Source organism: Stenotrophomonas sp. HMSC10F06 (genome assembly GCF_001807865.1).
GTDB lineage: Bacteria > Pseudomonadota > Gammaproteobacteria > Xanthomonadales > Xanthomonadaceae > Stenotrophomonas > Stenotrophomonas bentonitica_A.
Window position 1 is genome coordinate 1 of sequence record NZ_KV791307.1, and the last position, 56203, is coordinate 56203.

The window sequence follows — 56203 nt, forward strand, 5'->3', positions numbered from 1 at the left end:
GCACGCGCGTTGCGCGTGCTGCCGCAGGCTTGCTAACAATGCATCTCTTGTCATCAGGAATGCATGCGATGTCTGCGGTTGGCAAACGTTCGTTGTGGCGCGATCTCTCCCTGCCTGCGGTGATGGCAGGTTTCATCACCGTCTTGGTGGGCTTCGCCAGTTCGGCGGTGATCGTGTTCCAGGCCGCACGCGCGGTCGGCGCAGACCAGGCGCAGATCGCTTCGTGGATGTGGGCGTTGGGGCTTGGCATGGGCGTGACGTGTATTGGTCTGTCACTGCGCTATCGGATGCCGGTCGTCACTGCATGGTCCACGCCCGGTGCGGCGATGCTCGTGGTCGGTGCGGGCGCGGTCGGCTACAGCGATGCGATCGGTGCGTTCGTGCTTGCTGCCGTGCTTGGCATGTTGGCCGGCTTCTCGGGGATCTTCGCGAAGCTGATGAAGCGTGTGCCGATGGCGCTGGCCGCGGGCATGCTTGCGGGTGTACTGCTGCGCTTCGGGCTGGATGTGTTCGTCTCGATGGGCACTCAGCTGGGCATGGCACTGGCGATGTTCGCCACCTGGCTGATCGGGCGACGGCTGTTCCCGCGTTATGCAGTGATCGCCACCCTGCTTGTCGGTGTCCTGGTGGCGGCCGGTCAGGGCCTGCTTCATATGGAACAGGTGCGACTGGAACTGGCCACGCCGGTGTTCACCTGGCCAACGCTGTCGTGGGCAGCGGTGTTCGGCATCGCCCTGCCCCTGTTCGTGGTCACCATGGCCTCGCAGAACATCCCGGGCGTCGCGGTGATCCGTGCCTCCGGGTATGACACGCCGGTCTCACCCGTGATCGGCTGGATCGGCGTGGTCAATACGATCCTGGCCCCCTTCGGTGCGTATGGGCTCAATCTGGCCGCGATCACCGCCGCGATCTGCATGGGGCGCGAAGCGCACGAGGATCCGGCCCGCCGTTATACCGCCGCGGTGGCCGCGGGCGCCTTCTATATCGTGGTGGGCCTGTTCGGGGCGACGGTGGCGGCCGTGTTCGCCGCCTTCCCCAAGGAGCTGGTCGCCTGCGTGGCCGGCATCGCGCTGTTCGGGACGATCGCCAACAGCCTGGCCACGGCGCTGCGCGAGGAGGCCGATCGTGAAGCGGCGCTGGTGACGTTCCTGGTCACCGCTTCGGGCCTGTCGCTGGCCGGGATCGGCTCGGCATTCTGGGGGTTGGTCGCCGGCAGCATCTGTCTGCTGGCATTGCGGCCGCGCCCGGCCGCCCGCTGACGCCTCACGCGCCTTACAGCCGCCTCAGCACGACGGATGGCGGTCATACACGGCCACGGCCGCATCGATCTGGGCGTCGATCATGGCCTCGTGCAGGGCGGTGCTGGGCGCGCGATAAGGATCCTCGGCCGTCTCGTCCGGCCGGGCCGGGGGTGGAACCGTACTCATAGCGGGCGAACCGCCAGCGTCTGCTGCAGCACGTGCTGCGCGCCCGGCGCCAGCGTCACCACATCCGGACCGGCGTTGGCCGCTTCCAGGCACACATAGTTGCGCCAGCCGGCCCCGACATCGGCCATCTTGCTGGCGCCGGCCTCACCCGGGTTCCAGGCGACCAGCGAGCGGCTGCCGGTGGTGGTGATCTCGATGCGGCGCTTCAGGCCCGGGTCCTTGAGCACGTAGCGGCCGCCGGCCTGCGTATAGATGCGGTCGCTGCGGCCGGGATCGCGCGGGTCGCGCAGGTTCCAGTCGCCCTGCTGCTGGCGCGGGGTCGCGTAATTCTCGAACTTGTCCAGGTAGGACAGGCCATCCAGGCCCTCCACGCTGACCTGCATCGCATCGCTGACATGGAAGTAGTTGTGCAGGGCCTGGGTGAAGGCGACCGGCTGGCGGCCGGTGTTGTCGGTGATCAGGCGCTGTTCCAGGGTCCGGCCGATGCGCAGCTCCATGCGCAGGCGCAGGTCCAGGTTCTCCAGCACCGGCGGCGCCAGGGTCAGCACCATGGTGCCGTCGGCCTCGCGACGGGCCTGCTGCAGGGTCCATGGCACGTTGCGGACGAAGCCATGCGAGGGCACGTCATTGCCCTGCCCCTGGCGGCCGAAGTACGGCCAGCACACGGGGCTGCCCCCGCGGATCGGGGTCGGCAGCGGCTGGGCGCTCGGCGAGAGCCACATGACGTCCTGCCCGCCCTTGGGCACATAGGACAGGAGCTGGCCGCCGAACACGCTGATCGCGGCGGTGGCGAACGGGGTCTGGACCGTCCACGCGGGGAAGCCCTGGATGTCGGCCAGGCTCAGGCCAGGCACCTTGGGCAGGGCAGCGCGCGGCGCGGCCGGGGACTGGACATACTGGGCGTGATTGGGCGGCAGGGTGAATACGGTGGATGCGGGCATGGTCGGTGTGGAAGAAGGAGGAGCACCGCGCAGGGCGGTGAGAATGCGCTGGCCGGCACGGCCATCGGCGGGGGTCCAGCCCAGGCGCTGCTGCTCGGCCTGGATGGCGCGGCGGGTCGCGGTACCGATCATGCCGTCGGCCGTACCGATATCGTGGCCGCGGGCCAGCAACAGGGTCTGCAGCTCTCGACGTTCGGTACGGCCGATGCCGGGATCGTCGGTCGGCCAGGCGGCGACGATACCCGGACCACCCCGCAGGCGATCGGCCAGGGTGGCGATCGCCAGGGCGTAGCTCTCGGCGGCGTTGTAGGCGTAGATCGCGTCGTAGTTGCGGAACACCAGCCAGGCCGGTCCCTTGATCCCGGTGGGCAGCAGCAGCGCGGCACTGCTGTCGGCGGGCAGTCCGGCCGGGGCCAGCGTGCCGCCGGCCACCGGGATGATGCCCTGTGCGCGCCAGTCGGCCAGTGGCCTGCGCTGGGTGCGGCCGGCCTGGCCGGCGTTGAAGCCGGCCGGAACCGTCACTTCCATCCCCCAGGGCTGGCCGGTGCGCCACCCGGCCTTCTTCAGATAATTGGCGGTGGAGGCCAGCGCATCGGGTATCGAGGCGACCAGATCGCGACGGCCATCGCCGTCGCCATCCACCGCGATGCGCGCATAGGTGGAGGGCATGAACTGGGTATGGCCGAACGCGCCGGCCCACGAACCGGTCAGGCCTTCGGCGCGCAGGTCGCCGGCATCGATCAGCTTGAGCAGGGCGAGCAGTTCGCCGCGGAAGAAGGGCTGGCGGCGGCCTTCGCAGGAGAGCGTGGCCAGCGACTGCAGCAGCGGGCGCTTGCCGAACACGCGGCCGTAGTCGCTCTCCACGCCCCAGACCGCCACGATGGTGGCCGGATCGACCCCGTACTCGGCCGAGACCCGGGCCAGCAGGTCGCGGTGCTCGACCAGGCGGGCACGCCCGTCCTCGACGCGCTGGGTATCCACCAGCGCCGCAAGGTAGTCCCACAACGGGGTAGTGAATTCCGGCTGCGCGTCCAGCAGCGGCAGCACGCTGGGATCCGGGGTCAGCCCGGCGGTGAGCACATCGAAGCGCTCGGCGCCGATGCCCTGCTTGCCGGCCTGCGCCTTGAGCGTGGCCAGACAGGTGGAGAATGCATCCGGGGCGGCCACCGCCAACGACGGTGCGCCGAGCCACAGCCCGGCCAACAACAGGGGCGACCATCGCATTGGCGGAATCCTTGCAGCCAGTGGACCTGCATCATAGCGGCAATGCGGCGCAGGTCAGACCGGCTGCAGCAGGCGCAGGCCGAAGGCGGGATCGGTGGCGTTCCAGTGGGCCGTCACGCGCAGGCCCGCGGCTGCGGCCATCGTTGCGAACACCGCGTCGGTGTACTTGTGGCTGTACTCGACCGTCATCGCCTCGCCCGCGGCGAAATCGAAGCTCTGCCCGTCCACCTGCACGCGCTGCTCGCGCTGGCTGACCAGTTCGGTTTCGATGCGCAGGCGCGGCACGCTGTACCGCGCGCGATGACGGAACCCGTCGAGATCGAAATCACTGCCGATGTCGCGGTTGAGCCGGCGCAGCAGATTGAGGGTGAAATCGGCCGTGACGCCGGCCGCATCGTTGTACGCCGCTTCGATCAGCCCCGCATCCTTGTGCAGGTCGATGCCGATCAGGGCCATGCCGTCGGGGCCCATGGTCTGGCGCATGGCCTTCAGCAGCGCAATGGCCTCGTCATGCGCGAAGTTGCCCAGCGTCGAGCCCGGGAAGAACACCAGGTGGCGCGCCGGCTCGCGCTGCGGCGATGGCAGCTGCACCGGCTGGGTGAAATCCGCGCAGACCGGCAGCATTTCGATCTCCGGCAGCAACGGGGCCAACCGGGTGATGCTGTCCAGCAGTGCGGCACGGGAGATCTCGATCGGGGTGTACGCCACCGGGTCACGCAGTGCCTGCAGCAGCAGCTCGGTCTTGCGCCCACTGCCGCTGCCCAGCTCGACCACGTGCAGGCGGGGACCAACCACCTTGGCGATGTCACGCGCGCAGTCCTGCAGCAGCTGCAGCTCGGTGCGGGTCGGGTAGTACTCCGGCTGCTGGGTGATCTGCTCGAACAACGCCGAGCCGTGGGCATCGTAGAAATACTTCGACGGCAGTTGCCGCGGCGTGGCGGAGAGGCCACGCAGGATGTCGGCGGTGATCTGGTCGCGGTCCGGCTGCAGATCGGTCAGCGCCTGGAGTGCATCACGGACCGAACTCATGCGGCGTCCCGGGCCAGGCGCAGGCCGGCGAACTGCCACCGGGCCGACGGCGCGAAGAAATTGCGGTAGCTGGCGCGCAGGTGATCGGCAGGCGTGGCACAGCTGCCGCCGCGCAGGACCCATTGCCCGCACATGAACTTGCCGTTGTACTCGCCGAGATTGCCCGGGAAGGTGCGGAACCCCGGATACGGCCCGTAGGCGCTGCTGGTCCATTCCCAGACATCGCCGAACAACTGGACGATATCGCCTGACTCCTCCGCCCCGCCGGGGTGAAGCTGATCGCTATCGGCGAAACGACCCCGCAGCGGGCGGCCGGCGGTGGCCGCCTCCCATTCGAATTCGGTGGGCAGGCGGGCCTCCTGCCAGCGCGCGTAGGCGTCGGCTTCGAAGTAACTGAGATGGCAGACCGGGGCGTGCGGATCGAGCGGGCGCCACCCGCCGAGGGTGAACTCGCGCTCCAGTGCGTCGTCCCAATACAGCGGATGCTGCCAGCGCTGGTCCTGGCACAAGGTCCAGCCTTCGCTCATCCACCAGCGTGGCTCGCGGTAGCCGCCGGCCTGGACGAACCGGCGATACTCATCATTGCTGACCGGGCGGTTGGCCAGCGCATGCGCCGGGACCAGGGCGCGGTGTACGGGCGATTCGTTGTCGTAGGCGAATGTCGGCTGGGTAGGCCAGACCGGCGCGCCGATCTCCACGATCTGCTCGGGACTGCTGAGCCACTGCAGGGGCAGCGCACGGGCCGGCGCCACCGCAAGATCCTCACGGTAGGCTGGCTGCAGCGGGTTGGACCAGAACGCATGCTTGATATCGGTCAGCAGCAGTTCCTGATGTTGCTGTTCATGGTGCAGGCCGAGCAGCAACTGGTGCCGGGCCTGCTCGCTGAGGCTGCCGGCCTGCAGGGCGGTGATCACGCTCTGGTCGATCCGGGCGCGGAACTCCAGCACCTCCTCCAGCGACGGGCGCGAGAGCAGGCCACGCTGCGGACGTGCATGTGCCGGACCGATGCTCTGGTAATAGCTGTTGAACAGGTAATGCCAGTCCGCATCGATCGGTGCGTAACCGGGCCGGGTGGCCAGCACGAAGCGCTCGAAGAACCAGGTGGTGTGGGCCAGGTGCCATTTGGCCGGGCTGGCATCGGCCATGCTCTGCACCATGGCGTCTTCGGCGCTCAGCGGGGCGGCCAACGCGACCGTGCGGGCCCGCACGCCGGCGTAGCGGGCGGCCAGCGACGACGGCGGGGCGGCGGTGAGCGGTGGTGCGGCAGCAACGGCGGTATTCATTGCGATCAGGATCGACCAGCCGGAGTGAGTGCCACGTCATGGCACGGCATCGGTCTGGTGACAGCGTTCAAGTTGAATACGCGATCCCCGTACGCGGCCGGGGCGACGGCGCTGGGGGTGCGTGCGGCCGCCTTGGGTCAGGGCAGCGCGTCGAGGTAGAACCAGCGCCCGTCTTCGCGCACGAAGCGGCTGTGCTCGAGCATCTTCACCGCACTGCCGCCGCCCACCTTGTAACGGGCAAGGAACCGGACCTGGGCGTGGTCCGGATCCGACTGCGTGTGGGCCTGGATCGTCAGCCCCAGCCAGTGGGTGCGCTGGCCGGGCGCTTCCTCCAGCGACAGCTCGGCCGGGCGCGTGGACGGGTGCCAGCTGGCCAGCAGGTAGTCGGCCAGGTGGCGCACGTAGGCGCTGTAACGCGAACGCATCAGCGCTTCGGCATCCGGGGCGGGCGCGCCGGCGTGATAGCGGCCGCAGCAGGCGGTGTAGGCCAAGGGGCGGCCGCAGGGACAGGGATCGGAGTTGGCGGTGGTCATGGGGGTATTGTCGCGCGATGACCGGGCGTATGCTGGCGCGCCTTCTGCCGCGATGTCCCGCCGTGCTTGAGCTGGTTCCCCCTGAGCTGTTGTGGTTGGTGGCGATCGCCTTCATCGCCGGTCTGGTCGATGCCGCGGTCGGCGGCGGCGGGCTGGTGCAGTTGCCCGGGTTGTTCACCGTATTGCCGCAGCACACCCCGGCCATGCTGTTTGGCACCAACAAATTCAGTTCGATGTTCGGTACGGCAGCGGCGGCGTTCCGCTACGCACGCAATGTGCGATTCCCGTGGCGGCCAGTGCTGTTCGCCGCGGGCACGGCCTTCGTGTTCTCCTTCGCCGGCGCCACGGCGGTCAGCCTGCTGCCCAAGGACGCGGTGCGCCCGCTGGTGCTGGTGCTGCTGGTGGCGATGCTTGGCTACACGCTGTGGAAGAAGGACTTCGGTGCCCTGCACCGCCCGCGCGAGATCGGCCGCAAGGAGCTGGTGACCGCGCTGGCGATCGGTGCGGTGATCGGGTTCTACGACGGCTTCTTCGGGCCGGGCACCGGCAGCTTCCTGATCTTCCTGTTCGTGCGTTTCTTCGGGCTGGACTTCCTGCGCGCCTCGGCCGCCTCCAAGGTGGTGAACCTGGCCACCAACGTGGCGGCGATCTCGTTCTTCGTGCCGACCGGCAACATCCTGTGGCTGTTCGCGCTGCCGATGGCCGCGGCCAACATCATCGGCTCGGTGGTCGGCACGCGGATGGCGCTGCGCGGTGGCACGCCCTTCATCCGCAAGCTGTTCGTCGGCCTGGTGGTGGTGCTGATCGCCCGGATGGGCTGGGATACCTTCGCCGGCTGACAGGACGGGCCAGCCCTGGGGGCTGACCCGTCGATTGCTCAACGCTTGGGCTTGACCGGCTTCTTCGCGGCGGTCCTGGGCGCCGGCCTGGCCGCCGCCTTGCTGGCGGCCTTCCTGCCCGGCGCTTTGGCGAGTGCCTTGGCCGGTGCCTTGGCCGCGGCTTTCTTCGGGCGCGATACCGGTGCCGGTGCATCCGGCGTCGCCGTGGCGGCGTCGGCCTGCCCGGCAGCCGGTTCGGCGATCACGGCATCGGCGGCCTGGCCTGGCACCTCGACTTCCGCCGGCGCTGCGATCACGGGCGCTGCCGCTACCGGCGCCACCGCGGCCTCACCGCCGGCGCGGGCGCGTTCGGGCAGCTTCAGGCGCTTGCCTTCGTCGTCGTACTCGATCAGCAGCACGCCGGAGTCGTGGCGCCCGCTGATCTCCACGAAGCACGCACCGCCGATGAACGGCTCCAGCGTCATCACCGACTTCAGCGGCGTGGCCACGACCATCTGGAACCCGAAGTTGTCGAAGATGTTCATCGCCAGCGCGGTGAACTCGTTGTCGGCCTTGTCGAAGGCTTCATCGAGCACGACTGCCGCGTAGCTGGGCAGCTGGCCGTCGGCACCGCCGAGCTGGTAGCGCAGCGCGGCCGCCAGGCAGGTGGTGGCCAGCTTCTGGCGCTGGCCGCCGGATTTGCCCGCGCCGCTGCGGTAGATCTCGACCTGCTGGCGAGTGGCGGCATCGAGCTCGACGCCGACGAATTCCACATGCAGGCGCACGTCGAGTACCAGCTCGCGCCAGCGCTTGTCCTCGCCTTCCTGCGAGCCGAGCTTGGCGACCAGCTCACGCAGCACCGCGAACTGCGCTTCGGCCAGTTCGCGCTGCTCGGTCTGCTGCTGGGACAGGACATCGCGCAGGCGCTGGTGGAAATCCAGCACCTCGGGCAGACGGCGGTCGGTGAGTTCGATGGTCAGCAGGGTGCCGCGGTTGAACGGCACCTGCTCCAGCGAGGCATTGACCTCGTCCAGGCGCTGGGCGATCGACTTGCGCGCCTCGGCGGTGTGGCGCTGCAGCGCCAGCAGGTTGTTCTTGCTCTGGCTCTGCAGCAGATCGAAGAAGCGCGCCTCGTGCTGCGGCAGGCCATCGTTCTCCAGCCGTTGCAGGCGGGCCAGGAAATCGTCGGCGCTGGACAGGCTGACGGTGAAGTCGCCGCTGTCTTCCGGCCAGGCCTGGCAGTAGCGGCGGAAGCAGCCCAGCAGCAGGTTTTCCAGCCGGTTGTGTTCGGCCTGGGAGCCGCCGAGCTGTTCGTTGAGGGTGTTGCTGATCTGCCGGAAGTGCGCTTCCAGGTTTTCCAGGCTGAGCACGCCGAGCGCTTTGAGGCGTTCGTCCAGGCCCTGCTGCTGCAGGGGCGTGACCACGCGCTTGGCCAGCGGCGCGCACTGCTCGTGCAGGCGCGCCAGGCGTTCGTGCTCACGGCCGAGCTGGCCGCGCTCCACGCGCACGTCTTCATAGGTGCGCTTGGCCTGGGCCACATCGGCCCGGGTCTTTTCGATCTGTTCGCCGAGCCTGCGCAGGTCGGCATTGCCTTCGCGCAGGTCGTGCAAGGCTTGGGCGATGTCGTCCAGGCGCTGCAGCGGCGCGGCCACATCGATCTCGTCCCAGCCCAGCGTGCACAGTTGATGGCAGGCCAGGCGGGCCTTGCCATCCTGTTCGCGCTGCGCGCGCAGGCCGGCCACGTCGCTGTCGCAGGCGGCGATGCGCTGCGCCAGTTCGATCGCTTCGCGCTCGTACAGGTCCAGTTTGTCGCGGTTGTTGAAGCCGAGCAGCCAGCGGCGGCGGTCGCTGATGTTGTGGCGATCGTCCTTCTCGAAACGCTCGCCCGGGTGCTTGACCTGGCCTTCCTTGGTGATGCCGCGGTCGGTATCGCGCAGGTGGCGCGCATCGACGCATTCGTAGTCGAAGCGCTTGCCCAGCTCGCGGCGCAGCCAGCCGGCATAGCCGTGCTCGCGCAGCACCAGCTTGTGCAGCAGCGAGCGTGCCCCCGGCTCGCGGCCATGCAGCGCATCATCGTTGCGGCGCACGCGGTAATACACCAGGCGGGTACCGAGGTGGGTCTGGTTGATCCACTCCGAGACCTGGGCATGGTGGCGCTCGTCAACCAGCAGCGACTGCGCGAAGCCGTGCAGCACACGCTCGATCGCGCCCTGCCATGCGGCGTCTTCATCGCGGACCTGCAGCAGTTCACCCACGAACGGCAGCGCCGCCTCGGGAATGCCGGTGTCGCTGCTCAGGCGCGCGCGCAGCTGCTGCATCGGCGCCGGAATGCTGGACGGGGTGCGCTTGAGCGCCTCCAGTTCCGAACGCACCTCGGCAAAGCGGCGCTCGTCGTCGCGCTTGCCGCCCATGCGCTCGGCGATGGCTTCATCCAGCTCGGCCGCGGCACGCTGGCCGTCGTCCAGTCTGGCCTGGGCGCGGGCCAGCTGTTCGGCGAAGCCGTGCGCGGTCTCGGCCAGGGTTTCGCCGAGCTCGCGGCTGGCATGGTTGGCCTGGTTGCGCTTGGCCAGGCGGCGGTCGCGTTCCTGGGCGACACGGCCCTGTTCGCGCTCCAGCTCTTCGATGCGCTCGCCGCCCTGCTGGCGACGCTGCGCCTCCAGTTCGGCGAGGTGGCTTTCATGGTTCTCCAGCGCGCTGCGGCGCTGGCCTTCTTCACCGGACAGGCCGCGGTCGCGGGTGTCCAGTTCCAGCAGGCGCGCCTCGAGCAGGGCCAGGCGACGCTGCTCGCGCACACCGTCGATGCCCAGCTTCATCTCGTCCAGGTCTTCACGCTGGCGGCGCAGTGCCTGCAGATCGGCGTAGTGGCCGCGCGCCGGCAGCAGGGTTTCGACCTGGCGGCGCGCGGTGACCACGGCCTGGTGGGCGCCATCGAGTTCGGCGAAATCATCGACCAGGCGCTCGGCGGCATCGAAGGTGCGCGGCGCATCGAGCATGAAGTCGCGCAGGAACACGTTCAGATCGCCGAGGTTCTTCGCCGACTGCGTCTTGTGCAGCAGGCGCAGCGCCATTTCGTTCTCGATCCCGAGCACGTGGCGGAACCGTTCGGCATAGCTGGCGAAGCTGTCGAAGTGATGCACATCGCCCAGGCGCTGCTTGAGCTTGCGCAGGTCCAGGTCGAAGCCGCCGAGGTCGCGCGCGATGTCGAAGCTGCGCTCTGCGACCATGTAGTGCTTGCGCACATCGGCCGCGGCGGCGCCGTTGCCGGCGATCCAGAACAGCCGCACCAGGCTGACGATGCGGCCGTCGTTGCTGCGGTACTCCAGCACCAGCGCGGTCCAGGTGGCGCCCTTGCGCAGGTACTGGGTGGCGATCTCGCCGGTGCCGCTGTCCTGCTGGTCAGCCCACGCGCCACGCACGTAGGAGACCAGGTTGCGGTCGCGGCCACTGCGTTCGGCTTCGCGCGCGGCGGCGTTGAAGTCGACCAGGGCCGGCGGCACCAGCAGCGCGGACATCGCATCGAGCAGGGTCGACTTGCCCGAGCCGGAGCGGCCGACGAACAGGAAGCCACGTTCGGCGATCGGCACTTCGGTCAGGCCGGAGAAGGTGCCCCAGTTGTGGACCTGCAGGCGGCGCATGCGGAACTGCTGCGCGCGCGGGTCGGGCTGGTCGCCGGGGAACAGGGCGGGTGCGGGAATGTGGACGGTCATGGCAGGGCTAGCAATCCAGGCAGGGCAGCGGCGCGCGGGCGCGCGCTCAGGCGTCGAGGTCGGCCGGCGCTTCGCGCAGGCGGCGGTACACCTGGGCCAGGGCGGCGACATCTTCGGCGGAGAACATCAGTTTCAGTGCCGGCGAGACTTCATGACGCGCATCGTCACCGCCAAGGCGGGTGAGGATGTGGTTGTCCTTCATCTTCTGCACGGCACTGGCGACGCGGCGGTTGAAGCCGGCGCGGTCGGTGGACAGGTGGCGCTCGTACACGGCCAGTGCTTCGGCCAGTTCGGCATCCTCGACCACCGCGCGCACGCCGCGTGCATCGGCTTCGGCCAGCTGCTGGCGCAGGTGCAGCAGCAGCACCGAGTCGATGAAGGTCAGCGGCGAGGTACGCAGCAGCACCGGCGCGTCGATATCTTCGGTATCGGCCTGGCGGGTGAAGGCCACCCCGCTCTCGCGGTCCAGCACCAGCTCCAGGAACAGGTCCGAGAGCGCCGAGCGGATCGCCGCTTCACTGCGGATCAGCGCCGGCCACAGCTTGGCGTGGCGCAGCTGGTCGATGCTGGGGCCGATCAGCAGCTGGCACAGCGCACGGCGGCCATCGAGCGGCAGCCGGCCGGTATCGCCCATGTAGAAGACATCGTTGCTGCGTCGCAGGACCGGCGTCACCACGACCGGCTCGTCGTCATGCTCGTCGGCGCCGCCGTCGATCGGGGTGTCGGTGGATTGTTCATGCCAGCTCATGGCGTTTCTCCTGGGTGAACCAGATCAGCGGAATGCGGGCGCGACGCCATTGGCCATCGCCGCCGCGCCATTGCGCGATCTCCTGTTGATCGGTGGCGACCTCGCCATGGCGGGGGCCGAGGGAGAGGTAACCGATGATGCTGCCCAGCCCCTGCGGGGCCTCACGGTGGTCGAGCACCTGCGCGATCGACAGCCGCGGCTGCTCGCCAAGCAGGTCGTGCAGATCGCGGCGCAGGGTGCGGAAGTCGATTTCCGAGGCGGCGACGAGATCGCCGACGCTTTCCAGCGAGATCGCGGCGGTGTCGTTGCGCTGCACGCTGCCATCGACCTGCGCCTGGCGCGGGTCGTGCAGCTTCCATTGCGAGAGCGAACGCAGGCGGCTGGTGGTCAGCTGCAGGTCGCGGCCGATGCTGCGCTGGGCCGGGATGTGGTCGCGAAGGCCCAGCGCCTCGCCCTGGGCCTGCTTGAGCAGCTGGTTGAGGCGGCGCTGTTCCAGGTAGCCGCGGCTCTGCACGAAGCCACGCAGGCTGCGCGCGAAGTGCTGCAGCACATCGTGGACCTGGCCACCGCGCTCGAGCATGGTGGTGGTGAAGCCGCGCAGGAAGGTGCGTTCGTTGCGGTCCAGCTTGCGGGCGAAGCCACGGGCAAGCACGGTCTCCAGCGCGGCGTCGAGCTGGGCGCTCTGTTCGGCATCGTTGAGCAGGCGCCAGAACGCGTCGAAACTGCGCCCGGCGTCGCTGTCACCGATCACATCCACGCCTTCGAACAGCTTGGAGAGCACGTCGCCGCGCTCGCCTTCGTCATCGATGATGCGTTCGCGGAATTCGCGGTTGAGGCGTTCGAAGTCGTCACGCACGCGGCGGAAATCTTCGGTCAGTTCGTCGGCCAGGCCGATGATCTGGCGGGTCCGTTCCAGCGCGCGCTTGCCATCCAGCGAGGACACCTTGCCGCCGCTGACGCGGGCGATCTCGGCATCGATGCGGTCGCGTTCGTCGCGCAGCGCGGACAGGCGCGCATCCGGATTGGATTCGGTCAACGCGGCCAGCTGCGAGAGCTGCTCGATCACCAGCGCCAGGCGGCTCTCGGTGGCGGCGGCGCGGGCCTGCTCCAGGCTGTCGGCGAAGCGGATCGCCTGCGCGGCCTGGGTGGACAGTTCGTACTGTTCCTGGTCGGCACCTTCGGGCAGGCGGCGTTCCAGCCAGCCCTGGGCCAGCCAGTGGGCGATGTAGGCCTGCGCGGTGCGCGGCAGATCGCGCGCGAGTTCATCAGCCTTGAGATCGTCCAGCGCGCGCTGCAGGCGTTCGTGCAGCACCGCGGTGGACAGGGTGCGCTCGTCCTGCATCAGCAGGCTCTGCAGCAGGCCGATGATCTCCGGCGCGTGATCGGCCGCCAGCAGCTTCCACTGCGATTGTTCGCGCAGGTGGCGGTAACGGGTAATGCGCTCGCGATGCTTCATTCGAGACCGGGGACAGGAAGACGGGCCGCGCGGGTCGCAGCGGCCGGGAGGGAAACGGGACGCGCACGCACCGGCCGGGCCGGGCCGAAGCCCAGCACCTGCCGGCCGCGCGCGACGGCGCGGGGAATCAGCGCTTGCCGCCCACTTCGATGAAACGCAGGAATTCGGCGCGGGTACGCGCGTCCTCGCGGAAGCTGCCCAGCATCTTGGAGGTGACCATGCTGACGCCACGCTTGTGGATGCCGCGGGTGGTCATGCACTCGTGCGCACCTTCCACCACCACGCCCACGCCGACCGGCTGCAGCACGTCCTGGATGCACTGGGCGATCTGCGCGGTCATCTTTTCCTGGACCTGGAAGCGGCGTGCGTACGCCTCGACCACGCGGGCCAGCTTGCTGATGCCCACCACCTTGCCGGCCGGCAGGTAGCCGACGTGCACGCGGCCGATGATCGGCGCCATGTGGTGTTCGCAGTGGCTTTCGTACTCGATGTCGCGCAGCACGATCAGTTCATCGTAGCCGGCCACTTCCTCGAAGGTCCGCTCCATGTAGGCGCGCGGGTCATCGCGGTAGCCGCTGAACCAGTCGCCATAGGCTTCGGCGACGCGGCGCGGGGTATCCAGCAGGCCTTCGCGGGTCGGATCTTCACCGGCCCAGCGCAGCAGGGTGCGCACCGCCGATTCGGCCTCGGCCTGGGTGACGGGGTTGGCGTCGTTGTCTTGCTTGCTCATTACATACAGCACCCGAAGGGGGGCGAGCATCGTACCCGACAGACCCCTCGGGCGTCCTGCGCCGGGGCTCGGTGGCCCTGCCCGCGCAGGCCCTCGTTGGGCGACGGTTGTGCCGGAGGTATTGATAGGAGGGAAATTAGTAGTATCCTATCTATTCTGATGAACCGATCCTTCGACGAACGCACCCAGCTGCAGATGCAGCTCAGTTCCGGCCTGCTGTACGCAGGGCGGCAGTGGCAGCGCCTGGCCGACCAGGCCCTGGGCAGCTACGGCATCTCCGCCGCCTGCACCATGCCGCTGCTGATGATCGGGCGCGCCGGCGGGGGTATCCGCCAGGTGGCACTGGCCCATCAGCTGGGCATGGAAGGCCCGTCGCTGGTACGCCTGCTGGACAAGCTGGCCGCCAGCGACCTGGTCCGCCGCGAATGCGACGCCAGCGACCGCCGCGCCAACCTGCTGTGGCTGACCAACAAGGGCCAGGCCCTGGTCAGCGAACTGGAAACCCAGTTGATCGGCCTGCGCCAGGACGTGTTCGGCGAGCTGTCCATGGATGAACTGCGCACCGTGCTGAAGCTGTGGCAGCTGCTGGCCGACGCTGCCGACCGCGTGACGTAAGCCTGTTCCCCCGTTGTGCCGCCCGGTGTCGTCCCTCGACGCCGGGCGATCCCCTTTCCGCTCCCCTGCGAATCCTTTGCCTCGATGTACGGTGAATTCAGTCTCTATGGTGTGTTCGTCCCGACCCTGCTCGGGCTGATGCTGCTTGCCTACCTGCTCAAGAGCGGGTTGCGCGTGGTCCTGCAGCGCACCGGCGCCTACCGCCACATCTGGCACCCCGCCCTGTTCAACCTGGCCGTGTACGTGATCGTGCTCGGCGGGTTGTTTTCCCTGATGCGTTGGATGCAATCGTGAACAAGATCCTCAAGCAGACATTCCCGGTCGTATTGACCGTCGTGGCCGTGGTGGCCGCCGTGCTGGTGCTGCGTCACCTGTGGGCGTACTACATGGACGAACCGTGGACGCGCGATGCGCACGTCAGCGCCGACGTGGTGCAGGTGGCGCCGGATGTGTCCGGGCTGGTGGAAGCGGTGAAGGTGGCCGACAACCAACCGGTCAAGCGCGGTGAGGTGCTGTTCGTGGTCGACCGGGCGCGCTATGAGATCGCGCTGGAGCAGGCCCAGGCCGCGCTGGGCGAGCGCCGCGCCACGCTGGACCAGCTGCGCCGCGAGATCGCGCGTGACCGCAGCCTGCAGGATCTGGTCGCCGCCGAGGACGCCGAAGTGCGCCGCGCCAAGCTGCTCGCCGCGCAGGCCTCGATGGCGACCGCACAGGCCGCGGTGGATCTGGCCAAGCTCAACCTGGCGCGCACTGAAGTGCGCAGCCCCAGCGATGGCCACGTCAACGACCGCACCGTGCGTGCCGGTGACTATGTGACCGCCGGGCGGCCGGTGATGGCCGTGCTCGATACCGGCTCGTTCCGCGTGGACGGCTACTTCGAGGAAACCCGCCTGCAGGGCGTGCATGCCGGCCAGAAGGTCGACATCCGCCTGATGGGCGAGGCGCAGCCGCTGCAGGGCCACGTGCAGAGCATCGCCGCCGGCATCGAAGACCGTTACCGCAGCGAAGGCAGCAGCCTGCTGCCGAACGTGACCCCGGCCTTCGACTGGGTGCGGCTGGCGCAGCGCATCCCGGTGCGCATCCATATCGACCGCGTGCCGGCCGGCGTGAACCTGATCGCCGGGCGCACCGCCACCGTTACCATCCAGCCGGACACCGCGCCGGCCACGCCGGCACAACCGGCACGGACGGCGCTGTGAACCGCCCGGCGCTGCACCGCATCGCGCTGGGGCTGGCGCTGACCACGCTGGCCGCCTGCCGCACCGTCGGCCCGGACTACGCGGTGCCGGCCGGCTCCGCGTTCCAGCGGCCGGAGGCCAATGCCGCGTTCCTCGACACCGGCAACCCGCAGGTCGCCGCTGGCGCCGCGCTGCCCGCACGCTGGTGGGAGCTGTACCAGGACGACACCCTCAACGCGCTGGTGCAGCAGGCGCTGCGCGACAACGTGGAACTCAAGGTGGCCGATGCCAACCTGCGTCGCGCTGCTGCCGTGTACGAGCAGGCGCTGGATGCCGGTGGGTTCGAATACGAGGCCGAGGCCGGGGTGAGCCGCGCGCAGCTGTCGGCCGAATCATTCCTGCTTGAACACGAACTGCCGCCGATCAACCTGGCCGACGGCAAGTTCGCGGTGTCCTATCAGTTCGATCTGTTCGGCAAGCTCAAGCGCGCCTCCGAAGCCGCGCATGCCGACGAGCAGGCCACCGCCGCCGCGATGGACCTGGCGCGCGTGTCGCTGGTGGCGCAGGTGGCCGGCAGCTACGTCGAGATCTGCCACGCCAACCACGAACTGCATGTGGCCGAGCACTCGCTGCAGCTGCAGCAGCGCAGCCGCGAGGTCACCCAGCGCTTGATCACCGCCGGCCGCGGCACCCCGCCGGAGCTGGCGCGTGCCAACGCCCAGGTGGCGATGCTGCAGGCCGCGTTGCCGCCGCTGCGCGCGCACCGGCAGGCCTCCGAATACCAGTTGGCCGCCCTGCTCGGCCGCACCCCGGGCCAGCTGCCCGGCGGCGTGAGCGACTGCAGCCAGGCCCCGACCCTGGCCCAGGCGCTGCCGATCGGCGATGGCCGCGCGCTGCTGCAGCGCCGCCCGGACATCCGCCAGGCCGAGCGCAAGCTGGCCGCCGCCACCGCGCGGATCGGCGTGGCCACCGCCGAGCTCTACCCGGACATCCGCCTCGGCGCCTCGGTCGGTGCCGCCGGCCTGCTGGAGGATTTCGGCACGCCGCTGACCCAGCAGTGGTCGATCGGTCCGCTGATTTCCTGGACGCTGCCCTCCTCCGGCACGCATGCACGCATCCACGCCACCGAAGCCGGTGCCGATGCGGCGCTGGCCGAGTTCGACCACAGCGTGCTGCAGGCCCTGCGCGAAACCCAGACCGCGCTGAGCCGCTATGCCCAGGATCTGCAGCGCCTGCAGTTCCTGCAGCAGGCGCAGCAGCAGGCCGACCTGGCCGCCAGCCAGAACCGCCGCCTGTACCAGGGCGGGCGCACGCCCTACCTGGCCAGCCTGGACGCGGACCGCAGCCTGGCCAGCGCCGATGCGACGCTCGCCGAGGCGCAGGCGCAGGTCTCGCGCGACCAGATCCAGTTGTTCCTGGTGCTCGGCGGCGGCTGGAATGCCGACGCCGTCGCCGCCGGCACGGCCGCGAGGTAAGCCATGCTGCTGCTGGACAGACAGGCCTGGTTGTTCTCGGTCAAGACCTTCCTGGCGGCGCTGGCCGCGCTGTACATCGGGCTGGCCGGCAATCTCTCGCGTCCGTACTGGGCGATGGCCACGGTCTACATCGTGACCCAGCCGATGCTGGGCCCGACCCGCGCCAAGGGGGCCTACCGCATCCTCGGCACGCTGATCGCCGGCGCGGCCACGCTGTGGATGCTGCCGCACCTGGTGGAAACCCCGCTGCTGCTGAGCGCGGCGATGTCGCTGTGGCTGTCCACCTGCCTGTTCATCGCCCTGCTCAACCGAGGCCCGCGCGGCTACGCGTTCCTGCTGGCCGGGTACACCACCGCCTTCATCGGCTTCCCGGCGGTGACCTCGCCGGACACCATCTTCGACACCGTGGTGGCGCGCAGCGAGGAGATCATCCTCGGCACCGTGGTGGCGGTACTGTTCGCCTCGCTGTTCTTCCCCGCCTCGGTGCGGCCGATGCTGCGCGCGCGGATCGGCAGCTGGATGGGCGATGCCGCCGACTGGTGCCGGCAGATTCTCTCGCGCGGTCACGCGCATGGACCGCGCAACCGCCTGGCGGCCGATCTGGTCCAGTTCGAAGCGCTGATCGAGTTCATGCGTCGCGACGACCCGCGCCACGCCGGGGCGGCGGTCTCGATGGAGCGCCTGCGCGAACGCATGCTGCTGATGCTGCCGGTGCTGTCCTCGATCGCCGACCGGCTCGGTGCGCTGCGCGCGGGTGGCCGCGCGCTGCCACCGGGGCTGGAGCCGTTGATCGCCGATCTGGCGCAGTGGCTGGAGCAGCCGGGCCGCTCCAGTGCCAGCGCCTACGCCACGCTGCGCGCGCGCATCGTCGCGCTCAAGCCGGCGGTGGATGGCGAGCTGGATCACCTGCTGCTGGTCACCCTGCTGCTGCGCCTGGAAGAGCTGGTCGATCTCTGGCAGGACTGCACCACCCTGCACGCCGCCATCGACGCCGGCACCGCGCCGAGCGATACCGCGCACTACCGCGTGCGCACCCAGCGCGTGGACCATGTGCGCCATGTGGACTACGGCATGGCGCTGTTCTCCGCGGCCAGTGCCGGTGTCGCCCTGATGACCTACTGCGTGCTGTGGATCGGGCTGGGCTGGGAAGGCGGTGGCAACGGCGCGATGATGGCCGCGGTGGCCGCCGCGTTCTTCGCCGCGCAGGATGATCCCGCACCGAGCATGCTGTCCTTCCTGCTCTGGGCCATCGTGGCCAGCCTGGTGGCCGGCGTGTACCTGTTCGGGATCTTCCCGGCCGTGCACGACTTCGGCAGCCTGGTGCTGGTGCTGGCGGTGATCTTCCTGCCGCTGGGCCTGCTGCTGCATCGGCCCAAGACGGCATTGATCGGCCTGCCGCTCACGGTGAATCTGGTCGCGCTGTTGAATGTGCAGAACACCTACAGCGCCAACATCCAGAGCTTCATCAATTCGGCCGTGGCGATGTTCATCGGCATTGGCTTTGCGGTGGTGATGACGCGGCTGTTCCGCTCGGTGGGTGCCGAGTGGACCGCACGCCGGCTGGTACGCCAGGGCTGGACCACGCTGGCCGATGCGGCCGAGGGCCGTGGCCAGCAGGACCGCCAGCAGTTCGCCGCGCGCATGCTTGATCTGCTCGGCCTGCTCGCACCGCGCCTGGCGGCCACCCCGGAAGGCAGCGATATCGCCTCGGTGGACATGCTCACCGAAGCGCGGATCGGCCTGAACATCCTGCAGCTGCGCCGCTCGCGGCACGGCCTGCCGGCGCCCAGCGTGGCCGCGATCGACGCGATCCTGGACGAGGTAGCAGCGCATTACCGCGCGCAGGCGGCGCGTCGGCGTCCCCTGCCCGCCCCCACCGGGCTGCAGGCCCGGCTGGAGGCCTCGCTCAAGCGCGTGCAGACCGTGGCGGCCGGCAAGGCCCGCGATGAGGCCCTGATGGGTCTGATCGGGCTGCGCTATGCCCTGTTCCCCGAGGCGCCGGTGGTCGATACCCCTGCCGAGACCCCCGCAGCGGCACCCGGCCTGCCCGCGCGGCGCTGAACCGGCCCCGGCGCGCGCCGGCCGGTCCGCGCCGATCAGGGCTATCCTGACGCATGCATTTGCGCATGGATCAAGGTGATTCCCGATGAGTTACGACCTGATGGTGTTCGACCCCGCCGTCGCCCCGCGCGAGGCCGAGGCCTTCCTGCAGTGGTACGACGCGCAGACCGAGTGGAACGAGACGCACGACTACGACGACCCGGCCGTGTCGGTGCCGGCGCTGCAGGCGTTCTTCGCCGCGCTCGCCGAGCATTACCCGCCGATGGATGGCCCGCTGTCCGATGAGGAAGACGACCGCCCGGAAGTGACCGACTACAGCATCGGCCAGCACGTGGTCTACGCCTCGTTCGATGACGAGGTGGCCGAGAACGCGCACGGCCTGGTGCAGGTGCTGGCCAACACCCACCAGCTGGGCTTCTTCGATGTCAGCGGTGACGGCGCCATCGTGTTCCCCGATGGCACCGTGGTGATTCCGGAGTAAGACCGGACCGGGGCTAGAACAACTGCCCTTGGGCCGGCGCCGTCACGACGGCGTCGGCCACTGCGTTCCCCTCGCCGCCCTGCAGGCGAGCAGCCAGACCCGACAGCCGGCTGGCGTGCCGCGCCAATGCGGCCTCCAGCACCTCCGCACTGCCGAGCACATGCAGCGCCTGCCGCGCGCGGGTCATGCCGGTATAGATCAGCTCGCGCGACAGCACGCGATTGTCGCGTCGCGGCAGCTGCAACCAGACCTCATCGAACTCCGAGCCCTGTGCCTTGTGCACGGTCATCGCGAACGCGCTTTCGTGCGCCGGCAATGCACCCGGGTGGAAGCCACGTGGTTGATCCGGCGTTTCGCCCGGGAACCACGCGGTCACGCTGCCGTGGCGATCGATCAGGCAGATGCCGATGTCGCCGTTGAACAGGCGGTGCCGGTAGCTGTTCTCGGTGATCAGGAGCAGCCGGCCGTGGAAGTAACCCGGCGCCATGCCCGGCCGCGGCACACCGGCCAGCAGCGCTTCGATGCGGGCATTGAGCCCGCGCGCGCCCTGTGGGCCTTCGCGCACGGCGGTGAGCAGGCGGATGCGGCCGGCATTGGCCAGCGCAACGCCGGGATCGGCGGCTTCGCCGAGGCCGCGCCAATGCCCGAGCAGCTGCTCGCGGTGATGCTGCAGCGGATCGCTCTGGTCTTCGTGGAAGTGCACACCGGCCAGCGTGCCCGTCCTCAGCAGTGCCAGCGCGGTGGCGCTGTTGCCGTCGCGCACGGCATGCGCCAGCGGTGCCAGATCGAGCGCGTCGGTCTGCCGGTAGCCCCGCTGCAGCTGCACGCGCCGGCCGGCGAACCGGCGTGGCGGTGCCAGCGGTTGCAACGCATCGGCAGCAAGCAGCACGCGCAGCGCCTGGGCATCGTCAGCCTGGGTACCCAGGCCATCGCCGCTGGCACGCAGGATCGCGCTGAGCACATCGCCGGCTTCCACCGAGGGCAGCTGGTCCGGATCCCCAAGCAGCACCAGCCGGGTGCCATCGGCCACCGCCTCGACCAGCTTGGTCATCAGTGGCAGGTCGATCATCGAGGCCTCGTCCACCACCACCACGTCGTACGGCAGCGGGTTGTCGGCGTGATGGCGGAAGCGTGGCGAATCCGGGATCACCCCGAGCAGGCGATGCAGGGTGGTGCCGGTGCTCGGCATCGCGTCGCACAGCGCCGGTGCGATGCCCACCAGGCGCAGCCGCTGCACGGCAAGGCGCAGGCTCTCGGCCATGCGCTCGGCGGCGCGGCCGGTGGGCGCGGCGAGCGCGACCCGTGGCAATGCCTGGTCGGCCTGCACCGCCTGTGCGGCAAGCAGCACCAGCAGCCGCGCGATGGTAGTGGTCTTGCCGGTGCCGGGGCCGCCGGTCACCAGCACCAGTGGATGGCGCAGCGCGACGGCCGCGGCGCGGGCCTGGTGATCGACCCCATCGTGGGCCTGCGGGAACAGTTGGCCGAACAGCGTGGCCAGGGTGCCGGGATCGGCGTCGGGCAGCGGATGCGTGGCGATGCGCTGCAGGCCCTCGGCAAGCCGACGTTCGTATTCGCGGTAGCGACGCAGATAGAGCAGGCCGTTCTCCAGCACCAGCGGTGCATCGCCAGCGACCACGTCCTCCGCGCCGGGTACCTCCACCCACGGCGACGCCCGCAGCTGCGCCAACCACGCCTCGGGTGCCGGCCAGTCGACATCGACCTCGATCAGGCGCTGCGGCTGGGTCGGATCCAGGCCGGCGTGTCCTTCCGAGACCGCCAGCGAGGCCAGTGCGGCGCCGACCAGCACCGCGTCGGGCGTGTCAGGGCGCAACCTGCGCAGGCTCTGCGCCAGCGCATGGTCGAGCGTGCGAAGCACGTTGCCACGGTAGAGCGTGGTGAGCAGGCTCATGCCTCCCCCCGTGCGCGCGCGGCCATGCGTGCCTGGGCATGTTCGCCCCCGGCGAACAGGGCATCCAGCGCATCGACCAGGGCCGGATCGAAGCGATGCGCATACAGGCCCGGGCTGTCGTCGCGGCGGGCATCCAGGCCGCGGCAGAACAGATAGCGGATACCGCCCATGTCGCGCGCATAGTCGTACTGCGCGCCCAGCCGGAAGCGCAGCCAGCGGTGCAACGCGACGGTGTAGATCAGCGCCTGCAGGTCGTATTCGCTGTGCTGCATGGCGCTGGCCAGCCGGGCCGCGTCGTAGCCGGGCAGGCGATTGGATTTGTAGTCGAGCACGTACCAGCGGTCCGCACGCACGTAGGTGAGATCGATCTTGCCCGTCATCAGCCCCTCCAGCCGCCGGCGGGTGCCGAAGCCATGGCGGTCACGCACCAGCCCGTGCGCGTGCAGCAGGCTCAGCAGCGCTGGAACGGCGGTCGGCTGCATCGCGAAGTGGAATTCGATCTCGGCACGGCGTGCATCGGCCGGCAGGTCGTGCAGTGCGCCGCCTTCCGGCAGGGGCACGGTCAGGGTCTGGCCGACCAGCCCGGTCAGCATGGCCACGCCATCGTCCAGGTCTTCCTCGGCATAGCCTTCCGCGCGCAGCGAGGCGCGCAGGACCTCGGCTTCCTCGCCGGGTGCGGTCTCGCCGGCCTGCCAGCCGCCCCACTGCGCGAAGTCGGTGTTTTCCAGCGCATCGTGCAGCACGTTGCCGAAGCGGCTGCCCATGAAGCGCGGGTCGCTCTCTTCGCTGGCCACGGCCGGTTGTTCTGCTTCCAGGCTGAGGTCCACGCCGGCCGGCTCATCGGCTGCGGGTGCCGGCACTTCGGTCGCGGCCGCATCGGTGTCGTGGCCCGCGTCGGCATGCGCCAGCTGGGTGAAGCTGTACACCCACCAGTCGTGCGGCACGCGGCGGGTCAGCGCGCGGACCGGTGGCAGTTCGCCGTCGCGCTCGAAGGCGAGCTGCGCCGGGCGGGGTTCCACCGGGCCCTCGATCACGGCGATGTCCGGATGCGCACGCAGCGCTTCCAGGTCCGACAGCATCGGTGCCAGGCGGGTCTTCGCCAGCCCGGCCAGATCACCGGCGGCGATCCACAGCGCGTGCTCGGCCCGGGTCAACCCGACGTAGAGCAGGCGCGCGTCTTCGGCGTCCTGTTCCTGGGTGCTGCGCGTGCTGGCCGCATTCCAGCTGTCGTCCTTGTCCAGTTTCCAGTGCAGCTCGCGGCGGCCGTTGGCGTACACCGTGCAGTTGGCCTCGGTGTTCGGTGCGCCCCCCCCGATGCCGACGAACGGCAGGAACACCAGCGGATACTCCAGCCCCTTGCTCTTGTGCAGGGTGATGATCTGCACGCGGCGCGCATCCGATTCCAGGCGCAGCAGCTGCTGTTCGTCGTTCTGGTCGGCATGCGCCATCTGCACCTGCAGCCAGTCGAGCAGGCCGTGCATGCCCAGCGTCTGCCCGGCCGCCTGCTGCAGCAGTTCACCCAGCTGCAGGTAGTTGGTCAGGCGGCGCTCGCCATCCAGCAGGCCCAGCAGGCGCTCGGCGTGTTCGGCGCAGAGATCGGCGATCACCGCGAACGGGCCGCCGCGCTGCCAGCGCTCACGCCATTCCAGCAGCCGCACCTGGAAGGAGCGCTGCGCATCGCCTTCGCGCTCCAGCGCATCGATCGCCCCGGCATCTTCGCCGAGCAGCACGGTCGACAGTGCGGCGCGCAGCCGCCCTTCGTCGGCCGGCTGCAGCAGCGCCAGCAGCAACAGGCGCAGGTCGTGCGCTTCGGGCGTGGCATACAGGCTCTGCTTGCCCGCAGCGACGGCGGGAATGCCTACCGCACCGAGCGCCTGCTGGATGCGCGTGGCCTCCTTGTGCGAGCGCACCAGCACCGCGATGTCGCCGGGTTGTACGGGCACGTCGCGCAGCAGCGCGCGCCCTTGCCGGGCTTCGCTGAGGATCTGGTGGATCGCGGCCACACAGGCATCACTGGCCTGCTGCCGCGACGGATCGGCCTTGAGGTCGCCGCCCTCGGTGTTGTGCAGCACGCGCACGGTCAGGCCAGGTGCGGGGATACCGTCGCGCAGGAAATCCGCATCCATCCGGGTGCTGCCGGGGTGCACCGGTTCGAAGGCGATGTCGGCTTCGAGGAAGGCGCGCTCACCGGCGTTGGCGTACAGCGCTTCGATCGCGTGCAGCACCGCCGGACGCGAGCGGAAATTGCGGTCCAGCGCGGGCGCGGCATCGGCCTGGCGCTTGGCCTTGAGATAGGTGTGGATATCGCCGCCGCGGAAGCCGTAGATCGCCTGCTTGGGGTCGCCGATCAGGAACAGCGCCGGTGCCAGGCCCGCGTCCCGGGTCTCCTCCGAGTCGCCAAACACACGCTGGAAAATGCCCCACTGGCGGTCATCGGTATCCTGGAACTCATCCACCAGCGCGATCGCATACTGCGCGCGCAGCTGCTGCACCAGGGTGGCGCGGTGCGGGCCTTCCAGGGCATCGGCAACGCCATCGATCAGGTCATCGTAGGTCTGCACGCGGCCGATCCGCTTGAGCTCGGCCAAGCGCGCACGCGCTTCGTCGCGCAGGTCATGCAGGAAGGCGGTGGCCTGCTGGCGCAGCCACTGCTCGCGCGCATCGGCGGCATGCCACCAGGCCTGCAACGCATCGAACAGTGGCGAGGCCGGGCACTGGCCGTCCATGCCGTCCTTGCAGAAGGCCAGCAGCTGCACTGGCAGCAGCTTGCCCAGGTGGCTCTTGTCGCCGCGCGGCCAGTGCTGCGCGCTGCGGCCGGCGAACAGCTCGCCGAAGGCCTTGTCGAAACTCGGCCGTTTGGCACGACGGCCGTCGAAGATCTTGCGGTCGAAGGCCACGGCGATCTGCGCCTGGGCGTCTTCGACGTGCGTCTGGATCGCCTCGGCCAACGCAGCCGCGGTGAGCCGCAGTTGCGGGGCGGGATCGTCGAAGGTACGCGTGGGCCGCGCTGGCAGCAGCGGCAACGGCTTGATCAGCGTGGACAGATCGCCTGCCAGCGCCTCGGGGGAGGACCACAGCCAGGTCAGCGCATCGACCGTGGCGGGGTCGTTGGCGTGCACGCGCCACAGGTCGGCGGCCAGTTCTTCGTGCAGCTCGCGTTCGCTTGGCAGCAGGGTCGGCGGATCGAAGGTATGCCCGCTCTCCAGCGCATGTTCGCGCAGTACCCGGGTGCAGAAGCCGTGGATCGTGAAGATCGAGGCGAGGTCGATCTCGTCGGCGGCGGTTTGGAGCCGGCGTGCCAGCGCGGCGGGTGTCTCTTCACCGAGGGCGAGCTGGCGTTGCAGGATCACCCGGGTCAACGCGACATCGGGAGTGTCCTGATCGGTCGGCACCCGCTCGACCAGCTGTGCGGCCAGGGCCAGCCGTTCGCGGATGCGCTTGCGCAGTTCCTGCGTCGCGGCATCGGTGAAGGTGACGGCCAGGATCTGGCCGATGCGCCAGCCCTTCTCCACCACCAGCCGGGTGAACAGCGTGGCCAGGGTGAAGGTCTTGCCGGTGCCGGCGCTGGCCTCGATCAGGCGCACGCCGTCCAGCGGCAGCGCCAGGTAGGGATCGTTAAGCAGGTCGTGGTCGGTCATCGCAGGGCTCCTTGCTCGTCAAAGCCTGGGAACACCCGGCCTTCGCGCACCGCGGTGAACACCACGAAGCTGTTGTGCAGCAGTTGCCGGTAACTGTCGGCACTGGCGAAGGGGTCGTGGCCGCGCAGCGCGAGCTGGTAGCCGGCGCCGGTGGACTCGCCCCAGGTGCGGTCGCTGCCGTGCCACTTGGCGCGGCCCTCGGCCTCGCGCCTGGCCTCGGCGGCGGTGTAAAGCACCCAGCCGGTGGACGGGCCGTACAGCAGCGGCGCGCGCAGCCCTTCGCTGCGCAGCTGCAGCAGGCGACGCAGCACCTGCTGCGCGCGCTCGGCGCCCAGCGGCGGCAGCGTGTGCGGACCCAGCCCGTCATCGCCTGCCTCGTGGAACTGCACCAGGGGCAAGACATCGCCGGCGGCATTGGCCAGCAGCCAGTCCAGGCCCTGGCGGATCGCGGCACGACCGTTGAGCGGACCCGGGCGCAGGCGCACCAACCCGTGCGGATGTACTCCGTCCACGCGGCCGTGCAGGCGAACCCCGTCGATATCCACTTCGTAGCGGCGGCTGTCGGCCGTGGTACCGGCCTGCCACTGGGCCAGCGCCTGCGCGTAAGGCTCGGTCTGGGCCTGCAGCAGCGCGAACTGCCGTTCGCCCAGGGCGCCGGAGGGCAGCAGCGCCCGCGCACGCAGCCGTGGGTACAGCGGCGTGTCGTCCTGCCCAAGGGTGGCCTCGATCACGGCCTGCTGCAGCAGCACCGTGTCACCGCCGCGCGCGGCCATCACCAGCGGCTCGACGTCGTCGCCGTTGTCCACGTCATCGGGCAGGCGCAGGCCGAGCCGTTGCGAGAGGAACTGGCTGGCCGGATCGGTGAGGAAACGACGCAGCGCATCCACGCTCAGTTCCGGCTCGGCAGCGCTGCTCTCCATCGGCGGCAGCGGCGTGGCGAACCACGGCGCCAGCGCGCGACGTGCACCGCCGAGCGAGCCGGCGGCGGGGTGCCATTGGCGGCGATAGCTGAAACGCCGTGGCTCCTCGCCCCCGCCGAACGCGGCCGGAGCGAACGGCTGCAGTGAATGGCGCACGGTCATCCTGCGCGCCGCCGCCGGGGGATCCAGGTGGTACTCGGCCGCGGCATCGATCAGCTCGCTGACCAGCACCGAGGGTTCGCGCACGCTGCCATCGCGCGGATCGGCGCCCAGATAACTCAGGTAGAACACGTCCTGCGCCGAGGCGAACAGCTGCAGGAACAGGAAGCGATCATCCTCGCGCAGCGAGCGGTCGCCATGCCGGCGCTTGTCGGTGCCCAGCTCGGCGGTGAGCTGGTTGAGGCCGGCGGCCGGATCGCGGCGCGGGAAGTCGCCATCGTTCAGGCCAAGCACGCAGATCACCCGGAACGGCAGCAGGCGCATCGGCACCATCCGGCCGAAGCTGACGCCACCGGTCAACAGCGGTGCACGCGTATCGGCCTGGGCGAGCACGCCGGCGAAATGGGCGCGCAGCACCTCCGGTGGCACGTCGCCCTCGAAGCCGGCGGTCTCCGCATCGCGGGCGAACTCGTTGATCAGTTTGCGCAGGCGCTCCAGCGCGCGCTGGCTGCTGGCCGCCTGCGGCGGTTCGGGCAGCAGCGCATCGAGCAGGGCCAGCAGGCGCTGCCGCCACTGCCCGGGCGACATGGCCTCACCGAGCGCCCGCTGGTAGCGCGCCAGCACGCGCAGCAGGCCGAGCAGGCGGTCCAGCGCGTCCAGCGCACTGCCTTCCAGCTCCGGCCATGGCGCGACCCCGGCGATATCGCCGTCGCTGCCGCTGGCGTGGCCAAGCAGCAGGCGATCCAGCGCGAACTGCCAGGTAAACGCATCGTCCACCGGGGCCTTATGCTGGCCGCGATGGGCCGCATCCAGCCCCCAGCGCGCGCCGGCGGCCTGCAGCCAGTCGTGCAGGCGGTCGAACGCCACGGCATCGAGGCCGGCGGCGTCCGCCAACGGTGCACTGGCGAGCAGATCGAGCACTTCGTTCAATCCGAAGCGCGAGACCGGCAGCCCGAGCAGGTGCACGAACACATCGGCCAACGGCTCGCCGGCCAGCGGGCTGGTATCGGCCAGCGCATAGGGAATGTGGTCATCGCCGCCGCTGCGGCCGCCGAACACCGCTTCCAGGTATGGCACGTAGGGATCGATGTCCGGTGCCAGCACCGCGATGTCGCGCGCCTGCAGCGGCGGATCGAAGCGCGGATCCTGCAGCAGGCCGCGCAGCTGGTCATGCAGCACCTGCAGTTCGCGCAGGCGGGTGTGGCAGGCATGCACCTGCAGGCTGGGGTCGTCGTAGCGCAGCCCCTCGCGCAGCTCCCCCGCCGGCTGCCCGCGGCGGTGGAACAGATCGCGCTGCAGGCGGTGCAGCAGGCTGTCGGACAGCCCGCCGTCGGCCATGTCCGGGCGCGCATCCTCTTCGGGATCGTCGTACGCGGCGATCTCACCGGAGGGGTGCACGACCTCGTAGCTGCCCAGCACCGCCATGAAATCGCGACCCGCCGCGCCCCAGGCCTGCAGCAGGCGGTTCTCGCCCGCCGCCTCCCCGAACGGATCGGGCGCGCCGCTGCGCAGCTTCTCGCCCAGGGTCTGCAGATCGCCCCAATAGGCCTGGGTCGGCGTCGGCAGATAGAAGTGCATCGTGCCGACCCGCGCCTGGGTGGCCAGCACCCGCAGCACGTCCGGGGAGATGTTGAGGGTGGCGAAGGCGAACACGCGCGTCGGCAGGCCCTGCGGCAACGGCTGCCCGGCACCCTCGAAGCGGGCCAGGTAGGCATCGATGCGGCGCGCACGGTACTGCTCGCCGCCGGCGATGCGCCGCCACAGGATCGCCTGCGGGTCGTTCGGCGCTGCGCCCGCGTCCCAGCGCAGCAGCCAATCGCGACGCCACGCCTGGTACTTCTCGAACACCGAGGCCAGCTCGGCCGCCAGCGCCCATGGCTTGAGCGGATCGGCCGCGGACAGATACGCCTGCAGCGCCGCCATCGGCGGCTGCGCCATCAACACCGGGTCTCGCAGGGCGGCATACAACCGCCAGCGCAGCCCCTCGGCATTGAGATCGTCATGTTCGCCGGGCACGTTGGCGTTGAGGGCACGCGCCACCAGCTCGCCGGGCGTGAGGAACTCTAGATTGGCGGCAATGCCATACTCGGCCGCGAGGGTCGATTGCAGCCAGCGGCGCATGGCGACCTGCGGGATCAGCACCACCTCCGGCACCAGGATCGATTGGCCCGGCACCGGCGTGCGCAGCGTCGTGGCCAGCAGGGCGGCCAGCACATCGAGCGAGTTGGAGTGGTACAGGCGGAAGTCTGAAGCAGCGTCGGTCATCGCAGGAGTGTGCCGCAGCCCGCGCACGAACGCAGCGCCGACGCGTACTTGGACACCGAAAAGACAGCGGCCGACACCGGCCCGACACGCTGTGTTGCAGCCCCCGGCATGGTCTCCAAGGCGCTGCTCCCACCTGCCCGTGCGACAATACTGCACGGTCCAGTTCGGTTATGTTCAGCCGTTCACCACGATCTTACAACGTTGGAATTTTGTTAATGGCGCCCATGACGGTTTCCGAAGAGAGTCTGGTGCAGTTGTCCGACGTCCGCATCGACCGCGGCGGACGTACGATCCTGCGCGACGTTTCGCTGACCGTTCCGCGCGGCAGCATCACCGCCGTGCTTGGCCCGTCGGGCAGTGGCAAGTCCACGCTGCTGGCGGCGCTGACCGGTGAGCTGCGCCCGGTGGCCGGCGAGGTCACCCTGTTCGGCCAGCCCATTCCGACCGGCGCACGCGCGCTGTTGGAGATGCGCAAGAGCGTGGGCGTGCTGCTGCAGGGCAATGGCCTGCTGACCGACCTGACCGTCGCCGAGAACGTGGCCCTGCCACTGCGCACCCATACCCGCCTGCCGAAGCCCGTATTGCGCCGCCTGGTGCATATGAAGCTGCACGCAGTGGGCCTGCTGGCCGCTGCCGATGCCTGGCCGCGCGAGCTGTCCGGCGGCATGGCGCGGCGTGTGGCCCTGGCCCGTGCGCTTGCGCTCGACCCGCCGCTGATGATCTACGACGAGCCGCTGACCGGGCTGGACCCGATCGCCTCGGGCGTGATCATGAGCCTGATCCAGCGCCTCAACCACAGCCTGGGGCTGACCAGCATCATCGTCAGCCACCACGTGCACGAGACCCTGCCGATCTGCGACCAGGTGATCGCCATCGCCAACGGCGGCATCGTATTCCAGGGCAGCCCGGCCGCACTTGAATCCAGCCAGGACCCGCTGCTGCGGCAGTTCCTGCATGGTGAGCCGGACGGCCCGATCCCCTTCGATGCCGCACCACGTGCGAGGGTTGCCTGATGCCGTTCGTTGACGCTACCCGCTCGCTCGGTCGCGCCGGCCTGTTCTCGCTGACGGTACTGCGCGGCTCGCTGCCGACCGCCGATTTCCTTGCCGAGCTGACCCGCGAAATCTACAAGATCGGCGCACGTTCGCTGCCGATCATTGCCGTAGGCGGCGCGTTCGTGGGCCTGGTGCTGACCCTGCAGGGCTACCGCACGCTCACCACCTTCGGCGCCGCCGATGCGTTGTCCACGCTGCTTGGCCTCTCGCTGTACCGCGAACTGGCCCCGGTGCTGACCGCACTGCTGTTCATCGGCCGCGCCGGCAGCTCGATCGCCGCCGAACTGGGCCTGATGCGCGCCACCGACCAGATCAAGGCGCTGGAGCTGATGGCCATCGACCCGGTGGCCAAGGTCGTCGCCCCGCGCTTCTGGGCGGCGGTGCTGACCGTGCCGCTGCTGACCGGCATCTTCTGCTCGCTGGCGATCAGTGCCAGCTACTTCGAGGCCGTGCATGTGCTCGGCCTGGACAACGGCGTGTTCTGGTCGGCGCTGAGCAACAGCGTGGACTTCTGGGACGACTTCGGTGTGGCGATGCTGAAGTCGGCGATCTTCGGCGGCACCGCGGCCCTGGTCGCTTCCTATGTCGGCTTCCATGCCGAACCCACGATCGAAGGCACGTCGGTCGCCACCACGCGCGCGGTGGTCAACGCCTCGCTGCTGGTGCTGGTCTTCAACTTCGTGCTGTCCGCCATGATGTTCCAGTAGGTACCGACCGTTGGTCGGTACGGCCGTTGTCCCTGGCCAGCACCCCCGCTTGAGTACGCAAAGACTTCCCGCCCGGACACCTGTCCAGGCACCTGACAAAGAACAGTGAGATATCCCATGGCCATCCGCGGTCCCAGACTCGAATTTTCCGTCGGCGCGTTCCTGCTGCTGGCGCTGGCCTCGCTGCTGGTGCTGGCCGTGGCCTCCACCAATCAACGGTGGGGCACCGGCGGCAGCGGCTACGAACTCAAGGCGCGCTTCACCCAGATCGGCCAGCTGCGCAAGCAGGCGCCGGTCAAGATCGGCGGCGTGACCATCGGCCAGGTCTCGGGCATCGAACTGGATCCCCAGAAGTTCGACTCGATCGTGACCCTCAAGCTGGACGGCAAGTTCAAGGATCTGCCGGCCGACACCTCGGCCGGCATATTCACCAGCGGTTTGCTCGGCGAGAGCTATATCGGTCTGCAGCCGGGCGGTGACCCGGATGTGCTCAAGTCCGGCGACGAGATCGTCTTCACCCAGCCGGCGGTGGACCTGCTCCAGCTGGTCGGCAAGTACATGTTCAGCGGTCCGGCCAATACCGGTGGCGCTGACTCCCACGATGGCAACGGCGCGCCTGCGCCTGCAACGGAACCGCAACCATGAAAAAGACCCTGATCCCGGCGCTGCTGGCCTCGGCCCTGCTCGCCGCCACGCCCTCGCTCTCCTTCGCCCAGGCCGCTCCCGCTGCCGCTGCCGCCCAGCAGGGCCAGGCCAGCAAGGCGGTGATGGACGCCAGCACCCGCATCCTGACCTCGCTGCAGCAGCGCCGCACCGAGTTCCGGGCCAACCCGGCCGTGCTGCGTGACTTCATCAACAGCGAGCTCAACAAGACCTTCGACCGCGACTACGCCGCCCGCCTGGTGCTGGGCGTGCACGGCCGCGGCGCCTCCGATGCCGACGTCAAGCTGTTCGCCGATGCGATGGCCGACAACCTGATGCAGCGCTACGGTTCGGCCCTGCTCGAGATCCAGGGCAAGCCGACCTTCCGCCTGAAGAGCGAGTCGCCGCTGCCGGGCAACCGCGGCGTGCGCGTGTCCACCGAGCTGATCCGCGCCGGCAACGAGCCGACCCCGGTCGACTACCTGATGCGCAACGTCAACGGCCAGTGGAAGATCTTCGATGTGATGATCGAAGGCATTTCCTACGTGCAGACCTTCAAGACCCAGTTCGACGCCCCGCTGCGCCAGAAGTCGATCCAGCAGGTCGCCACCGAACTGCGCAACGGCAGCATGCAGGCCGGGCAGGCCCCGCGTGGCAAGTAACAGCGCCAGCGTGCAGCGCAACGGTGCCTCGCTGGTGTTCAGTGGGGTGCTCGACCGCGCGGCGGTGACGGCCCTGTGGCCCTCGCTGGCCGCGCTGGACGGCGTGCAGCAGTTGGATCTGGCGGCGGTGAGCAAGCTGGACAGTGCCGGCCTGGCCCTGCTGGCCGAGCTGGCCGCACGCCTGCGTGCAAACGGGACCGCGCCGACGATCATCGGCAGCCCGGACGGTTTCACCGACCTCAGTGCCGCCTACCGGCTGGCACCCACCCTGGATTTCCATGCCCTTCCTGCGGCGAGCTGACATGAACGTCATACGCACCCTCCCCCTCCTCGTGCTGGCGCTGGCCCTGAGCGCCTGTGCCGGCAAACCCGCACGCGACAGCGCACCGGTCAGCGTCGAGGTCGCCCCTGCGGCGGCACCGGTGGCCGATGTGGCCGACACGCCCGTGGTACCGGCCGACGCCGTCGCCGACAGCACGGCCCCGGCCGCGCAGGCCGGTACCGACCCGGCGGCGGAACCGGCCACGGCCGGCACCGCGCCGACCAACGCCGAGGACGACTTCGCTGCGTTGTACGGCGGGCCCGCCCCGAGCGCGGATGGCACCGAGCCCAGCGGCACCCCGTACGATCCGTGGGAACCGTTCAACCGCAAGGTGCACAGCTTCAACAACGTGGTCGACCGTGCGGTCGCACGCCCGCTGGCGGTGGCCTACACCAATGTGGTGCCGCGCTTCGCCCGCACCGGCGTGAGCAACTTCTTCAGCAACCTGCGCGCACCGGTGACGATCACCAACCAGCTGCTGCAGGGCCGTCCGGACGATGCCTGGGACAGCCTGGGCCGCTTCCTGATGAACTCCACGCTGGGTATCGGCGGGCTGTTCGATCCGGCCAGCAAGGCCATGGTGCCGCGTCGCAAGGAAGACTTCGGTCAGACCCTGGGCACGTGGGGCTGGCGCCGTTCGCGCTACGTGGAGCTGCCGTTCTTCGGCCCGCGTACCGTGCGCGATGTGTTCGGCCTGGCCGGCGACATGCCGCTCTCGCCGATCCGCACGATCGAAGAGGACAAGATCCGCATCGGCCTGCAGGGCCTGCAGCTGGTGGACATGCGTTCGCAGCTGCTGGCGGTCGATGACATGCGCGACAACGCCGTGGACGAGTATTCGCTCGTGCGCGATGCATGGCTGCAGCGCCGCAACTACCAGATCGAGAACGACCTGCGTGGCAAGCATGCGCGCGGCAAGGACGATCCGGACGCCCCGATTCCGGTCGATGCGATGCCGATGCCGAACTGGGGTAACTGATCCCCCACGAGAAAGCCCCGCCGAAGCGGGGCTTTTTTTGTTCCCGCGTCAGCCGATCAGGCCGCCAGCGCGGCGTCGATCGCGGCCACCAGACGGGTATCGTCGGCCGGCACGTCCGGGGCGAAGCGCGCGATGACCTGGCCGTCGCGGCCGATCAGGAACTTCTCGAAGTTCCACAGCACGCCCGGGGCGGCATTGACCACCAGCTCGGGGTACTTGGCCACGGCGCCCTGCAGCTTTTCGCGCATCGGGCCTTCGCCGGTGGCGGTCGGCTGCGCGGCAGTCAGCTGCTGGTACAGCGGATGGGTGTCCTCACCGGCCACGCTGATCTTGGCGAACATCGGGAAGCTGACGTTGTACTCGAGCTGGCAGAATTGCTGGATGTCCGCTTCGCTGCCCGGTTCCTGGGCCAGGAAGTTGTTGGCGGGGAAGCCCAGCACTTCCAGGCCGGCGGCCTGCTTGTCGGCGTACAGCGCCTGCAGACCTTCGTACTGCGGGGTCAGGCCGCACTTGGAGGCGACATTGACCACCAGCAGCACCTTGCCGCGGTAATCGGCCAGCGAGGTCGGCTGACCTTCGATGGTGGTGACGGGGATGTCGTAGACGGTCTGGCTCACGGCAGGTTCCTTGCGTTGGATCAGGGGAGGCACAGCATAGCCGTGCCGCGGGAAGCTCAGTCGACGCAGATCGTGCCCAGTGCCACGCCGCCATCGATGCGCTGGCGGCAGCCGAAGTTCTGGCTGACATCACGCTGGCAGACGCCGCGCGCGGCCGTTCCCGGCGCGACATCGCTCGTGGCCAGGCATTGGCCGCTGCAGTCGGCCTTGGCGCTGCAGACCTTGCCGGCATCGGCGTAGGGCACCACGCACTGCACGCGCTGCAGGCGACCCAGCGGCTGCAGACTGCCACCGGCGGCGGTGCATGCGGCAGCGCTCGGTGTGGCGGAGGTGGTCGCCGCGGTGTCGGCAGGGGTATCGACAGGTGGCGTACTGCTGCACCCGGCCAGGGCGAGCAGGAGGGACAGCATCAGGGTCAGGCGCATCGGCGTTCCTTGGAAGGCGGAAGAGAGACAGGGCAGAGCGTGTGCCGCGCAGCATGCGTGATCGCCTGCATGCATGGCGTCGGCGCTCACTCCTGCGCGGCGCTGGTCTCGTCGCCGGCCACGTCCTCGTCCTCGCCGCTCATGTCGCCGAGCAGGTCCTGGGTCTGTTCGCTGCCCAGCGTTTCCACGCTGCGCAGGCGGCGCTCGATGGTGCGCGTCTTGCGGCTGGCTTCACCGAGGCTGCGGCCGACGGTGGTGATCTGCTTCTCGGCTTTTTCCAGGATGCCGGCGAACTTGCCGAACTCACTTTTGACCGCACCGAGCAGGCCCCACACTTCGCTGGAGCGCTGTTCGATGGCCAGCGTGCGGAAGCCCATCTGCAGGCTGTTGAGCAGCGCGGTGACGGTGGTCGGGCCGGCCACCACCACGCGGTGGTCGCGCTGCAGCAGGTCGATCAGGCCGGGGCGGCGGATCACTTCGGCGTACAGGCTTTCGGTCGGCAGGAACATCACCGCGAAATCAGTGGTGTGCGGCGGGGCGATGTACTTGTCGCAGATCGATTTGGCCTGGATGCGGATCGCGCGCTCCAGCTGCGCGCCCTGCACGCGCACCCCCTCGACATCGCCCTGTTCCTGCGCATCGAGCAGGCGTTCGTAATCCTCGCGCGGGAACTTGGAATCGATCGGCAGCCACACCGGCGTGTCTTCGTGGCCACGACCCGGCAGGCGCACCGCGATATCCACGATCTCGTTGCTGTCCGGGCGCACTTTGACGCCGCGCGCGTACTGCTCCTGGGTGAGCGTCTGCTCGAGGATGTTGTCCAGCTGCACTTCGCCCCAGCTGCCGCGGTTCTTGACGTTGGTCAGCACGCGCTTGAGGTCGCCCACGCCGGTGGCCAGCTGCTGCATCTCGCCAAGCCCGCGCTGGACCTGCTCCAGCCGCTCGGAGACCAGCTGGAACGAAGCACCCAGGCGGGTTTCCAAGGTGGTCTGCAGCTTCTCGTCCACGGTCACGCGCATCTGGTCGAGCTTCTCGGCGTTGTCGCTCTGCAGGCTCTTGAGCTGCTGCTCGAGCGTGGCGCGCATCTCGCCGATACGCTGCTCGTTGCGCTGGGTCATTTCCTGCAGGCGCAGGCCCAGCGATTCACCCAGGCGCTGCTGCGACTGCCCGGTTTCCTCGCGGCCCAGGCGCGCGTCTTCGGCCAGGGCCTGGCGCAGCGCGGCCATGTGGCTGTCGGTGCGGGTGGTCAGGTCCACCAGCTGCTGGCCGAACGCTTCAATGCGCGCCTGCTGCTGTTGCCCGAATGCTTCCAGCTGCGCACGCACTTCCTGCATGCGCAGTGCCAGCAGGTCGCCGGTGCGCTGCTGGCTGAGCGTGCTTTCCTCGCGGGCCTTGCGCGCGTCTTCACCGAGCGCATCGCGCAGCAGGTCCAGGCGCTGGTCGGTGCGGGTGGAGAGATCGGTCAGCGCGCGCGCGAAACTCTCCAGCCGGGCATCCTGCTGGCGGCCCAGGCCTTCGAGCTGCTCACGCAGTTCGCTGCGGCCGACCCGCGCTTCCTCGCGCAGGGTCTGTTCGAGGCCGCCGTTGCCGGAACGCCGCAGCAGCGCGAGCAGCTGCAGCACGAGGACGGCACACACCAGGCCGCCGAGAATGAGGAATTCGGTTTGCATGCGCCAAGTGTAGGCCGCGGCGGTCTCATTGGCTGCGTCAGAACCCTTCGAGCACGAGCTTGCCGCGCGCGCGGTGGCTCTCGATCAGGGCGTGCGCCTGACGCAGGTTGGCGGCGTTGATGCGGCCGTAGTGTTCGCCCAGCGTGGTGCGCAGCACGCCCGCGTCGATCAGCGCGGCGACGCGCTCGAGCAGCTCGTGCTGGCGCTGCACGTCGGGGGTGTTGAAGCTGGAGCGGGTGAACATCGATTCCCAGTGCAGCGACAGGCTCTTGCGCTTGAGTGCCATCACATCGAGCTGGCCCGGGTCGTCGATCAGCGCCAGCTGGCCCTGCGGGGCGAGCGCGGCGACGATCTGGTCGTAGTGCTGGTCGGTATGGGTCAGGCTGGCGACGTGGCTGACCTCGGCGATCCCCAGGCGCTGCAGGCCTTCGCCCAGCGGCTGGGTGTGATCGATCACATGGTGCGCGCCCAGCGCGTAGACCCAGTCCTGGGTGTCCGGGCGCGAGGCGGTGCCGATCACGGTCAGGCGGGTCAGCTGGCGGGCCAGCTGGACCAGGATCGAGCCGACGCCACCGGCCGCGCCGATCACCAGCAGGGTCTGGCCTTCACCGCCGTTCTCGGGGATGCGCAGGCGGTCGAACAGCAGCTCCCAGGCCGTGATCGCGGTGAGCGGCAGCGCCGCGGCGGCAGCGTCATCCAGGCTGGCCGGCTTGTGCCCGACGATGCGCTCGTCCACCAGCTGGTACTCGGCATTGCTGCCGGCGCGGCCGATCGCACCGGCATAGAAGACCGCGTCGCCGGGCTGGAACAGGGTCACCTCGTCACCGACCGCATCCACGATGCCGACCGCGTCGAAACCGAGGACGCGCGGCTCGGTTACCGCCACGCCGTTGCGGACCTTGGTATCGACCGGGTTCACCGAGATCGCCCGGACCTCGACCCGCAGGTCGCGTGGGCCAGGCGTGGGGATCGGCAGGGTGATGTCCACCAGCGCGGCGGGGTCGCTGATCGACAGGCCATGCTGGGTATAGGCGACGGCTTTCATCGGGGGGAGATCCGTTGGGGAAGACGGACAGACTGCGCTTCACGGCCAAGCGGAGAAAGGCGCAAAATCGGGCAGCACTTTCACTCCAGGAATGAAAATGGTCCGGTTTGACGATCTCGCCCTGTTCGTCCGCACGGCGGCGCTGGGCAGCTTCTCCAACGCCGCGCGCGAGGCCGACCTGCTGCCCGGCCAGGTCGCGGCGGCGGTGGCGCGGCTGGAGCGCGAGCTGGACCTGCGCCTGTTCGTGCGCTCCACCCGCAGCCTGCGCCTGACCGCCGAGGGCGCGCTGTATCTGCCCTACGCGCAGGAGGTGCTGGCCGCGCTGCGCGAGGGCGAGGCCCGGGTGCGTGGCGAGGATGCCGAGCTGCGCGGCACGCTGCAGGTGGCGGCGCCATCGGACCTGGGCCGCAACCTGCTGCTGCCGTGGCTGACCGAGTTCCGCGCCGCGCACCCGAAGCTGCAGCTGCGCCTGCAGTTGTCCGACCAAGTGGCCGATGTGTTCCGCGATCCGGTCGACATCGCCTTCCGCCTGGGCCGGTTCGACAACGCCAGCTATGTCGCCCTGCCCCTGCTGCCCGGCAATCGGCGGGTGCTGGCCGCCTCACCGGACTACCTGGCCCGGCACGGCACGCCGGACAGCCTGGACGCGTTGAAGGAGCACCACTGCCTGCTCTACCAGCTGGCCGGGCGTGCGTATGACCGCTGGAGCTTCGAGGCCGATGGCCGCCGCACGGTGATCCCGGTGCGCGGCAACATGGTCTGCGACGATGCCGACGTGGTCCGGCGGTGGGCGGTGGCGGGGGAAGGCATCGTGTTCAAGTCGTGGCTGGATATCTGCGCCGATGTGCAGGCCGGGCGCCTGCAGGTGCTGCTGGACGGGGCCGGCGACAGCCTGCCGTTGAACCTGGTGTGCCCGCACCGCAAGCAGTTCTCCCCGGCGATCCGCCAGCTGCATGCGATGTTCGAACAACGGCTGCAGCCCCTGCTGGCCGGCTTGCCGGACGGCGCGCGCTGACGCTATCGCCCGGGGCGCAGCTGCCGGACAATGCCTCTCCCCCGTTGTCGAGTCGCCGCCATGCCGTGGATGGGCATCCAGGATCTGTGGACCTTTGTTGCTGCCGTGCTGGTGTTCCTGGCCCTGCCGGGCCCAGGCACCTTCACCCTGCTCACCGCCACCGGGCGCGGCGGGGTGCGCGGCGGTTACACGGCGCTGTTCGGCCTGCTGCTGGGCGACCAGATCCTGATGTGGCTGGCGGTAGCCGGTGTGGCGGCGCTGCTCAAGGCCAACCCGCTGGTGTTCCACGCGGTGCAGTACCTCGGCGCGGCGTACCTGGTGTGGATCGGCATCGGCCTGCTGCGCGCACCGCGCGCCCAGGGCGAGGAAGGTGGGATCCGCCTCACGCCGGGCCACTACTTCCGCCAGGCGGTGCTGATCAACCTGCTCAACCCGAAGGCGATCATCTTCTACATGGCCTTCCTGCCGCTGTTCATCGATCCGGCACGGCACCAGGGTGTGGTGACGTTTGCGACCATGGCGCTGATCATCTTCGTCATGGGGCTGGCCTACTGCTCGGTGCTGATCGGGGTGGGCAACCTGCTGCGCCGTCGGATTCTGCAGCACCCGCGTGTCGGGCTTTGGCTGAGGCGCGTGGCGGGGGTGTTCCTGGTCGGGTTCGGTGTGCGGCTGGGCGTGAGCGGCTGAGCCCTTGCACGCAAGCGTGGTGCACGACGACAGCGCGCGTCGCGTTCGGCCGCGGATAGGCAGCATCATCGCGACGCTCGGTTTTCATTCAAACATTGAGATTCCCCTGCGTACCGGCGAGGTGTCCAATCGGCGCCATCGTCCAACGTCGCCTCACCGGCGCGTGCGCAACACTGCGGGGACCCATGCCGCCACCTGTCTACTTCGTGCAGCACCTGAGCGGTCATGACGAGCGCCTGCTCGGCATGCACACCCGGCGCATCGATCTGGCCCATCCCGCCGTGACCCGCATCGTCGCGGGGCTTCAGCCGCTGGACCGGATCGATCTGCGTACGTGCCTGTTCGACTGCCACGCCAGCCTGGTGCTTGGGCTGCGCCATCGCATCGCCGAGGCCGAAGCGGCGGCGCAGGGCTGGCGTCTGTTCGATGCCGACGGCGTGTTGTGCTGCAAGCGCTTCCCCGGGGATGCGCAGGTGATCTATCCACAGGGCCATCCACCGCAGGCAGACTGGGCACGCGCCCTGCTGCCCGGCACCGGCCCAGCCGCGCGCGTCAGCGCCGCATCACCTCACGCAGGTGGTCGATGAACACCCGCAGCTTGGGCGCCATCTGCTCACGTGCCGGGTAGTAAAGGTGGAAACCGGCGAACGGCTGCTGCCAGTCCTGCAGCACGCACTGCAGCCGGCCGGCCGCCACGTCGCCGGCGTACAGCGCCTCGAACCCCTGGGCCAGGCCAATGCCCCGGGTGACGGCGGCATGGATCAGCCCGGCGTCGTTGAACACCAGCCGGCCCGCCACCTCGACCTCGAAATCGCGACTCTCGCCGGTGAACTCCCACGCCATCCGCCGGCCGGTGCTGAGCCGGTGCACGATGCACTCGTGCGCGACCAGGTCGGCCGGGGTCGCGGGCACGCCGTGCATGGCCAGATAGTCCGGCGTGGCCACCACCACCTGGCGTTCCAGCGGCCCGATCGGCACCGCGATCATGCCGCGGGCCAGGCTTTCGCCCAAGCGGATGCCCGCGTCGAAGCCGCCGGCGACCAGATCGGTCAGCGCGGTTTCCACGAACAGCTCCACCTCGATCTGTGGATAACGCGCCAGGAAGCCGGGCAGGTGCGGCAGCACCAGCAGTTCGGCAGCGATCCGCGGCACGTTGATGCGCAGCTTGCCGGCGGGGACATCGCGCACCTGGTCCAGGTCGTCGAACGCGGCGTCGATCCGGGCCAGGCCCTCGCGTACCTGCGCCAGGAAGCGTGCGCCCCGCTCGGTCAGGCCGACCCGGCGCGTGGTCCGGTGCAGCAGCCGCACGCCAAGGTGGGCCTCCAGCGCACGCACCGTCTGCGAGAGCGCCGAGGGCGATACGCCCAGCTCGTCGGCGGCCCGGGTGAAGCTGGCATGGTGCGCGACGCGGGCGAAGGCAACCACGGCGGGCAGGGGATGCTGAGCGCTCATTGTGAAGGCTTGCTTCAAAGACGATGCAGGAGCGGCCAGTTTATCCACATAGTCCGCAGGAGGATGCTGGTCCTGTTCCTTCCCTTCCCCGGAGTACTTCATGCAGACCCGCACCCTTGGCCGTGATGGCCCCACCGTTTCCGCGCTCGGCCTGGGCTGCATGGGCATGAGCGCCTTCTATGGCGGCCGCGGCAGCGATGCCGACGCGATCGCGGTCATCCACCGCGCGCTGGAACGCGGCGTCACCCTGCTCGACACCGCCGACATGTACGGCCCGCACACCAACGAGGTGCTGGTCGGCAAGGCGATCGCCGGCCGCCGCGACCAGGTGTTCCTCGCCACCAAGTTCGGGATCAGGCTGGAGCCGAGCGACACCGCCGCGCGCAGCGTCGATGGCCGCCCCGAGTACGTGATCGCCGCCTGCGAGGCCAGCCTGCAGCGGCTGGGCGTGGACCACATCGACCTGTACTACCAGCACCGCGTGGACGGCACGGTGCCGATCGAGGACACCGTGGGGGCGATGGCGCGGCTGGTCGAACAGGGCAAGGTGCGCTTCCTCGGCCTCTCCGAAGCCTCGGCAAGCACGATCCGCCGCGCCCATGCGGTGCATCCGATCACCGCGGTGCAGACCGAGTACTCGCTGTGGTCGCGCGATCCGGAAGACAACGGTGTGCTGGCGACGGTGCGCGAGCTCGGCATCGGCTTCGTGCCCTACTCGCCGCTGGGCCGTGGCTTCCTGACCGGCGCGATCCGCAGCCCGGCCGATTTCGACGCCGATGACTACCGCCGCCAATCGCCGCGTTTCCAGGGCGAGAACTTCGACCGCAACCTGGCGCTGGTCGACGCGGTCACCGCGATGGCCAAGACCCAGGGCGTGAGCCCCGGGCAGCTGGCCCTGGCCTGGGTGCTGGCGCAGGGCGAAGACCTGGTGCCGATCCCGGGTACCAAGCGCCTGGCGTATCTGGACGAGAACCTGGGCGCGCTGCAGGTGCAGCTCAGCGCCGACGAGCTGGCCCGCATCGACGCCCTCTTCCCGGCCAATGCCGCCGCCGGCCCGCGCTATGCTCCCGCGGCGATGGCGACATTGAACCGCTGAGATCCACCGGCCAGCAGCGTGCGCGGCAGCCAGACCGCGTTCGGCGACGACATCCGGTGCCGTGACCGGTACCGGATGTCACAGGGATGAGTGCCCGGACTTTGTGCTGGTTTCGTCACCTTCGCCCCAGTCATGGCGACCGTGCGGCTGCTTACGACGCTTGGCAGTAGTAATGCTGCGCCGCGTTCGGTAAAACTCGCAGACTTGTCGTTCACAGTCATCCACCGCGAGGCCCCATGTCATTGCTCCGGCGCAAGTCCCTAGACACTGTCACCGTCCATGAAGCCGGCAGGCAACTGATCCCGACCCTGAGTTGGCCGCACCTGATCGCGCTGGGCATCGGCGCCATCGTCGGCACCGGCATCTACACCCTGATCGGTGTCGGCGCGAACCTGGCCGGGCCGGCGGTGTTGATCTCGTTTGCCATCGCCGGCGCGGTCTGCGCCTGCGCGGCGCTGTCCTATGCCGAACTGGCCACGATGATGCCGGCCGCCGGCAGCGCCTACACCTACAGCTATACCGCGCTCGGCGAGATGGTGGCCTGGGTGGTGGGCTGGAGCCTGATCCTGGAGTACTCGCTGGTGGTCAGCACGGTGGCGGTGGGGTGGTCCGGCTACGCGGTCGGCTTCCTGCACGGCTGGGGCATCGACCTGCCCTTGATGCTCACCGCCGGCCCGCACGTGGAAGGCGGTTTCATCAACCTGCCGGCCGTGCTGATCACCTTCCTGGTGGCCGGCATGCTGATGGCCGGGACCAAGGAGAGTGCGACGCTCAACGCGGTGCTGGTGGTGGTCAAGATCATCGCGCTGACCGTGTTCGTGGCGATCGCCCTGCCGCACTTCGATACCGGCCACATGGAGCCGTTCATGCCGTTCGGCTTCGTCAAGTCGCTGGGCGCCGATGGCGTCGAGCGCGGAGTGATGGCGGCCGCGGCGATCATCTTCTTCGCGTTCTACGGCTTCGATGCGATCTCCACCGCGGCCGAAGAAACCAAGAAACCCGAGCGCGACCTGGCGATCGGCATCATCGGCTCGATGGTCGGCTGCACCATCATCTACGTGCTGGTGGCGCTGGCCGCCGTGGGTGCGATGAGCTACACGATCTTCGGCCAGAGCGCCGAGCCGCTGGCACTAATCCTGCGCGAGCTGGGCAGCCCGGGCGCGGCCAAGTGGATCGGCGCGGCGGCGGTGATCGCCCTGCCGACCGTGCTGCTGGCCTTCCTGTATGGCCAGAGCCGCATCTTCTTCGTCATGTCGCGCGATGGCCTGCTGCCGCGTGGCCTGTCCAAGGTCAGCGCGCGCACCGGCACCCCGATCGCGACCACGCTGTTCACCGCGGTGCTGGTGGCCGCGCTGGCCGGTGTGGCACGCCTGGATGAAATCGCCGCACTGGCCAACGCCGGCACGCTGGCCGCGTTCACCGCGGTGGGCCTGTGCCTGGTGGTGCTGCGCAAGCGCGAGCCCAACCGCGTGCGCAAGTTCCGCACGCCGCTGGCCTACGTGGTCGGCCCGCTGGCGGTGATCGGCTGCGTGTACCTGTTCTTCAGCCTGCCGAGCACCACGCAGTTGTACTTCCTGGCGTGGAACGTCGTGGGCCTGATCGCCTACTTCGCCTATGGCCGCCGCAATGCGGTGCTGGGCAAGGGCTGAGCTATCGCGCCGGCCACCGGGCCGGCGATGAGATGACCGGGTGTGAAAAAGGCAGGCCCAAGGCCTGCCTTTTTCGTTGTTGGCAGCGGTGACGACGCCCTGCCGGGCAGCGCGCGACGCGCCACTGGCCTCAGGGTTTCGCGGCCGCGGCCTTGGCGGCATGATCGTGCGCCTGCTGCATGACGCGCAGCAGGTTGCCGCCCCAGATGCCGGCGATCTGCTGCTCGGTGTAACCCTTGCGCAGCAGCCACGCAGTGATCTTGGGCAACTGGCTTACGTCCTGGAGATCGGCCAGGCCACCGCCGCCATCCCAGTCCAGGCCGATGCCTGCGTGTTCGGGGCCGACCACCTTGAGGATGTGCTCGAAGTGGGCGAAGAAATCGTCCAGCGTGGCCTTGCGCAGCGGGATGCGCTGGTCGATCTCCTCCAGCCCCTTCTTCAGCGCGACCCCCTGCTGGATGCTCATCCCGTCGTAATCGGTGCCGAGCTGCGCCATCAGCGCCGTCTCGGCCGCTTTGCGCGCCTCGCTTTTGCCGGTGTCGATCAGGTAACCGCCATAGGCGTTGACCTGGATCACGCCGCCGGCCTTGGCCAGCCGCTTCAGGCGCGCATCGTCGAGGTTGCGCGGATGGTTGTAGATCGCCTTGGCCGAGCTGTGCGAGAGCACGAACGGCACCGGCATGCGCTCGATCAGATCATCGAACACCGCATCGGAGGCATGCGATTGATCGATCACGATCCCCAGACGCACCGCTTCATCCACCAGCGCCTTGCCGGCCGGGCTCAGGCCCTTCCATTCGGCGCCCTTGGGATCGGTGGCCGAATCGGCGAACTCGTTGTTGGCGAAGTGCACGGTGCTGAGCAGGCGCAGGCCGGCCAGGTGGTAGTAGCTGAGCAGCGTGGGATCGTCGACCAGCGGGCTGGCGTTCTCCATGCTGATGTAGACCACGCGCTTGCCGGCGGCCTTGATGCGCGCGGCATCGGCGGCGGTCAGCGCGAGCTGGAAGGTATCCGGATGCGCGGCGAGCATCTCGCGGATTTCCGTCAGCCGCAGCAGGCCGGCATCGCGGTCGTGCTGGTGCGCCTGCGCACTGCGGTCGCCCTGGTCGGTGTAGATGGCCCAGAAACCGCCATCCAGCGCGCCTTCCACCATGCGCGGGTAATCCACTTGCGACAGCGCGTTGTGGTCGTGCCGCTGGGTGATGTCGAAGCCGTCACGGTGGAAGTTGGCCGGTGTATCGAGGTGGCTGTCCAGGGTCAGCAGCCGCTGCTGCAGCGTGGACGCCCTGGCCAGTTCCTGCGGGGTGAATTCGATCGCGTGGGCGGCCAGTGGCGTGCACAACGCCAGCGAAACCAGCAAAGACAGACTGCGCAACGTCATGACGCCTCACCTTGGTTGTAGAGCCACGCCATGCGTGGCTGGGCTTGATCTGGCCCGCGAAGCCACGCATGGCGTGGCTCTACGGTCCCGGGTTCAACGGGTCTGGCCCGGACAGACCTCAATCCACCACGCGGCAGAACACGGCCTTGAGGTAGCGCGATTCCTGCACGTGGGCCATGAACGGATGGTCCGGACCGGCGCCAGCCACTTTCAGGATCTGGATGGTGCGGCCGGCGTAGAACGCGGCGCGGCGCAGCATGTCCAGGAACTGATCCTCGGCCACCAGGCCGGTGCAGGAGAACGTGGCGAGCAGTCCGCCGGGCTTGACCACGCCCAGCGCCAGCTTGTTCATGTCCAGGTACTTCTTCAACGCGGTGATGACCTGGTCGCGGTCGCGGGTCATCTTGGCCGGGTCGAGGATCACCACGTCGTACTGCTCACCCCGGTTGGACGCATCGCGCAGCCACGGGAAGATGTCGGACTGGATGAACTTCGGCCGCACGTTGTTGAGCTTGGCGTTGCCCTTGGCGATGGCGATCACGTCTTCATCGATATCGATGCCGACCACTTCGGCCGCACCGCGCGCAGCGGCATACACCGCAAAGCCACCGGTGTTGCAGCACAGGTCGAGCACGGTCTTGCCTTCCACCTGCTGGCTCAGCCACTGGCGGTTCTCGCGCTGGTCAGCGAAGAAACCGGTCTTGTGCGCACCGGCCGGGTCGGCGCGGAACTTCACGCCGTACTCGGTGATGACCGAGGCTTCGGTGGTGGTGTTGCCGTGGAAGTCGAAGCTTTCCTGCTTCTGCACGTGCTCGTCGGCAAAGCTGTGGAAACGGCAGCCCGGGAACTGTTCGCGCAGCGCCTCGTAGACCCATTCGCGGTGGCGGAACATGCCGGCGGCAAAGAACTCGACCACCACCAGGTCGCCATAGCGGTCCACGACCAGGCCGGACAGACCGTCGCCTTCGCTGTGGACCACGCGCCAGGCATCGGAGACCTGGTCCAGCTTGAGCACCTCACGACGCAGCGACACCGCCTGGGCGATCTTGCGCGAGAACCAGCCGGCGTCGACCGGGATGGCCTGATCGGTCTCCAGGATGCGCACGGCGATGCGCGAGTGACCGTTGTAGAAGCCACGCCCGATCCACTCGCCGTCCACGCCGACGACGTCGACGATGGCACCGGGTTTGGGACGGACGGCCGGCTTTTCGACCAGTTTCTGGAAGATCCACGGGTGGCTGGAGCGCCAGGCGTTCTTGAGGCGGACAACGGGGGCAGGGGTATTCATGGGCGTATTGTAAACGGGAAGCCTGCAGCCCTCGGCGCTGGGAGCGACGCCGCTGGCGCTCTGGTGGTGACGGCCGCTGGCCGTCAGCGCGGTAGACCCGGCCGCTACGTGGTTGACGGCCAGCGGCCGTCACTACCGGTTGGGGCGTTTCGTTCAGCCGCACCGGGGCATGGAAAGGATTTGACGCCGGCCCCGGCACCCCGCAGAATCGGCCCCAGAAGGGGAGTAGCTCCCAGACGTTGTCGCCGTCAATTCGAGCCCGCAGGCTCCGGTGCAACGGCAGTCCCACCCATCGGGACTGCGAGCGAGACCTTCGCCGTATGGCGAAGCTCTGTCCCTGGATCCCCCCGATCCTCCGTTGCAGATCCTCGCCGTCCGGCTTGAGGCAATCTATTTTTCCAACGGATAAACCCAATGCAGACGATCGGTAATGTGTGGTTGTGGGGCGGCTTCGGCGCGGTGGTGATCATCGCGCTGCTGGTCGACCTCGTCTTGATGCGACACGGCGGCCCCCACAAGGTCACCTTCAAGGAGGCCCTGTGGTGGTCCATCGGCTGGGTCGCCCTGGCCCTGGCCTTCAACGGTGGCCTCTGGTATTACCTGAACGAGACTGCCGGCCAGGTGGTGGCCAACAAGGTCGGCCTGGAGTTCCTGACCGGTTACCTGGTCGAGAAAGCCCTGGCGGTGGACAACATCTTCGTGTTCCTGATGATCATGGGCTACTTCGCAGTGCCCGAGGAACAGCGTCAGAAGGTATTGATCATCGGGATCCTGGGCGCGATCGTGCTGCGTACGATCATGATCTTCGCCGGCAGCGTGCTGCTGACCAAGTTCCACTGGCTGCTCTACGTGTTCGGTGCATTCCTGCTCTTCACCGGTTGGAAGATGTGGTTCTCGGCCGGCAGCGAGCCGGATCTTGAGACCAACCCCGCCCTGCGCTGGATGCGCAAGCACCTGCGCCTGCTGCCCGACTATGCCGGCAACGCCATGAGCGTCATGCGCGATGGCAAGCGCTGGTTCACGCCGCTGTTCGTGGTGCTGATCCTGATCGCGGTCACCGACGTGATCTTCGCGGTGGACAGCATCCCGGCGATCTTTGCCATCACCACCGACCCGTTCATCGTGCTGACCTCCAACGTCTTCGCGGTGCTGGGCCTGCGCGCGATGTTCTTTCTGCTGGCCGGCATGGCCGATCGCTTCCACCTGTTGCCGTACGGCCTGGCCCTGGTGCTGGCCTTCATCGGCATCAAGATGATGCTGATCGACCTCTTCAAGATCCCCACCCCGATCTCGCTGGGCGTGGTGGCGGTCATCATCGCCGCGACCGTGGTGTTGAGCCTGAAGAACCCGCCGAAAGAAGGCGGCCACGCCTGACCGACCGTGCCGCCTGCGGGATTGTCCCGCAGGCGGTACCTCTCTCTCCCACGGCGTTGCCCTTGTGTTCATCCGGGGCGACGCCATCCCTAAGGGTATGAACGCCAACCTGCCCCAGCCCACCGGCGCGCCGCCGGTTCCGTCCCGCAACGACCGTGGTGGTGTACTGCGGGCGTTCAACCTGAGCCTGGCCTTCGTGGTGCTGCTGGTCGCGGTGTATACCGCCCAGGGCCACTTCGACTGGCGTCCGTGGGCCGTGGCCCCGCTGGACAAGGCCGGCCTGCTCGGCATTCTCGGTGCACCGCTGCTGCACGGCTCGATCCAGCATCTGGGTGCCAACGCGGCAGCCCTGCTGATCCTCGGCACCCTGGCCGGCAGCGTGTATCCCAAAGCAACGCTGCGCGCGCTGCCCCTGCTGTGGCTCGGCTCGGGCCTGGGTGCCTGGTTGCTCGGCGATCTGGGCAGCCGCCATCTGGGCGCCAGTGGCATCACCCACGGCCTGATGTTCCTGGTGTTCGTGCTCGGCCTGCTGCGCCGCGACCGGCCAGCGATCGCTGCCGGGCTGATCGCCTTCCTGTTCTACGGCAGCATGCTGCTGACCATCCTGCCGCACGAGCCGGGCGTGTCCTGGCAATCGCATATGGGCGGTGCCTTCGCCGGCATCATCAGCGCGCTGCTGTTCCGCCTCTCCGACCCGATGGCGCCGCGCAAACGCTACAGCTGGGAAGATGAGGAAGAGGACGACATCGAGGCGGCGCGCGACGCCGATCTGGAGCCGCCCTCCCCGACCCGCGTGCCGGTGCTGTGGCAACCACGCGAGGGCCGCGACTTCGTGGTGCTGCCGTTCCGGCGGCGCGATGAAGGGTCATCGCTGGATTGACCGGCGACGCCACCTGATGGCATGCCGGGGTAGAGCCACGCCATGCGTGGCTGCCGTGCGCCGGACATTCCGATATCGCGCCGATCACGAGCGTACCGACCAACGGTCGGTACCTACCGGCTCGCCGGTGCGCCATCCCCATCCACCGCACGCCTGCCCAGCGCCGGGTCATCGGTGAAGAAGGCATCGATGCCGGTGGCCAGATAGGCCCGCATCTCGGCGACCGAACCTTCCGCGTTGCGGGCATTCGGCTCGCCGCTGCGGAACTCCGCGGCCTGGAAGTAGTTTTCCGGCCGGAACGTATACGGCACCACCATCAAGCCGGCCGCATGCGCATCACGCACCAGGGAAGTCGGGGTGCCGAGCTTCCCCTGCGCGTCCAGCGGAATGACCATGCGCAGGCTTGGGCCGATGCCATCGGCATAGGTGGCCACCTCGCGCAGCCCGGCCGGGGTGATCAGATCGGCATAGCGCTGGCGGCCCTTGGCGGCCCGCACGTCGCCGGGCTGCTGCGTGGGATCGCCGAGCAGCTGCAGCAGGCGGATGTTGCTGTCGCGGCCGAGCTGGTCACGCAGGTAACGCAGGTTGCCGACCTCGAAGGACTGGATCGTCACCGGCGCCACGCGCGTGTAGGCGTTGCCCTGGAGCGCGGCGACCACCTTGTCTTCCATCGGCAGGCCGATGCTGGTGAAGTAGGTGCCGTGCTTGACCTCCGGCACCAGCCCGATGCCGCGGTTGGCGCGGCCGGCCTGCTGCACCAGGAAGGCGATGATCTCGTCCAGCGTGGCGATGCGGAACTGGCCGTCGAAGGCGGTGCTGCGCAGCTGCGGCAAGCGCTCGCGGGCGTACAGCGTTTTCAGCTCGGCCAGGGTGAAGTCTTCGGTGAACCAGCCTTCGATGCGCTCACCGTCGATGGTCTTGACGGTCCTGCGGCTGGCGAACTCGGGGTGCGCGGCCACATCGGTGGTGCCACCGATCTCGTTCTCGTGGCGCGATACCAGCACGCCGTCCTTGGTCATCACCAGGTCCGGCTCGATGTAGTCGGCGCCGTCGGCGATGGCCTGCGCATAGGCGGCAAGCGTGTGCTCGGGCAGCAGCGCACTGGCGCCGCGGTGGCCGTAGACGGCAGCCTTGGCCGGCGTAGGGGAAGACGATTCAGCGCTCATGGCCACCGATGGTGCCACGGCCAGCGACACCAGCAACACACATCCCCACAACGGCTTGGACACTTCAGATTCCTGTCGATAAAGAACCGGGTCAGTCTGCTGCAGGGGTGTGACAACGCGAAGAAAGGCGCCGCCTACTTCCCGATGCAGAAGCTGGAGAAAATGCGCCCGAGCAGATCATCGGCGCTCATCCGCCCGGTGATCTCGCCCAGCGCCTCATGCGCCAGGCGCAGTTCCTCGGCGGCCAGCTCCAGGTGCTCGTGGACCAGCTCCGATTCGGCGCGTTCGGCATGGCCGATGGCCTGGCTGATCGCTTCCACATGGCGGGCACGCGCGGAGAACTCGCCGTCCACGCTGTCGCCGGCACTGCCGCTGGCCAGCGCGCGCAGGCGCGCGTGCAGCTGATCCAGGCCGAGGCCGGTGGCGGCTGAGACATGCACCACGTCCGCAGCGGCGTCGGACGGAATCGCGTCCAGCAGATCGCTCTTGTTGTGGATCCACAGCTGCTGCGGCACCTCGGCGATGCTGTCGCCCACCGCGTCGCGGCCCGCCTGCGGGTCGCGCGCATCGACCACCACGATGGCCAGGTCGGTGCGCTGCATTTCCTCGCGCGCCCGGCGCATGCCTTCGCGCTCGATGGCATCCCCGCCTTCGCGCAGGCCGGCGGTGTCGACCAGGGTCAGTTCCAGCCCATCGATACGGATGGTTTCGCGCAGGGTGTCGCGGGTGGTGCCGGCGATGTCGGTGACGATCGCCCGCTCGCTGCCGGCCAACGCGTTGAGCAGCGAGCTCTTGCCGGCGTTCGGCGGGCCCACCAGCACCGCGTGCAGACCATCGCGCAGCTTGCGCCCGCGTTCGGCATCGTCGCGCAGCCGGATCAGTGCCTGCAGCGCGGTGACCAGACCGCTGCGCACCTGGGCGCCGCCGAGGGTATCCAGGGGTTCGTCGGCGAAATCGATCGCCGCTTCCACGTGGATCCGCAGCAGAACAAGCTGTTCTGCGACCTCGTCCACGCGGCGCGAGAACACGCCATCCAGCGAGCGGCGTGCCGCGCGCGCTGCGCGGGTATCGCTGGCGGCGATCAGGTCGGCGATCGCCTCGGCCTGGGCCAGGTCGAGCTTGCCGTTGAGGAAGGCGCGCTCGCTGAATTCACCGGGCCGCGCCTGCCGCGCGCCCAAGGCGATGCAACGCGCGACCAGCTGCTGCAGCACCACCGGGCTGCCATGTCCCTGCAGCTCCACCACTTCTTCGCCGGTGAAGCTGTTCGGGGCCGGGAACCACAGCGCGATGCCGTCGTCGATCACCTCGCCGGCCGCATCGCGCAAGCGCGCGTAGTGCGCATGCCGTGGCTGCATCGCGCGCACGCCGATCGCCTCGGCGATGGGCCGCGCCTGCGGGCCGGACAGCCGCAGCATGCCGACGCCGCCCGCGCCGGGCGCGGTGGCGATGGCCACGATGGTGTCGGGGGCATGGGTCATGTCGGGCTCACTGCGGCGTGCGGGGAATCAGCGGGCATTCTACGGACCGCAGGATGCGCGGGCCGCAGATGCAGGAAACCCGCCTTGCGGCGGGTCTCCTGTGCAGCTTACTTCTTGGCGGTGACGACCGGCAGCGGGTCGCTGCCGTGGCGCTTGGTCATCCACCACTGCTGGAGCAGGCCCAGGCCGCCGTTGACGACCCAGTACAGCACCAGACCGGACGGCATGAAGGCCATCATGACGCCGAACACCAGCGGCATCAGCTGCATCATCTTGGCCTGCATCGGGTCCATGCCCGGCGCCGGGGTCAGCTTCTGCGTGGCCCACATCACCGCCACGTTGATCACCGGCAGGATGAAGTACGGGTCACGTGCGGTCAGATCCTGGATCCAGCCCAGCCAGGGGGCCTGGCGCAGTTCCACCGATTCCACCAGCACCCAGTACAGCGCGAAGAAGATCGGCATCTGGATGAGGATCGGCAGACAGCCGCCCATCGGGTTGATCTTCTCTTTCTTGTACAGCTCCATCATCGCGGTCTGGAACTTCTGGCGGTCATCGCCATAGCGTTCCTTGAGCTGCGCGATGCGCGGCTGGAAGCGACGCATCTTGGCACCGGACTTGTACTGCACGGCCGAGAGCGGATACAGCACCAGCTTCAGCAGCACCACCAGGCCGACGATGGCCCAGCCCCAGTTGTCGACCACCTTGTGAACCTGGTTCAACACCCAGAACAGGCCCTGGCCGATGATCGCCATCAGCGAGAAGCGGCTGTAGTCGACCACGCGGTCCAGGCCCTTCACGTCTTCCTTGGCGATCAGGTTGACCAGCTTCGGGCCGACCCACAGGCGGGCTTCGGTGCTGACCTGCTGGCCCGGGGCCACGGTGAAGGCCGGGCCGCGCGCTTCGATCTGGTCACGGCCGTTGTTCTGCGCCAGCGAGTACTGCGCGGCCTGGTCGGCCTGCGGAATCCACGCGGTGAAGAAGTGGTGCTGCAGCATCGCCAGCCAGCCGCCGGTGATGGTGCGGTTGAGGTGGCCGTCGTCCAGGTAATCCTTGAACGCGCGACGCTCGTAACCGTCCTGCGGGCTGAACCAGGTCGCGCCGTTGAAGCTGAACGAGTCCGGGTTGGTCATGCTGCGCGAGAGGATGGTCGGGGTGCGGTCCAGGGTGCGGAACACGTAGCCGCTCCACGGGGCGCTGCCGCCGTTGACGACTTCATCCTTGACCGTGATCGCGTACTCGTTGCGACCCAGCGAGTAGGTGCGGCGGATGGTCACGCCGTTCGGGCCGGTCCATTCGAACGGCACGGTGACCTCGTCCTGGCCCTTGGCCAGCACGAAGTCGTGGTTGTCGCCGACCAGCTTGAAGCCGTTGGCGGCCGGCACCGGCATGGTCTTGTCTTCACTGATCCAGCCACTGACCGCGCGGTACGGGTGGGTGGCTTCTTCGGTCAGCAGGCGGACCGGCGGGCTGCCTTCTTCCTTGGTCTGCGGGAACTGCAGCAGTTCGGCGTCCAGCACCGTGCCACCGTCCAGCACCAGACGCAGCACGTCGGTGGTGATGGTCACGCGGGCCGGGCCGGCCTCGGTCTGTGCGGCCGGCTGTGCCGCCGGCAGGGAACCGTCAGCCTGGGGCACGGGCGCACCGGGAATGCTGCCGGCCGCCGCACCCGGCACGCTGGCCTGGGTGGTCTGGGCGGCCACGGCCGGGGTCGGCGGCGCGGCTTTGTCGCGGCCCCACTCCATCCACAGCAACACGGCCACCATCAGCCAGGCAAAAATCAGGAAAACGCGGGTCTGGTTCATCAGCGTGCAGGCTCGACGGGGCCGGCACGCAATGCCGGCTCGGACTGGGAAAGGGGTACAACGCCCAGGGGCGGCGGCATTGTGCCGTCCGCGCCCGGCATGGGCAATGCGCCAAGGCGGCGCAGCAGGCGTTCAAAGGCCTGGCGGATATCTGAATTGCTGGCGGTACGGGCGGCGCTGCGGGCAACGACGACGTAATCGCCGGCACTCATCCACGGCCGTAGGTGGCGTGTGGCATCGCGCAGCACACGCTTTACTCGGTTGCGACCCACGGCTCGGGGATCGACTTTGCGCGACACCGCAAGACCCAACCTGGCTGGCGTATCGCTCTTCAGCCAGTGCAGGGTCATCAGCGGATCGGACACACGGCGGGCGCCGTTGAAGACCGTTGTATATTCGGCACGCGTACGAACCCGCGCAGAGCGAGGAAATCGCTTGCGCGGGTCGGAACTGCTCACAGTCAGGATTGCGTCTGCCGCGGGAAGCGGCATTGCAATCAAGCGCTCAGGACTTTACGGCCCTTGGCGCGGCGACGCGACAGGATCTTGCGGCCGTCAGCGGTCTTCATACGGGCACGGAAGCCATGGTCGCGCTTACGCTTGAGGTTGCTGGGTTGGAAAGTGCGCTTGGTGGCCATGCGGGCCTCTATATGAAGGGGACGGAAAGAACCGGAAATTCTATAGACCTCATCGAGGTCCCGTCAAGTGTCTGTCACTACGGGAATTCACCGGGCTGTGCAATAGCTGTGGATCGTTTTGTGAATAACTTTGGGACAACCATTCCCGGCCCCCCTCGTCGGTGGTAGTCTGCGCCATCCATTCTTCCCCCCTTCCGGCCTGCGGTGCGGCGCTTTTGTTCGCCTATCCGCTGGCCCCAGACGATTATTGCCGATGGATGCCTGGTCTCGTTCCCTCGAACGCCTCGAAGCAGAGTTTCCGCCCGAGGATGTTCACACCTGGTTGAAGCCGCTGCAGGCAGATCTGCGCGCGGACAGCCTGGTGCTTTATGCGCCGAACGCCTTCATCGTCGACCAGGTGCGCGAGCTGTATCTGCCGCGCATCAAGGAACTGCTGGCGCACTTCGCCGGTTTCGGCGACGTTTTTCTTGAAATCGGCTCGCGTCCGCGCCCGGTGGAGGCGCAGATCGCGCCGATTCCGGGCCTGTCCGCACCGGCGGCACCGGCCGAGCCCCTGGTGCCGTTCGCCGGCAACATGGATTCGCACTACACCTTCGCCAACTTCGTGGAGGGCCGCAGCAACCAGCTGGGCCTGGCCGCGGCGTTCCAGGCGGCGCAGAAGCCGGGCGACCGGGCCCACAACCCGTTGCTGCTGTACGGCGGAACCGGCCTGGGCAAGACCCACCTGATGTTCGCGGCAGGCAATGCGATGCGTCAGGCCAACCCGGCGGCCAAGGTGCTGTACCTGCGTTCGGAACAGTTCTTCAGCGCGATGATCCGTGCGCTGCAGGAAAAAACCATGGACCAGTTCAAGCGCCAGTTCCAGCAGGTGGACGCGCTGCTGATCGATGACATCCAGTTCTTCGCCGGCAAGGACCGTACCCAGGAAGAGTTCTTCCATACGTTCAACGCCCTGTTCGACGGCAAGCAGCAGATCATCCTGACCTGCGACCGGTACCCGCGCGAAGTCGAAGGCCTGGAAGCACGGCTGAAGTCGCGACTGGCCTGGGGCCTGTCGGTGGCGATCGAGCCGCCGGACTTCGAGACGCGTGCAGCGATCGTGCTGGCCAAGGCCCGCGAGCGTGGCACCGATATCCCCGACGATGTGGCGTTTCTGATTGCCAAGAAGATGCGCTCCAATGTCCGCGACCTCGAAGGTGCGTTGAATACCCTGGCCGCACGCGCCAATTTCACCGGCCGTGCGATCACCACTGATTTCGCCCAGGAAACCCTGCGCGACCTGCTTCGCGCCCAGCAGCAGGCGATCAGCATTCCCAACATCCAGAAAACCGTGGCCGACTACTACGGGCTGCAGATCAAGGATCTGCTCTCCAAGCGTCGGACCCGCTCGCTGGCCCGTCCCCGTCAGGTCGCCATGGCCCTGACCAAGGAACTGACCGAGCACAGCCTGCCGGAAATCGGCGACGCCTTTGCCGGCCGGGACCACACCACGGTGCTGCATGCCTGCCGGCAGATCCGGACGTTGATGGAAGCCGACGGCAAGTTGCGGGAAGACTGGGACAAGCTGATCCGGAAGTTGAGCGAATGATGCATGTACGCCGCTAAGGCGTCATCGCATAAAACGGTGCAGAATCCGGTAGTAAGCGAGGTACAGGTTGTGGATAAAAAAGCCGCTCGATTCGGCGGTAAAGTTATCCACACCTTTCCCCACCCCTTGGGGGCTAGTAATGCAGAGGGTTTCGAGGTCAAAAAACCTTTTGTTTACAAAGGCTTAGTCGTGTTTTCCCGCGATTCTGGCCCTACCAGCACCACCAAGCTTTTGATTTATTCCACATTTTTTTAAAGCATAGGGGCACGGAACCACATGCGTTTCACACTGCAGCGCGAAGCCTTTCTCAAGCCGTTGGCACAAGTCGTCAACGTGGTCGAACGCCGCCAGACCCTGCCGGTTCTGGCTAATTTCCTGGTTCAGGTCCAGAACGGACAGCTGTCGCTGACCGGCACGGACCTGGAAGTGGAAATGGTGTCGCGGATCGCGGTGGAAGATGCCCAGGACGGCGAGACCACCATCCCCGCCCGCAAGCTGTTCGAGATCATCCGTGCCCTGCCCGACGGCAGCCGGATCACCGTCTCGCAGACCGGTGACAAGATCACCGTGCAGGCCGGGCGCAGCCGCTTCACCCTGGCAACGTTGCCCGCCAACGACTTCCCGTCTGTCGACGAAGTCGAAGCCACCGAGCGCGTGGCCATCGGCGAAGCGACCCTGAAGGAACTGATCGAACGCACCGCGTTCGCGATGGCCCAGCAGGACGTGCGCTACTACCTCAACGGCCTGTTGTTCGACCTGCGTGGCGATGCCCTGCGTACCGTGGCGACCGATGGTCACCGCCTGGCGCTGTGCGAAACCGAGCTGGAAAAGGCCAGCGGTGCCAAGCGTCAGATCATCGTGCCGCGCAAGGGCGTGACCGAGCTGCAGCGCCTGCTGGAAAGCGGTGATCGCGAAATCGAGCTGGAAGTCGGCCGCAGCCACGTGCGCGTCAAGCGCGACGATGTGACCTTCACCTCCAAGCTGATCGACGGTCGCTTCCCGGATTACGAGGCCGTCATCCCGATCGGTGCCGATCGCGAAGTGAAGGTCGATCGCGAAGCCCTGCGTGCCTCGCTGCAGCGTGCTGCGATTCTGTCCAACGAGAAGTACCGCGGTATCCGCGTGGAAGTCTCGCCGGGCAACCTGAAAATCAGCGCGCACAACCCGGAGCAGGAAGAAGCCCAGGAAGAGATCGAGGCCGATACCACGGTCAGCGACCTGGCCATCGGCTTCAACGTGAACTACCTGCTGGATGCCCTGTCGGCACTGCGCGACGAGCACGTCGTGATCCAGCTGCGTGATTCGAACTCCTCTGCCCTGGTCCGCGAGGCCAGCAGCGAGAAGTCGCGTCATGTGGTGATGCCGCTGCGTCTCTGACCTGGCGCGCTGGTTCCACGTGGAACCGAGTTGTTTGAGAAGCCCGGCACTGCCGGGTTTCTTTTTGGGCTCAAGAAGCGATGTTCCACGTGGAGCATCGTCGTAGCATTGAACCTTTGGAGATGCTTGGTTCGTCTGCCCGCCCGCCAGCCTGCTTGTCTGACCGGGTATCCGCAAACGCAGGCCTGCTGCATGGGTAGGCAGTGAACGCCGATGTCCATGGTTACCGGCCACGTGGACCAAGCTCGCCACCAGTACACGCGATTCGCATCCCCGCTGCGCTCCCAACCAGTGGCGATCTTGCGATTGGGTGATCGTTATCGCACTCAGGTGCAAAAGTGGCTCGGTAGCGCCTGCCCGCCGCCAATCTCGCGAAGCCTGTTAACCCGCCACTGCGAACCAGGACAGATTTCTCTCCCGATCTGGAGCGCCGCGACGAGCGGCTTTTCTGCCGCTGAATCACAGCTCTATGCTTTTAAAAACTGTATATAAATCTAAAGCTAGGTGGTGGTGGTAGGGCCAGATTTGGTTGAAAAGTAGGTTAAGTGGTTGGTTACAAAGGGAATTAGGGCCTCGAAACCCCCGGTAAAACAGGGCCTGAGCCTGGGG

The 56203-nt window shown here is 68.4% G+C and carries 46 protein-coding genes and 2 pseudogenes; 24 read left to right on the forward strand and 24 right to left on the reverse strand.

Features of this window, described 5'->3' with window-relative positions:
• Positions 1 to 68 precede the first annotated feature (68 nt).
• Positions 69 to 1259, forward strand: coding sequence for a benzoate/H(+) symporter BenE family transporter (locus HMPREF3113_RS16660; RefSeq protein ID WP_070474128.1), 1191 nt, complete (start codon positions 69 to 71; stop codon positions 1257 to 1259).
• A gap of 24 nt (positions 1260 to 1283) precedes the next feature.
• On the opposite strand, the gene HMPREF3113_RS18820 is transcribed toward HMPREF3113_RS16660, so the two are convergent.
• The 5 genes from HMPREF3113_RS18820 to HMPREF3113_RS16680 form a co-directional block, all read right to left on the reverse strand.
• Positions 1284 to 1427: a hypothetical protein gene (locus tag HMPREF3113_RS18820; RefSeq protein ID WP_167390346.1), complete on the reverse strand. Its 144-nt coding sequence runs from the start codon at positions 1425 to 1427 to the stop codon at positions 1284 to 1286.
• On the reverse strand, positions 1424 to 3592 hold the full coding sequence (locus HMPREF3113_RS16665) for a lytic murein transglycosylase (protein WP_070474130.1): 2169 nt from the start codon (positions 3590 to 3592) through the stop codon (positions 1424 to 1426). The genes HMPREF3113_RS18820 and HMPREF3113_RS16665 overlap by 4 nt, the downstream gene beginning before the upstream one ends.
• Before the next feature lie 54 nt (positions 3593 to 3646).
• Entirely contained in the window at positions 3647 to 4621 is a 975-nt protein-coding gene (gene egtD, locus HMPREF3113_RS16670) for an L-histidine N(alpha)-methyltransferase (RefSeq protein ID WP_070426256.1), read from the reverse strand.
• On the reverse strand, positions 4618 to 5904 hold the full coding sequence (egtB, locus tag HMPREF3113_RS16675) for an ergothioneine biosynthesis protein EgtB (protein ID WP_070474132.1): 1287 nt from the start codon (positions 5902 to 5904) through the stop codon (positions 4618 to 4620). Before egtB ends, egtD begins: the two co-directional genes overlap by 4 nt.
• Positions 5905 to 6041: 137 nt before the next feature.
• On the reverse strand, positions 6042 to 6437 hold the full coding sequence (locus HMPREF3113_RS16680) for a YchJ family metal-binding protein (RefSeq protein ID WP_070474134.1): 396 nt from the start codon (positions 6435 to 6437) through the stop codon (positions 6042 to 6044).
• 62 nt (positions 6438 to 6499) lie between these two features.
• Between HMPREF3113_RS16680 and HMPREF3113_RS16685 the strand changes: the two genes are divergently transcribed.
• Positions 6500 to 7276: a sulfite exporter TauE/SafE family protein gene (locus tag HMPREF3113_RS16685; RefSeq protein ID WP_070474219.1), complete on the forward strand. Its 777-nt coding sequence runs from the start codon at positions 6500 to 6502 to the stop codon at positions 7274 to 7276.
• A gap of 41 nt (positions 7277 to 7317) precedes the next feature.
• Here HMPREF3113_RS16685 and HMPREF3113_RS16690 read toward each other — a convergent pair.
• The 4 genes and pseudogenes from HMPREF3113_RS16690 to folE form a co-directional block, all read right to left on the reverse strand.
• Positions 7318 to 10962 (reverse strand): annotated as a pseudogene (locus tag HMPREF3113_RS16690) (SbcC/MukB-like Walker B domain-containing protein); the annotation flags it as partial.
• A gap of 46 nt (positions 10963 to 11008) precedes the next feature.
• A pseudogene (locus HMPREF3113_RS16695) lies at positions 11009 to 11608 on the reverse strand (DUF4194 domain-containing protein); the annotation flags it as partial.
• An 88-nt stretch (positions 11609 to 11696) separates the two neighbouring features.
• Complete coding sequence (locus HMPREF3113_RS16700; RefSeq protein ID WP_070474141.1) at positions 11697 to 13166, reverse strand: DUF3375 domain-containing protein; 1470 nt, start codon at positions 13164 to 13166, stop codon at positions 11697 to 11699.
• A gap of 127 nt (positions 13167 to 13293) precedes the next feature.
• Positions 13294 to 13896, reverse strand: coding sequence for a GTP cyclohydrolase I FolE (folE, locus tag HMPREF3113_RS16705; RefSeq protein WP_019183982.1), 603 nt, complete (start codon positions 13894 to 13896; stop codon positions 13294 to 13296).
• A 159-nt stretch (positions 13897 to 14055) separates the two neighbouring features.
• Here folE and HMPREF3113_RS16710 point away from each other — a divergent pair, with 159 nt between their 5' ends.
• The 6 genes from HMPREF3113_RS16710 to HMPREF3113_RS16735 all read left to right on the forward strand — a co-directional run bounded on the left by HMPREF3113_RS16710 (position 14056) and on the right by HMPREF3113_RS16735 (position 19706).
• Complete coding sequence (locus tag HMPREF3113_RS16710; protein ID WP_070474142.1) at positions 14056 to 14511, forward strand: MarR family winged helix-turn-helix transcriptional regulator; 456 nt, start codon at positions 14056 to 14058, stop codon at positions 14509 to 14511.
• A gap of 84 nt (positions 14512 to 14595) precedes the next feature.
• Positions 14596 to 14805, forward strand: coding sequence for a DUF1656 domain-containing protein (locus HMPREF3113_RS16715; RefSeq protein ID WP_019183984.1), 210 nt, complete (start codon positions 14596 to 14598; stop codon positions 14803 to 14805).
• Positions 14802 to 15710 (forward strand): efflux RND transporter periplasmic adaptor subunit, encoded by a 909-nt coding sequence (locus HMPREF3113_RS16720; RefSeq protein ID WP_070426259.1) that lies wholly within the window; start codon positions 14802 to 14804, stop codon positions 15708 to 15710. The genes HMPREF3113_RS16715 and HMPREF3113_RS16720 overlap by 4 nt, the downstream gene beginning before the upstream one ends.
• The gene (locus HMPREF3113_RS16725) at positions 15707 to 17164 is read left to right on the forward strand and encodes an efflux transporter outer membrane subunit (protein ID WP_070474144.1); all 1458 of its coding nucleotides are present in this window, start codon (positions 15707 to 15709) and stop codon (positions 17162 to 17164) included. The genes HMPREF3113_RS16720 and HMPREF3113_RS16725 overlap by 4 nt, the downstream gene beginning before the upstream one ends.
• 3 nt (positions 17165 to 17167) lie before the next feature.
• Complete coding sequence (locus HMPREF3113_RS16730; RefSeq protein WP_070474146.1) at positions 17168 to 19225, forward strand: FUSC family protein; 2058 nt, start codon at positions 17168 to 17170, stop codon at positions 19223 to 19225.
• A gap of 85 nt (positions 19226 to 19310) precedes the next feature.
• On the forward strand, positions 19311 to 19706 hold the full coding sequence (locus HMPREF3113_RS16735; RefSeq protein WP_019183988.1) for a hypothetical protein: 396 nt from the start codon (positions 19311 to 19313) through the stop codon (positions 19704 to 19706).
• Positions 19707 to 19719: 13 nt separating this feature from the next.
• On the opposite strand, the gene recD is transcribed toward HMPREF3113_RS16735, so the two are convergent.
• From recD to recC, 3 genes are read right to left on the reverse strand one after another with little or no spacing between them, the layout of a single operon-like run.
• On the reverse strand, positions 19720 to 21615 hold the full coding sequence (gene recD, locus HMPREF3113_RS16740) for an exodeoxyribonuclease V subunit alpha (protein WP_070474148.1): 1896 nt from the start codon (positions 21613 to 21615) through the stop codon (positions 19720 to 19722).
• Positions 21612 to 25253, reverse strand: a complete 3642-nt coding sequence (gene recB, locus HMPREF3113_RS16745; RefSeq protein WP_070474151.1) for an exodeoxyribonuclease V subunit beta — start codon at positions 25251 to 25253, stop codon at positions 21612 to 21614. Before recB ends, recD begins: the two co-directional genes overlap by 4 nt.
• Entirely contained in the window at positions 25250 to 28597 is a 3348-nt protein-coding gene (gene recC / locus HMPREF3113_RS16750) for an exodeoxyribonuclease V subunit gamma (protein WP_070474153.1), read from the reverse strand. Before recC ends, recB begins: the two co-directional genes overlap by 4 nt.
• Positions 28598 to 28821: 224 nt before the next feature.
• Here recC and HMPREF3113_RS16755 point away from each other — a divergent pair, with 224 nt between their 5' ends.
• The 6 genes from HMPREF3113_RS16755 to HMPREF3113_RS16780 all read left to right on the forward strand — a co-directional run bounded on the left by HMPREF3113_RS16755 (position 28822) and on the right by HMPREF3113_RS16780 (position 32964).
• The gene (locus tag HMPREF3113_RS16755) at positions 28822 to 29610 is read left to right on the forward strand and encodes an ABC transporter ATP-binding protein (protein WP_070474222.1); all 789 of its coding nucleotides are present in this window, start codon (positions 28822 to 28824) and stop codon (positions 29608 to 29610) included.
• Positions 29610 to 30359, forward strand: a complete 750-nt coding sequence (locus HMPREF3113_RS16760) for an MlaE family lipid ABC transporter permease subunit (protein WP_019183993.1) — start codon at positions 29610 to 29612, stop codon at positions 30357 to 30359. Before HMPREF3113_RS16755 ends, HMPREF3113_RS16760 begins: the two co-directional genes overlap by 1 nt.
• Positions 30360 to 30476: 117 nt before the next feature.
• Positions 30477 to 31004, forward strand: a complete 528-nt coding sequence (mlaD, locus tag HMPREF3113_RS16765) for an outer membrane lipid asymmetry maintenance protein MlaD (RefSeq protein WP_019183994.1) — start codon at positions 30477 to 30479, stop codon at positions 31002 to 31004.
• On the forward strand, positions 31001 to 31663 hold the full coding sequence (locus tag HMPREF3113_RS16770; RefSeq protein WP_019183995.1) for an MlaC/ttg2D family ABC transporter substrate-binding protein: 663 nt from the start codon (positions 31001 to 31003) through the stop codon (positions 31661 to 31663). The genes mlaD and HMPREF3113_RS16770 overlap by 4 nt, the downstream gene beginning before the upstream one ends.
• Positions 31653 to 31964: an STAS domain-containing protein gene (locus HMPREF3113_RS16775; protein ID WP_070474155.1), complete on the forward strand. Its 312-nt coding sequence runs from the start codon at positions 31653 to 31655 to the stop codon at positions 31962 to 31964. The genes HMPREF3113_RS16770 and HMPREF3113_RS16775 overlap by 11 nt, the downstream gene beginning before the upstream one ends.
• Before the next feature lies 1 nt (position 31965).
• Positions 31966 to 32964, forward strand: a complete 999-nt coding sequence (locus HMPREF3113_RS16780) for an MlaA family lipoprotein (protein WP_070474156.1) — start codon at positions 31966 to 31968, stop codon at positions 32962 to 32964.
• A gap of 56 nt (positions 32965 to 33020) precedes the next feature.
• On the opposite strand, the gene HMPREF3113_RS16785 is transcribed toward HMPREF3113_RS16780, so the two are convergent.
• The 4 genes from HMPREF3113_RS16785 to HMPREF3113_RS16800 all read right to left on the reverse strand — a co-directional run bounded on the left by HMPREF3113_RS16785 (position 33021) and on the right by HMPREF3113_RS16800 (position 36721).
• Entirely contained in the window at positions 33021 to 33581 is a 561-nt protein-coding gene (locus HMPREF3113_RS16785; RefSeq protein ID WP_070474157.1) for a glutathione peroxidase, read from the reverse strand.
• A 56-nt stretch (positions 33582 to 33637) separates the two neighbouring features.
• The gene (locus HMPREF3113_RS16790) at positions 33638 to 34006 is read right to left on the reverse strand and encodes a hypothetical protein (protein ID WP_070474159.1); all 369 of its coding nucleotides are present in this window, start codon (positions 34004 to 34006) and stop codon (positions 33638 to 33640) included.
• Positions 34007 to 34092: 86 nt separating this feature from the next.
• Positions 34093 to 35676 carry a DNA recombination protein RmuC gene (rmuC, locus tag HMPREF3113_RS16795; protein ID WP_070474161.1) on the reverse strand — a complete coding sequence of 528 codons (1584 nt, stop codon included), beginning with the start codon at positions 35674 to 35676 and terminating at the stop codon, positions 34093 to 34095.
• A 37-nt stretch (positions 35677 to 35713) separates the two neighbouring features.
• A complete protein-coding gene (locus HMPREF3113_RS16800) occupies positions 35714 to 36721 on the reverse strand; it encodes a zinc-binding alcohol dehydrogenase family protein (RefSeq protein WP_070474163.1) in 1008 nt (335 codons plus the stop codon).
• 97 nt (positions 36722 to 36818) lie between these two features.
• Between HMPREF3113_RS16800 and HMPREF3113_RS16805 the strand changes: the two genes are divergently transcribed.
• The 3 genes from HMPREF3113_RS16805 to HMPREF3113_RS16815 all read left to right on the forward strand — a co-directional run bounded on the left by HMPREF3113_RS16805 (position 36819) and on the right by HMPREF3113_RS16815 (position 39010).
• Positions 36819 to 37736: a LysR family transcriptional regulator gene (locus HMPREF3113_RS16805; RefSeq protein WP_139146397.1), complete on the forward strand. Its 918-nt coding sequence runs from the start codon at positions 36819 to 36821 to the stop codon at positions 37734 to 37736.
• Between the two features lie 60 nt (positions 37737 to 37796).
• Positions 37797 to 38423 carry a leucine efflux protein LeuE gene (gene leuE / locus HMPREF3113_RS16810; RefSeq protein ID WP_070474168.1) on the forward strand — a complete coding sequence of 209 codons (627 nt, stop codon included), beginning with the start codon at positions 37797 to 37799 and terminating at the stop codon, positions 38421 to 38423.
• A gap of 185 nt (positions 38424 to 38608) precedes the next feature.
• On the forward strand, positions 38609 to 39010 hold the full coding sequence (locus HMPREF3113_RS16815) for a hypothetical protein (protein ID WP_070474169.1): 402 nt from the start codon (positions 38609 to 38611) through the stop codon (positions 39008 to 39010).
• Here HMPREF3113_RS16815 and HMPREF3113_RS16820 read toward each other — a convergent pair.
• Positions 38976 to 39875 (reverse strand): LysR family transcriptional regulator, encoded by a 900-nt coding sequence (locus HMPREF3113_RS16820; RefSeq protein ID WP_070474171.1) that lies wholly within the window; start codon positions 39873 to 39875, stop codon positions 38976 to 38978. The genes HMPREF3113_RS16815 and HMPREF3113_RS16820 overlap by 35 nt on opposite strands.
• Positions 39876 to 39975: 100 nt before the next feature.
• Here HMPREF3113_RS16820 and HMPREF3113_RS16825 point away from each other — a divergent pair, with 100 nt between their 5' ends.
• Both HMPREF3113_RS16825 and HMPREF3113_RS16830 read left to right on the forward strand, forming a co-directional pair.
• Entirely contained in the window at positions 39976 to 40971 is a 996-nt protein-coding gene (locus tag HMPREF3113_RS16825) for an aldo/keto reductase (protein ID WP_070474174.1), read from the forward strand.
• 236 nt (positions 40972 to 41207) lie between these two features.
• Complete coding sequence (locus HMPREF3113_RS16830) at positions 41208 to 42620, forward strand: amino acid permease (protein ID WP_019184038.1); 1413 nt, start codon at positions 41208 to 41210, stop codon at positions 42618 to 42620.
• Positions 42621 to 42750: 130 nt separating this feature from the next.
• Here the strand turns inward: HMPREF3113_RS16830 and HMPREF3113_RS16835 are convergent, their stop codons facing one another.
• Together HMPREF3113_RS16835 and HMPREF3113_RS16840 are read right to left on the reverse strand one after the other, a co-directional pair.
• On the reverse strand, positions 42751 to 44001 hold the full coding sequence (locus HMPREF3113_RS16835) for a dipeptidase (RefSeq protein ID WP_070474176.1): 1251 nt from the start codon (positions 43999 to 44001) through the stop codon (positions 42751 to 42753).
• A 118-nt stretch (positions 44002 to 44119) separates the two neighbouring features.
• The gene (locus HMPREF3113_RS16840) at positions 44120 to 45289 is read right to left on the reverse strand and encodes a class I SAM-dependent rRNA methyltransferase (protein WP_019184040.1); all 1170 of its coding nucleotides are present in this window, start codon (positions 45287 to 45289) and stop codon (positions 44120 to 44122) included.
• Positions 45290 to 45703: 414 nt separating this feature from the next.
• On the opposite strand from HMPREF3113_RS16840, the gene HMPREF3113_RS16845 reads away from it, so the two are divergent.
• Positions 45704 to 46663: a TerC family protein gene (locus HMPREF3113_RS16845; RefSeq protein WP_070474178.1), complete on the forward strand. Its 960-nt coding sequence runs from the start codon at positions 45704 to 45706 to the stop codon at positions 46661 to 46663.
• A gap of 97 nt (positions 46664 to 46760) precedes the next feature.
• A complete protein-coding gene (locus HMPREF3113_RS16850) occupies positions 46761 to 47543 on the forward strand; it encodes a rhomboid family intramembrane serine protease (RefSeq protein WP_070474180.1) in 783 nt (260 codons plus the stop codon).
• Positions 47544 to 47656: 113 nt separating this feature from the next.
• Here the strand turns inward: HMPREF3113_RS16850 and HMPREF3113_RS16855 are convergent, their stop codons facing one another.
• The 5 genes from HMPREF3113_RS16855 to rpmH all read right to left on the reverse strand — a co-directional run bounded on the left by HMPREF3113_RS16855 (position 47657) and on the right by rpmH (position 52629).
• Positions 47657 to 48709 carry a glycerophosphodiester phosphodiesterase gene (locus tag HMPREF3113_RS16855; protein ID WP_070474225.1) on the reverse strand — a complete coding sequence of 351 codons (1053 nt, stop codon included), beginning with the start codon at positions 48707 to 48709 and terminating at the stop codon, positions 47657 to 47659.
• A 134-nt stretch (positions 48710 to 48843) separates the two neighbouring features.
• Positions 48844 to 50187: a tRNA uridine-5-carboxymethylaminomethyl(34) synthesis GTPase MnmE gene (gene mnmE / locus HMPREF3113_RS16860; protein ID WP_070474182.1), complete on the reverse strand. Its 1344-nt coding sequence runs from the start codon at positions 50185 to 50187 to the stop codon at positions 48844 to 48846.
• A 107-nt stretch (positions 50188 to 50294) separates the two neighbouring features.
• Positions 50295 to 51992: a membrane protein insertase YidC gene (gene yidC, locus HMPREF3113_RS16865; protein ID WP_019184045.1), complete on the reverse strand. Its 1698-nt coding sequence runs from the start codon at positions 51990 to 51992 to the stop codon at positions 50295 to 50297.
• Positions 51992 to 52483 carry a ribonuclease P protein component gene (gene rnpA / locus HMPREF3113_RS18485; RefSeq protein WP_019184046.1) on the reverse strand — a complete coding sequence of 164 codons (492 nt, stop codon included), beginning with the start codon at positions 52481 to 52483 and terminating at the stop codon, positions 51992 to 51994. The genes yidC and rnpA overlap by 1 nt, the downstream gene beginning before the upstream one ends.
• A gap of 5 nt (positions 52484 to 52488) precedes the next feature.
• Complete coding sequence (gene rpmH / locus HMPREF3113_RS16870; RefSeq protein WP_006404565.1) at positions 52489 to 52629, reverse strand: 50S ribosomal protein L34; 141 nt, start codon at positions 52627 to 52629, stop codon at positions 52489 to 52491.
• A gap of 253 nt (positions 52630 to 52882) precedes the next feature.
• Here rpmH and dnaA point away from each other — a divergent pair, with 253 nt between their 5' ends.
• From dnaA to dnaN, 3 genes are read left to right on the forward strand one after another with little or no spacing between them, the layout of a single operon-like run.
• Positions 52883 to 54217 carry a chromosomal replication initiator protein DnaA gene (gene dnaA / locus HMPREF3113_RS16875; RefSeq protein WP_046272260.1) on the forward strand — a complete coding sequence of 445 codons (1335 nt, stop codon included), beginning with the start codon at positions 52883 to 52885 and terminating at the stop codon, positions 54215 to 54217.
• 3 nt (positions 54218 to 54220) lie between these two features.
• Positions 54221 to 54472 carry a hypothetical protein gene (locus HMPREF3113_RS18680; protein WP_139146398.1) on the forward strand — a complete coding sequence of 84 codons (252 nt, stop codon included), beginning with the start codon at positions 54221 to 54223 and terminating at the stop codon, positions 54470 to 54472.
• A 21-nt stretch (positions 54473 to 54493) separates the two neighbouring features.
• A complete protein-coding gene (dnaN, locus tag HMPREF3113_RS16880) occupies positions 54494 to 55594 on the forward strand; it encodes a DNA polymerase III subunit beta (RefSeq protein WP_019184048.1) in 1101 nt (366 codons plus the stop codon).
• Positions 55595 to 56203: the final 609 nt, after the last annotated feature.

Excerpts from the sequence above, each read along its gene's own strand:
- HMPREF3113_RS16665 (WP_070474130.1), bottom strand. The coding sequence starts at position 3,592 with ATGCGATGGTCGCCCCTGTTGTTGGCCGGGCTGTGGCTCGGCGCACCG.
- recB (WP_070474151.1), bottom strand. The coding sequence starts at position 25,253 with ATGACCGACCACGACCTGCTTAACGATCCCTACCTGGCGCTGCCGCTG.
- HMPREF3113_RS16735 (WP_019183988.1), top strand. The coding sequence starts at position 19,311 with ATGAGTTACGACCTGATGGTGTTCGACCCCGCCGTCGCCCCGCGCGAG.
- HMPREF3113_RS16840 (WP_019184040.1), bottom strand. The coding sequence starts at position 45,289 with ATGAATACCCCTGCCCCCGTTGTCCGCCTCAAGAACGCCTGGCGCTCC.
- egtD (WP_070426256.1), bottom strand. The coding sequence starts at position 4,621 with ATGAGTTCGGTCCGTGATGCACTCCAGGCGCTGACCGATCTGCAGCCG.
- HMPREF3113_RS16820 (WP_070474171.1), bottom strand. The coding sequence starts at position 39,875 with ATGAGCGCTCAGCATCCCCTGCCCGCCGTGGTTGCCTTCGCCCGCGTC.
- HMPREF3113_RS16790 (WP_070474159.1), bottom strand. The coding sequence starts at position 34,006 with ATGCGCCTGACCCTGATGCTGTCCCTCCTGCTCGCCCTGGCCGGGTGC.
- HMPREF3113_RS16660 (WP_070474128.1), top strand. The coding sequence starts at position 69 with ATGTCTGCGGTTGGCAAACGTTCGTTGTGGCGCGATCTCTCCCTGCCT.
- egtB (WP_070474132.1), bottom strand. The coding sequence starts at position 5,904 with ATGAATACCGCCGTTGCTGCCGCACCACCGCTCACCGCCGCCCCGCCG.
- HMPREF3113_RS16760 (WP_019183993.1), top strand. The coding sequence starts at position 29,610 with ATGCCGTTCGTTGACGCTACCCGCTCGCTCGGTCGCGCCGGCCTGTTC.
- HMPREF3113_RS16845 (WP_070474178.1), top strand. The coding sequence starts at position 45,704 with ATGCAGACGATCGGTAATGTGTGGTTGTGGGGCGGCTTCGGCGCGGTG.
- HMPREF3113_RS16815 (WP_070474169.1), top strand. The coding sequence starts at position 38,609 with ATGCCGCCACCTGTCTACTTCGTGCAGCACCTGAGCGGTCATGACGAG.
- HMPREF3113_RS16780 (WP_070474156.1), top strand. The coding sequence starts at position 31,966 with ATGAACGTCATACGCACCCTCCCCCTCCTCGTGCTGGCGCTGGCCCTG.
- HMPREF3113_RS16730 (WP_070474146.1), top strand. The coding sequence starts at position 17,168 with ATGCTGCTGCTGGACAGACAGGCCTGGTTGTTCTCGGTCAAGACCTTC.
- recD (WP_070474148.1), bottom strand. The coding sequence starts at position 21,615 with ATGAGCCTGCTCACCACGCTCTACCGTGGCAACGTGCTTCGCACGCTC.
- HMPREF3113_RS16700 (WP_070474141.1), bottom strand. The coding sequence starts at position 13,166 with ATGAAGCATCGCGAGCGCATTACCCGTTACCGCCACCTGCGCGAACAA.
- HMPREF3113_RS16800 (WP_070474163.1), bottom strand. The coding sequence starts at position 36,721 with ATGAAAGCCGTCGCCTATACCCAGCATGGCCTGTCGATCAGCGACCCC.
- folE (WP_019183982.1), bottom strand. The coding sequence starts at position 13,896 with ATGAGCAAGCAAGACAACGACGCCAACCCCGTCACCCAGGCCGAGGCC.
- HMPREF3113_RS16805 (WP_139146397.1), top strand. The coding sequence starts at position 36,819 with ATGGTCCGGTTTGACGATCTCGCCCTGTTCGTCCGCACGGCGGCGCTG.
- recC (WP_070474153.1), bottom strand. The coding sequence starts at position 28,597 with ATGACCGACGCTGCTTCAGACTTCCGCCTGTACCACTCCAACTCGCTC.
- rnpA (WP_019184046.1), bottom strand. The coding sequence starts at position 52,483 with ATGCCGCTTCCCGCGGCAGACGCAATCCTGACTGTGAGCAGTTCCGAC.
- HMPREF3113_RS16710 (WP_070474142.1), top strand. The coding sequence starts at position 14,056 with ATGAACCGATCCTTCGACGAACGCACCCAGCTGCAGATGCAGCTCAGT.
- HMPREF3113_RS16755 (WP_070474222.1), top strand. The coding sequence starts at position 28,822 with ATGACGGTTTCCGAAGAGAGTCTGGTGCAGTTGTCCGACGTCCGCATC.
- rmuC (WP_070474161.1), bottom strand. The coding sequence starts at position 35,676 with ATGCAAACCGAATTCCTCATTCTCGGCGGCCTGGTGTGTGCCGTCCTC.
- HMPREF3113_RS16680 (WP_070474134.1), bottom strand. The coding sequence starts at position 6,437 with ATGACCACCGCCAACTCCGATCCCTGTCCCTGCGGCCGCCCCTTGGCC.
- dnaN (WP_019184048.1), top strand. The coding sequence starts at position 54,494 with ATGCGTTTCACACTGCAGCGCGAAGCCTTTCTCAAGCCGTTGGCACAA.
- mlaD (WP_019183994.1), top strand. The coding sequence starts at position 30,477 with ATGGCCATCCGCGGTCCCAGACTCGAATTTTCCGTCGGCGCGTTCCTG.
- HMPREF3113_RS16770 (WP_019183995.1), top strand. The coding sequence starts at position 31,001 with ATGAAAAAGACCCTGATCCCGGCGCTGCTGGCCTCGGCCCTGCTCGCC.
- yidC (WP_019184045.1), bottom strand. The coding sequence starts at position 51,992 with ATGAACCAGACCCGCGTTTTCCTGATTTTTGCCTGGCTGATGGTGGCC.
- HMPREF3113_RS16850 (WP_070474180.1), top strand. The coding sequence starts at position 46,761 with ATGAACGCCAACCTGCCCCAGCCCACCGGCGCGCCGCCGGTTCCGTCC.
- HMPREF3113_RS16715 (WP_019183984.1), top strand. The coding sequence starts at position 14,596 with ATGTACGGTGAATTCAGTCTCTATGGTGTGTTCGTCCCGACCCTGCTC.
- HMPREF3113_RS18820 (WP_167390346.1), bottom strand. The coding sequence starts at position 1,427 with ATGAGTACGGTTCCACCCCCGGCCCGGCCGGACGAGACGGCCGAGGAT.
- mnmE (WP_070474182.1), bottom strand. The coding sequence starts at position 50,187 with ATGACCCATGCCCCCGACACCATCGTGGCCATCGCCACCGCGCCCGGC.
- HMPREF3113_RS18680 (WP_139146398.1), top strand. The coding sequence starts at position 54,221 with ATGTACGCCGCTAAGGCGTCATCGCATAAAACGGTGCAGAATCCGGTA.
- leuE (WP_070474168.1), top strand. The coding sequence starts at position 37,797 with ATGCCGTGGATGGGCATCCAGGATCTGTGGACCTTTGTTGCTGCCGTG.
- HMPREF3113_RS16830 (WP_019184038.1), top strand. The coding sequence starts at position 41,208 with ATGTCATTGCTCCGGCGCAAGTCCCTAGACACTGTCACCGTCCATGAA.
- rpmH (WP_006404565.1), bottom strand. The coding sequence starts at position 52,629 with ATGGCCACCAAGCGCACTTTCCAACCCAGCAACCTCAAGCGTAAGCGC.
- HMPREF3113_RS16855 (WP_070474225.1), bottom strand. The coding sequence starts at position 48,709 with ATGAGCGCTGAATCGTCTTCCCCTACGCCGGCCAAGGCTGCCGTCTAC.
- HMPREF3113_RS16835 (WP_070474176.1), bottom strand. The coding sequence starts at position 44,001 with ATGACGTTGCGCAGTCTGTCTTTGCTGGTTTCGCTGGCGTTGTGCACG.
- HMPREF3113_RS16825 (WP_070474174.1), top strand. The coding sequence starts at position 39,976 with ATGCAGACCCGCACCCTTGGCCGTGATGGCCCCACCGTTTCCGCGCTC.
- dnaA (WP_046272260.1), top strand. The coding sequence starts at position 52,883 with ATGGATGCCTGGTCTCGTTCCCTCGAACGCCTCGAAGCAGAGTTTCCG.